This is a genomic window from Streptomyces sp. NPDC048604, from assembly GCF_043199435.1.
In the GTDB taxonomy this organism is placed as follows: domain Bacteria; phylum Actinomycetota; class Actinomycetes; order Streptomycetales; family Streptomycetaceae; genus Streptomyces.
The window spans coordinates 171,736-216,198 of record NZ_JBICVX010000006.1; the positions used below are offsets into that span (position 1 = coordinate 171,736).

Genomic DNA, 44,463 nt, shown 5'->3' on the forward strand with positions numbered 1-44,463 from the left:
TTCGGCCAGGTCCACCAGCCACACGTCCGGGAACGGCGCGCGCTCGCCCCGGCGCTCCTCGGCCAGCCGTGCCACGAGCGCGGCGACGGCCTGCGCGGCGAAGGGGACCCGGTACGGCCACGGCCCCGCCTCCCGCGTGCCGCCGCACAGTTCGAGGCCCTCCCGCAGGGCGACGGAGCGCACGCCCTGCCAGCGGCGGCGCAGACAGTGCGCGCAGCCGGGCCGCTCGCCGTCGGCGGGCCAGGGCCCGACCATGACGTGGCGGCCGTACAGATGCACCGGCAGCGCCGCGCGCGCCGCGCCGTCGACGGATGCGCCCGCGTCGGCGGCGAAGGCGTCCCGTACGCCGAGGGCGTGCACCGCGAGCTCGGGCGACGCCGGGCCCAATTCCGCGAGGGCGGCCCGGAGTTCGTCGGCGAAGCGGCGGCAGTCCTCCTGCCGCGGCGCCGCCGCCCGCTCCGGCGCGGGCGGGGCGACGTCAACAGTCATCGTCGGCCGCCCTGGTGAGCAGGACGCGCACGGTGTGGATCCCGGCGGCGGGCAGGTCGGCGGCGTGCGTCGGCACGACGAACGCGTCCCGCCCGGCGGCGGACAGCCGCTCCAGCACGTCCGTCCAGGTCGTGGCGGTGGGCGCGGCGGTGTCGTCCGCCGTGATCGGGACCAGCAGCGGGTCGAGGTCGGCGAGTAGCGGGTCGCCGGTGTCGGGCGCTCCCGGCGCGCCCTCGGCGGCGAGCTGCACGGCGCCCAGCAGGTCGCGCAGGGCGTCGGTGGCCGCGGCCGTACGGTCCAGGGCGGCGCCGACCGCCCACGGGGCGGGCGCGTCCGCCGCCCCGGCCCGGGCGAGCACCACGGACACGCCCGTGCGCTCCTCCTCGCCGAGGTCGAGCAGTTCGACGTCCAGGCCCAGATGCCCGGCCGAACGCAGCAGGAACGCCGCCTCCGGCGCGTCGTCGAACCCGGCCGGCGGCAGGACCGCCGTGCGTCCGGCCCCGCGCACCGCGCGCCGCAGCGCGTCATGGGCGAGCGCGGACAGCAGCCCGCCCGCCGCCGCCTCCGGCAGACCGCCGCCCGCGCCGGCCCCGGCCCGCGACGGCTCGAACCGGCGGTCCTGGTTGTCCGGCCCGAAGGGCCGTACCGCACCGGCCGGCAGCAGCGCCGGCTCCTTCGTCAGCAGCGAGGTGCCGCGCACCCAGGCGGCCACCGCGTCGCCGCCGGCGCCGGTGGCCGTGGTCAGCGAGCCGGGCGCCACCGTGCGCACGCCGTCCGCCTCCGGTACGGGCGTGGCCGGCACGACGTGCTCGGCGTACACCTCGGCGGCCGCGTTCAGGGCCCGCAGCCGGGCGCCCGCCGTGTGCCGGACGTCGAAGGCGGCGATCGTCCGCACGCCGACCGCGCCCAGGCCCAGTTCGACCGCGCCGACCTTCAGCGGGGTCTGCGTGACCGGCTCGTCCGCGTACCGGGTGAACACCCCGACGGACGGCCGCACCGCGAGCGCGCGGCGGTCGAGCTCGGCGAGCGGCCCCTCCGTCGCGTCGTCGTCCGGGGCGGCCGCGACCACCGGCTCGAAGGCCGGCCGCTCGGGCGCCTCGGTCAGGTCGACGGGCTCGGGCGGACCGGTCCTGGGCGCGCAGAGCGGGCAGCGCGGATGCGGCAGCAGTCGCTCCGCCAGGACGTCGAAGGACGCCATGTCCTGCAGCAGCACCCGGCCCCGGGTCTCGGCCGGCAGCGCCTCGGTGACCAGCCGGAACACCTCGTACCCGAGCAGGTTGCCCAGCATCGCGGCCAGCGGCCCGCGCGGCGCGGCCCCGCCGGGAGCACTCCCGAGGGCGAGCCCGCTCCACAGCTCGGCGGCCATCGCCGGGTCCCCCGTCGCGCCGAGCCGCAGCGCCGTGCATGCGGCACAGCCGGCGGTGTCCGGCGCGCCGACCGGGCCGACCACCGCCCGGCCGCCGAAGGTCCACGCGGGCAGCAGCAGCCGGCCCTCCGGCACTCCTTGGCGCAGCAGGGCGATCGTGGTGCGAAAGGCGTCGCGCCCGCCGGCCGCCACGACCACGTCGTACTCCTCGAACGCCGCCCAGTCGGCCGTCGTGCCGGGCCCTGCGGCCTGCAGCACGGCCACCTCGGCCGGGCTGCCCTGCGCGGTGAGCTCGGCCGCCTCGGCGCGGAGCGCGGCGAAGTCCGCGGCGGTGGCCGGGCCTTCGGCCAGGGAGGGCTCCACGGCGACGGCGGAGCAGCCGTTGCGGATCAGGGAGAGCGCGCACCAGCGGGCGACCGGTCCGTCGCCGAGCACGGCGACCCGGGTGCCGCGGTACGCGGCGAACCTGCGCTCCGCGGCGTCGGCGTAGTGGTCGAGGTACGCGAGCTGCTGCCCGAAGCGGGCGGCGACCGCCGGATCCAACGCCGCGTCAGACTCCGCCGGGTCCGGCACGGGCCGGGCGAAGCCCCGTGCGTACAGGGCCTTCACCAGACTGCCCACCATCGCCTTCTGCGGGTCCTTGAACCCCGCGCAGATCTCGGCGACGGTCCTGCTGCCGTCCAGGTGCGGCACCAGGAGGGTGGCGAACCGGTAGGCGGACGGCGAGCCGACCTGGAAGCCGCCGTCGGCGTTGTGGAAGATCACGCCCTTGGGCGTCTCGGTGAACAGCACGTCGCGGCGCACCCTGGGCCGGGTGCCGGCGGTCTCCTCGTACGGCGTCGGGGGCATGCGGGGGTCGCACCTCCGGGTCGGGGCCTGTCGCGGCCGCTCGGAACGGTCTGGATCGGGACGGTCTGCTCGGGACGTGCTGGATCGGGACGTGCTGGATCTGGACGTGATGCATCGGGACGTACGGAGCCGAGGCGGGGGCGGTGCGTGTAGGACGTGGGCGGGCCGGCGGCGCGGGCGGGCTCAGGTCGCGCCGGAGGGCAGCGCGCGCCGGGCCGTGCCGACGACGGCCGGCGGGACGCCGGCGGTCCGGCCGGTCCTGTGCCGCGCATGGGCGCGGAACAGCGTGTTCATGCGCAGGGTCCCGGGCCGGTCCTCCTCCAGAAGGCCCTGGTCGAGCAGCAGCTCGAGCAGTTCCTCGGCGTCGGTCTCGGAGACGGCCAGCACACCGGCCGCGGCCGGCGCGGTGATCTGTCCGTCCAGCCGGGCCAGGCGCAGATGCGCGTCGGCCAGTGGGGCGGGCAGCCGGCGCAGCGCGCCGTCGAGGGCGAGCGGTACGGACATCCGGGGGTCGTCCGGCAGCGCGAGCCGCGCGGGCAGGTCCCGCCGCAGCCAGTCGGCGCAGTCCGCCAGCCGGGTCCTGGGCCGGGTCAGCAGCCGGGCCCCGACGATGCGCAGGGCGAGCGGCAGATGCCCGCACAGCTCCGCGAGGGTGCGGGCGGCCGCGGTCTCGGCCGCCACCCGTTCCTGCCCGAGCACGGCGGTGAGGAGCGCCCCGGACTCCTGCGGAGTGAGGGGCCCGAGCTGCACCACCGCCGGACCGTGCGTGGCGACCAGGGCGGCCAGCGCCATGCGGCTGGTGACGACGACGGCGGCGCGGCCGGTGACGTCGAGGAGGGCGCGCACCTGGTCGGGGTGCACGACGTCGTCGAGGATCACCAGGGACGTGCCGGGGGCGGCGCCGGAGGGGAGCAGGGCGCGGAGTTCGGCGGCCGCCTCGTCGGACGGCCGCGGCGTGCCGTCGGGACGGCTGAGGGCCAGCAGGACGCCCCCGGCGGGGTACCGGTCGGTCAGCAGGTGCGCGGCGTGGAGGGCCAGCGCGGTCTTGCCGGTGCCGGGACCGCCGGAGATCACGGCGAGCCGGGGCACGGGGAGGGTGGGGAGGGCGGCGGGGCCTTCGCCGCCGAGGTGGCTCAGCAGTTCGGCGGTCTCGCGGGTGCGGCCGGTGAAGCCGGGCACATGGGGTAATCGGGCGACGGGAGCGGTGCGGGTCGGCCGCGCGGCGGGGACGCCGGGCGCGGGGGCGGGCAGCGGCGTCGCGGTCACCGTCTCCGGCACGGCGGCGGGGCCCGTGGGCTCGTCGCCGCGCAGGATGGCGAGTTCCAGCCGCTGGAGTTCGGCGCCCGGGTCGACGCCGAGTTCGTCGCGCAGATGCGCTCTGAGTCTTCGGTACTCCGCCAGCGCCTCGTTCTGCCGGCCCACCCGGTACAGCGCCCGCATCAACTGCGCGGCGAGGCCCTCGTGATGGGGATGCGCCCGGGTGGCGTCCCAGAGATCCACCAGGACCTCGCGGAACCGGCCCTGGGCCAGCTGGATCTCGCAGACGCGCTCCAGGACGCGCAGCCGCTCCTCCACCAGCCGGGGCACCTCGTCGCGGTGCAGCAGTTCGGAGGGGACGTTGGTCAGCAGCGGCCCGCGCCACAGCCCGAGCGCCGTGCGCAGCAGGGGGAGTTCGGCCTCCCCGGCGCCGTCCGCCTCGGCGGTCAGCCGGCGGAAGTGCAGCAGGTCCAGGGTCCGGTCGTCGGCCGGGACGAGATATCCGCCGGCGACCGCGACGACGGCCTGCTCCTCGATGTCGTACTTGGCGAACAGACGGCGCAGCCGCAGGACGCAGCTCTGCAGCGCCGCCTTCGCCGTCGCGGGCTGCTCCTCGCCCCAGACGGCCTGCCGGAGGCGGGCGGTCGTGACCACCTCGCCGGGCCGGACGAGGAGCGCGGCCAGTAACGAGGTCGGCTTGGCCGGCGGAAGGACGACCACGTCGCTCCCGTCGGTGATGCTGAGCGGGCCGAGCAACTGGAAACGCACAGGGATCCCCCGTTGACGTCGAGCACCTGTGGGACCGGCGAGCCGCGCGTGGGTGGGGCGGAGCGCATGTGAAGGCGTCTTCACACAAGATTCGGTCATGTGGCAGGTGTGAGTGTCTACTGGCGTAGAACACCGGTCAAGAGGGACTTCGAACTCACCCGAAAGGGTGGTTTGGTTGCTGATGGTTCGCCAGATAGGACCCGCTTCCGCAGCGTCACTGGTCACGGTGCTGTCGGCGTCCCGTGGCGTATTTCCGTTCCCTGGAGGCGAGTTGGCGGTGGCGCGTCGTTCCCCCGACGTTGGGAGGCTTTTCATGCGGAACGCCCGGCCGGCGCGCGTCCCCGGAGGGGACACGGACGCCGGGCCGGGCGCGGTCGCGCCTGCCGTGAGGTCAGGCGGAGCAGGAGGTGGTGCTGCAGGTGGAGCTGGAGGTCGAGGTGGAGCTGGTGCTCGTGCAGCCGGCCAGCACGACCTCGCTGGCGTCCGAGTAGTCGGAGATCTCGAAGGTCTCGGCCTCGAGCTCGAGGATCTCGTCCGCGAGGGTGCTCAGGTCGTTGTTCATGATGCCTCCCGATGAGTCAGGCCGGGTCGCCGCGAAGGGCGGCCCGTGGGCGCCGGTACGCGGACCATTCCAGCGCCCCCCGCTCACCGCTCGGCCCGCCTCCCGCTGCCGTCCCGCTGGCACATCGCGCCAGCGCCCCGCCGGCGCCGCTACGCGGCCGGGCCGGGCAGGGGTACTGGCGGGATCGCCCAGCGGACGGCCGCGGTGATCGCGTGCCCGCCCGGCCGGGCCAGCGGCAGCAGCAGCCGGGTGGGGCGCGGCGGTCCGACCAGGACCCGGACCCACGGCGGCAGCAGCTCGACCGCCGCGGCGGCCAGGAAGGCGTAGGGGACGCGGGCCGGGGCCGGCAGCGGCGGATCCGAGATGAGGAACCGGGCCGTCGCCCGCGACTCCGGGGTGGCGCGCAGCTCGGGACGGTACGCGGTGATCGCCGCGGTCAGCTCGGCGCGGGTCATCGGCGGCCGCGGCACGCCCAGGCGCCGTGCCACCTCGGCCATGTCGGCCACGTACCCGTCCTGCCCGGCCGCGTCGAGCGGGCGCCGCCCGTACCGCAGGTGCGCGCGCAGGAAGCACTCGGTCTCGACGCTGTGCACCCAGCCGAGCAGATGCGGATCGGAGGCGCGGTACGGCACGCCGTCGGACGTCGTCCCGCTGATGCCCGCGTGCACCCGCCGCACCCGCTCCACCGCGTGGGTCGCGTCGTCGGCGGTGCCGAAGGTCGTCACCGCGAGGAAGGTGCTGGTGCGCTGGAGCCGGCCCCAGGGGTCGCCCTGGAACCCGGAGTGGCCGGCGACCGCGGCCATCGCGAGCGGATGCAGCGACTGGAGCAGCAGGGCGGCGAGCCCGCCCACGTACATCGACGCGTCGGCGTGCACCGCCCGCACGGGCCGCTCGGGCCCGAACCAGCGGGGGCCGGGCGCACCGTGGATGCGGGCCCGCTTCTGGTGGGCCGAGGGACCCGCGACATGCAGCAGCAGCACGTCGCCCGCCCGCTCGCGCAGCTCGCCCGGAGACCGCAGTGACCAGCTCACGTCCCCAGTATGGCGTCGCGATCCCGCCCCGTGGAGTGCGCGGGCGGGCCGGATTCGCCGCGCGGGCGGGAGGGGGGTGTCGCCAGTGGCTCTAGTGGCTGAGGGCCGGTGCCTTCACCGCTTCGACCGCCTCGACCAGCGAGGCCAGCTCCGGGTGCTTCGCGGCTTCGTCGAGCGCCTCCCGGAGGGCGGCGTCGTTGGTGGGCCGCGCCTCTTCCAGGAGCTTGAGGCCGCCCTCGGAGACGTCGGTGTAGATGCCGCGCCGGTCGGTCGGGCACAGGTACCGGGCCAGCAGACCGCGGTCCTCCAGGCGGCTGACGAGCCGGGTGGTGGCGCTCTGGCTGAGTACGACCGCGTCCGCGACCTGCTTCATCTGGAGGTGGCCGCCCTCGCCGTCGTGCTGGCGGCTGAGCACGTCGAGGAGTGAGTACTCCCGCACGCTCAGGCCGTGCCGGGTCTGCAGGGCGCGCTCGACATGCGTCTCGATCTTGCTGTGCAGCAGGGAAAGGGCGCCCCAGCCGTTCGCCAGGGCGGTGAGCGCAGGGTCGGTGGCGGTCATGGGGTCCGGGGCTCCTTCCGATGCGACTGGAACCCAGGATACGCCATCGAGGAAAATAACAGCTGGAGCCGATATAAGGCTCACGCAAGTAAATGTCCCGGCCTCTCCGGGTCGGGTATTCGCGCACCCGGCCTCGTCCCCGACGAGGAGACCGAACTGGAGACCCGGCTCCGCGGAGCCGGCAGCTTCCTGGCCGGCCTGCATGACTGGTGCACCGGGGCACCCCGCTACGCGTCCTCGTGAGAGGCCGCCCGGGCAGCGGGGCGCCCCCGGCCGTCAGGCCCTAACGCCTCCTCAGGAGACGCCCGAGCCGCGTCCACAGGGACCGGCGGGGCGCGGGCACGCGCGCGGGCTCGGGCGCGTTCTGCGGCCATGGCGCCACCGGACGCTCCGGCGGCAGCCCGCCGGTCGGCGGCGGCGGGGCCGGCAGCGGCGCCGCGACCTCCGGGACCCTGGGGGAACGCGCCGCGAACTTCACCGGCAGCGTCGTCAGATGTCGGGTCCAGGTGGAGGAGCGCCAGCTCAGTTCCTGTTCGGGCACCGCCAGGGCGAGGTCGGGAAGCCGGGTGAGCAGGATGTCGATGCCGGTGTCGGCGATGACACGGCCGATGTCCTGGCCGGGGCACTCGTGGCTGCCCGCGCTGAAGGACAGGTGCGCACGACTGTGATGCACCGGAGCCGAGGGGTCCGGGCGGATCGCCTGGTCGACGTTCCCGGCGGCCACGCCGAGCAGGAGCATGTCGCCCGCCTTGATCCGCTGCCCGCCCAAGGTGGTGTCCCCGTTGGCCCAACGCCCCGGGCACACCAACAGCGGCGGCTCGTCCCACAGGACCTGCTCGACCGCCTCCGGCAGGGTCATCTGGCCGCCGGTCAGCGAGCCGCGGAACCGTTCGTCGGTGACCACCATGCGCAGTACGTTCGACATGAGGTTGGCGGTCGTCTCGTAGCCCGCGAGCAGGATGAGACGCAGGTGGTGCTTGACCTCCTCGTCGGTGAGGCCGGCCGGATGGGCAAGCAGCGCGGACGCGATGTCCTGCCCCGGCCGGGCCCGCTTGGTGACGACGAGCCGTTCGAGGCTCTCGAGCACGTACGCGTTGCTGGCGAGCGAGGTCTCGGTGGCCTTGAACAGGTCACGCGCGGCGTGCACCAGCTTCGGGCCGTCCTCCTCCGACATCCCCAGCAGATGCGTGAGCGTGAGCATCGGCAGGTGCTCGGTGAACTGCTCCACCAGCTCTGCCCGGCCGCTCTGGCAGAACGAGTCCACCAACTGGTGGGCGAAGCGCGTGATGTGACGGCGGATGCCGCGGTGGTCGAACTGGTTGAGGCCGGCGGTGACCGCGCCGCGCAGCCGCTGGTGCTCCTCGCCGTCCGCGGATACGCAGTCGGGATTCCAGCCGATCAGCGGCATCAGTGGGGAGGTCTCCGGGTCGATCTCGCCGCTCCGCCAGCCGTGCCAGACGCGGGAGTCGCGGGAGAACTGCGTGGAGCGGGTGGCCACATCGCGGTTCTCGAGGTACCCGAGGACCAGCCAGGCGCGTACGTCGCCGTCGAGCAGCACCGGGGCCACCGGGCCGTGCTCGGCGCGCAGCTTCTCGTACAGGCCCATGGGGTCCGTGGCCGCGGCGTCGCCGTAGAGCCGGGTCGTGCCGTCGGGACCGGTCGGCACGTGGACCGGGCAGCCCGGCGGCGGGGCCGCCGCGGCGCTGTCGGCGGCGGGTCGGGAGTGCTGCGGGGGTGGGACGGTCATGCGGTCTCCTGGGCGGCGAGGGTGCACAGGTAGACCATCAGCGAGAGCAGGGTGTCACGGCAGGACGCACGGTCGCGTGCGTCGCAGGTGACGAGGGGCACGGTATCGCTGAGGGCCAGGGCACTGCGCAGTTCTTCTACGGCGTACTGCGGGGCTTCCGGGAAGGCGTTGACGGCCACGACGAAGGGGACGCGGCGGTCCTCGAGGCGGGTGATGACCTCGAAGCTGACTTCGATGCGGCGGGTGTCGACGAGGACCACGGCGCCGAGCGCACCTTCGAAGATCCCGTTCCACAGGAACCAGAAGCGCTCCTGGCCCGGGGTCCCGAACAGGTAGAGGATCAGCTCCCGGTTGATGCTGATCCGGCCGAAGTCCATCGCCACGGTCGTGGTGTTCTTGCCTTCGGCGCCGGGATTGTGGTCGATCCCGACGCCGGCCTGCGTCATGGTCTCCTCGGTGGTCAGCGGCGGGATCTCGCTCACCGAGCCGACCATCGTCGTCTTGCCGACCCCGAAGCCGCCGACGATGACGACCTTGACGCCCCTGGCACCGTGCGGCAGCAGCATGTCGGTGTCTCGGGGGCCGGCCGTCGGCGCCTCAGAGCTTGCGTAGTCCATGGATCACCGCCTCCAGAAGGCTGCGTTCGGGGTATGCCGCGATGGGCACGGGTGCGATGGCCTCGACCCGCTCGTCCTCGACGAGCTGGGACAGCAGCACCGTGACGACGCTGAACGGAAGGCTCAGGTACGCCGACACCTCGGCCACCGACAGGGGGTAGCGGCACATGGTGAGGATGGCGGCCTGCTCGGGCTGCATCGAGGGTTCGGGCTCGGACCGCGTCGCGATCAGCGTCACGAGGTTGAAGGTCTTCACCGAGGGGCCCGAGCCACCGGTGATGACATAGAGCGGAACGGGAGTTCCCTCGTCCCAGGGGTTCGGGATCTCTGATGTCACATCGCCTGCCCGACGTCATCCCGGGGCGGGCTGGTCATGTGCTGGCCGATCCGGACCACCAGGGTCCGCATGCGGTCGCCGAGCAGCCCGGCGTCCACCTCCTCGTCGGCGAGCACCGCGAGGTAGGCGCCGGGACCGGCCGCCATCAGGGAGAAGTACCCGCCGTCGGCCTCGATGCCGACCATCCGCGTCGAACCGTCCCCGTGCGGGAACATCTGGGCGATGGCCCTCGCGAGGCTCTGGATGCCGGAACAGGCGGCCGCGATCGCGTCGGCGGTGTCGGAGGCCGTGTTCGCCTGCCCGATGCACAGGCCGTCCGACGACAGGACGACCACGTGTCGTACGTACGGCACGCCGCCCACGAGCTCCTTGAGCATCCAGTCGATGTTCGGCAGTGGCTGCATGTTTACTCGACCTCATCTGACGGCTCGGTGGGGGGAGTTGAAGGTCTGGCGACCTGCTTCTTCTCGCCGTTGAACGCCTCCCACATCAGCCCCGGCTGGCGGGTCGTGCCGGAGGTTCCCCGGGAGGCGCCCGGAGTGGCGGGGGGCGTCGGCGCCGCCCGGACGACGGGCGTCGGGACGGGGGACTCCCGGCGCCGCTGGGGGAGCCCGTTGCCGGTCCGACCGCGTGCGTCGGCGCCGATCGGGCCGGCGCCGATCGGGCCGGCGCCGATCGCACCGGAGTCGGACGCGCCGGAACTCCTCCCGGCCTCGTGCGCGAACGCGGGCGCCGGGATCGACGCGGGCGCGATGCGGGTCGGACCGCCCACCCGCCTGCGGGCGGGCTCCGGGACCGCTCGTACGACGGGCTGCGACACCGTGGTGATCAGGCCCCGCGGCACGAGCACGACCGCCCGTACGCCGCCGTAGGCGGAGGTGCGCAGTTCGACCTCGCAGCCGTGCTCGCGGGCCAGCCGGCTCACGACGGGCAGCCCGAGCTGGGTCACCTCGCCCAGACCGGCGAGGATGGCGCCCGACGAGGCCTGGGCCATGACGCGTTCGACGCGCTGGCGGACCTCCTCGGTGAGACCGACGCCGCGGTCCTCGATCTCGATCGTGATGCCGGACGGCACCTCGCTCGCGGTCACCTCCACCGGGGTGTGCGGCGGCGAGAACGTCGTGGCGTTGTCGAGCAGTTCGGCCAGCAGGTGGATCAGCGGTTCGGCACCGGGGCCGACCACCGCCACCTCGGTCACGGACTGGAGCTTCACGCGCGGGTAGTCCACGATGCGCGACATGGCGCCGCGCAGGATGTCGTACAGCGGGATCGCCTTCTGCCACTGGCGTCCCGGCCGGGCGTCGCCCAGGACCGCGATGCTCGCGGCGAGGCGGCCGATCAGGGCGTTGCGGTGGTCGATGTCCTGCAGACCGCGGGAGACCACGATGTCGGTGCCGTGGACGATCTGCATGGTGCGCAGGTCCTTGGCGAGCTGGTGCACGATCGCCTGGACGCGGCGCGCGACCGCGACGAGCGCCCGCTGGGAGGAGTCCCGGGTGTTCTCCTCGGCCTCGACGGCCTCCAGGAGGGTCTGCAGCGAGCCGTGGAGCGCCTCGGTGAACTGGCCGTCGAGATGCTTGCCGAAGGTGACCGAGCGGAGGATCTCCGAGGCGGGGTCGCCCTTGTGCAGCCGGGCGACGGCGGCGGGGAGGAGTTCTTCGGAGAACCACACGGTGGTGGCCCGCTGATCGGCCAGCGCTCCCATCAGCGCGGCCTCGCGCTGAGCGTGGTACGCCTGCGCCTCGGCCCGGGCCCGGGCGTACCGGTCCGCGTCGGCCGAGCGCAGCGTTCGCGCCGTCACGGACGAGGTGACGACCGTCAGGACGACCGCGGCGAGGCAGTACCAGGCGATCTGTGGCCGTATCTGCGCGGGGATGAAGAGCAACCCTATGGCGAGGGCGACGGCCAGGGCTCCTGGGGGGATGAGCCAGACCGGAGCCACTGCGCGCGGCCGGGCTCTGGAAGTCGAACCTGCACGAACCATCAAGGGGTCCCTAAACAGTCTGGAATGAGCGGACTGAGGTGCTGCGTCGCGCCGACAGGAACAAGCTCTTCGCAGTCAGGCGCCAGTCCGCGCCCCTTACTCACCGTGAGCGCGCCGCAACACACCGGGGAGCATAGTCAGTTCAGGTTTGGTGTGTGCCGTTGCTGAAAGGGAGGCTCCGTTCAGTCAATTAGCCTCAAACAAGCGACAGAACTCCGAGCAGAAAATGTCATCGGGTGATCAGATTTCGACTCGACCGGGCTGTGCCATGCGCCGGGCCGTCTCGGGGTCCAGCACGCCCAGCTGGAACGTGAAGTCGCAGTCCAGCTCCCGGCGCTTGCGGCGGATCTCGCGCAGCCGGTACAGGCTCCACCGCCACTGCACCTTGTACACGACCTTCAGGAAGAACCGTCGCCGGAGCCCCTGGGCGCAGTACGCGGCCTCGTCCTCGTACACCTCGAAGCCGTAGTCGTCGGCCAGGACGGCGATGGGGCCGGGCGTGAAGAACATCAACTGCCGCTTGCCGGAGTCGGCGAGGGCGTCCAGGGCGGCGCGCATCAGCCCGCGCCCGTGCCCCTGGCCCTGGTACTCGCTCAGGATGTACATGACGGCGACCTCGCACCAGTTCCCGAGCAGATGGTGGACGAGGAGCGCGCCGACCAGCTCACCGGTGTCGGTGCGCACCAGGGCGAACGTGTCGCGCCCGCCCGACCATTCGGCCGCGCTGTAACCGGTGATCTTCGGCGAGTCCCGGATCTGGGCGACGACGACCCGGGCCTCGTCGCGGGTGAGCGGCCGGCGCTGCACCTCGGTCGGGACCCGGGTCTCACGGGAGGCGTCGGGGCCGGTGACGTAGGCGGTGCGGTCGGTGGGCACGGTGAATCTCCTCAAGAGTGCGCGAAGTGCGATGTGCGAAACGCGAAGGCGTTGTGAGACGAGCGAGGTGAGATGAGTGAGGGTGGGGGCGCGGGTCAGCGGGCGGCCGGCGGGCGCAGCGCCGCCCACGTGTCCTCGACCGTCTCCGCGACCGGCCGGCAGCGCAGGCCCGTCGCCAGCGCGCGGGTCACGTCGGCGCGGTGGACGGCGTCGTGGAGCTCGCCGCCGGGCGGGCACCAGATCGGGAGGTCCTCCCAGCCCGAGACCCCGGCCTCGGCCAGCGCCTCCGGGCCGACCCACACGAGACGCGCCGGCGCGCCGGTCGCGGCGACGCAGGCGTCGAGCAGCGCGCCGATCGTCGTGTGCCCGGGCGGGCCTACCATGTTGTACGGGCCGCTCAGCCCCGTCACCAGGGCGTCCAGGATCCATGCGGCCATGTCCCGCACGTCCACGTACTGCAGCGGGGTGTCCCGGGGGCCGGGCGCCAGGAGCGGGCCGCCGCGCGCGACGCGCTCCAGCCACCACGGCAGCCGGCCCACGTTCTCGCGCGGTCCCAGCAGGAGGCCCGCGCGCACCAGCAGGGACCGCCCCGCGCCGAACTCCCGTACCACGGCCAGTTCGGCGCCCCGCTTGTCGGCCGCGTAGTCCGTGGCCTCCGCGTCCGGATCCCCGTCCACCAGCGGCCCGTCCTCGTCCAGGCCGGCCGGGACCGGCCAGGTGTACACGGAGCGGCTGGACACGAAGGCGTACCGTCCCGCCCGCCCCGACAGCAGCCGCGCGGAGTCCCGGACGATCCGGGGCGCCGCCTTCCAGGTGTCCACCACGGCGTCCCACTCGCCCTCCGCGAGCGCCGCCAGTCCGCCCGGCGCCGTACGGTCGCCGCGCAGCACCGTCACCCCCTCGGGTGCCGGGTGCTCGCCCCGGTGGAACACCGTCACGTCCCAGCCCCGGTCCCGCGCCGCCTCCGCGACCGCGCGGCCCGCGAAGTCGGTGCCGCCGAGCACCAGCAGCCTCATGCCGCGCCCCTTCTCCCCGTCGCCGCCGCGCCCCGCCGCGGTCACGCGGCCGCGCCGGCCGTCGACCGGTACGCGGCGAACCGCTCGGCGAGTTCCAGCGCCCGGTCCTCCGCCTCCGAGAGCTTCATCTCCGTGCAGGCGTAGCCGAGTTCCTCCGTCATGACCGCCATCGACGACGGTTCGAAGACCACCGTGCCGTCCTCCCGGATCTCGCCGATGCCGTCCTGCACCTGCCCGGACCGGACGATCGCGTCGGCCCGCTCCGGGGACATCCCGTCGGGCAGCACGATCTCGAAGGTGCCGTCCGCGCGGAGCGCGACCGGGTGGCCGCCCACGGCGCCGCCCGCGCCGGGCGCGTGGATCAGGGCCGCCCGCCCGTCGGCCAGCGGCTCCAGGACGCTCAGCGCCGACGCCGCCGTCATCGCCTGTCCGGGCAGTCCGCCGGTGCGCCGGTACCGATCCGGCAGCCGCTTCAGCAGCGCCGGCACGTCCAGCTGCGCGGTGACGTCCCGTTCGGCCACCCGGACGCCCAGGCCCAGCTCCGCGGGACCGCTGTCGCCGTGCCGGGACAGGCGGTGCGAGACGTAGTGGTGGGCGACGAGCCGCACCTCCACCGCGTCGGCCGCGAGGCCGAGTTCGTCCGCGACGGCTGCGGTGATGCCGGGCACGTTGTTGGCGACGTTGCCGATCCCGAGGTCGGGGGAGAGACCGATCGCGGAGAGCGCCGGATGCACGGCGTCCGGGTAGGCGGCGTTCACCACCACCGGGTCCACCCCGGACAGCCGGACCGCCTCCATCGCCTTCATCGCCGGCACCAGGTGCATCGGCAGCCAGGGCCCGTAGTCCGCGGCGTACAGCCGCTCGAACGCGGACCGCTCCAGCGTCGATATCACCCACCACGACTGGTAACTCGCCGCCAGGAACAGCACGTCGGGCCGGAACGCGGCGATCTGCTCGGCGGTGCGCGCCACGTCCCGCAGATCGGTCAGGGCGTGATCGACCCGGGGCGTGTACCCGCGCTGGATGGCGCAGAACCGCGTCAGGTTCGCGGCCCGCAGCACCGCCTCCTCGTCCCGGCCGACCAGCCGCAGCTCCCGCGGCCGCTCGCTGTGCGCCAGCTCGTGGAAGACCCGGCGGCCGATGTCGCCGGCGCCCAGGATCATGACCTTGCGTGCCTCGTGGGCGGGGTTGTTCATCGGGTCCTTCCCGTCGGAGTCGCGGCGGTGGGGGCGAGGGCAGGGGCGATGTCGGGTGTGAGGGCAGGGGCGTCTGCGGGGGTGGAGGACGCGGCGGACCGCCGGGCGATCACCGCGGCCACCAGGCCCGGGAGTTCCGCCATGGAGCGGAACACCTCCGCGCCCTCCAGGTGCGCGCCGACCGCCGGGTCGGGCGTGTACTGCAGGACCCGCATCCCGGCGTCGAGCCCGGCGGCCACGCCGACCGGACTGTCCTCGATCACCAGACAGTCCACGACGGCGGCCCCGGACCGCTCGGCCGCCGCCAGGAACAGCTTCGGGTCGGGCTTCCACGCCGCCACCTCGTACGCGGAGTACAGCCGCCCCCCGAATTGATGCAGCAGCCCCGCCTTGGCCAGCCGGCGCTCGATCAGCTCCAGCGGACTGTTGGACGCCACGCACATGCCGGACACGCCCGGCAGGACGCCCAGCCGGTCCAGCGCGTCCGCCACGCCCGCGAGCGGTTCCAGGCGGTCGCCGATCAGCTCCTCGCACCTGGCCCGCGCGATCGGCATGGCGTCCGGCGGCGGTGGGGTGCCGGCCAGCTCCTCCAGCAGGTCCAGGCACTCCTGCATCTTCTTGCCGGAGAACAGTTCGTCCCGCCGCTCCTTGCCGAGCGTCACGCCCATCAGCTCGCCCACGTGGGCGAGTCCGCCGTTCTCGGCGTCCTGGGTGTCGACTAGGACGCCGTCCAGGTCGAACACGAGAAACGTTCCGGCCGGCACCGCCGGCCCGGCGGGCTCATGCCTACGCATACGTGATCCACTCGACGCTCTCGACGGCCGCCACGGCCTCGGCCAGCTCCTCGTGCGAGGCGACGGAACCGACGACCGCCGCCGTGTTGCCGCGCGCCCCGATCCGCCAGTCCACGCAGGCCCCCGGCTCGGTGAGCACCGTGACGCCGTCCACGTACGGCAGGCGGCGCAGCGCGGACACGTTGCGGATCTCCTTCACCCGGCGCGCGCCGGCGGGCGGCACGATCAGGTAGTGGAAGGCGATCGGCCCGTCCCGCTTCACGTCCGGGGTCTCGTAGGGCAGACCGAGGGCCGCCGCCACCGCCACGTACGCCGGGTCGGAGGTGCCGGAGCGGACGGCCAGGTCGTCCACCCACGCGCCGAGCCGGCCGTTGACCTCGATGACCCGCGGTCCTTCGGCCGTCAGCTTGATCTCGACGTCGGCCACGCCGTGGACGTTCAGCGCGCGCACCGCCCGGCAGGCCAGGTCCCGCACGGACAGCTCGTCCTCCTCGGACACCACCGACCATCCGCCGTAGCCGCCCCGCTCGCGGAACGGCTCGGCCAGCGCGAACTTGCTCGTGACGAACACCGGGCGGACGTCGTCGCCGACGGCCACGCAGTCCACCGCGATGTAGTCGCCCCACGGGGCCGGCGTGGGACGCCCCTCAAGTAACTCCTCGATCATCACGGCCGTCTCCACGGGCCCTTCGCCGGAGGCGTCGAACACCTCGGCCACGGCCGCCCGGCACTCCTCGGCCGTCGTCACCGCGCGGGTGTTGCGGCTGGACGCGCCGACGACCGGCTTGATGATGGCCGGCAGCCCGACGTGCGCGAGCGCCTCGTCCACCTGGTCCGGCGCGGTGACGGTACGGAAGCGGACGGCGTCCAGGCCGGCCTCGGCGAACCGTTCCCGCTGGAGGTCCTTGTGCGTGAGGGCGGGCACGTCCGTGGGGGAGTGGTACGGGAGCCCCAGTGCGGCGGCCAGCCGGGCGGTGCGGGCGATCTGGAACTCGCTGAAGGTGACGATCCCCGTCGGAGCGTGCGCCTTCAGCGCCACCACCGTCTCGTCCTCGGTCAGGTCCGCCGTGTCGACGACGGCGCCGAGGGTCTCCAGGGTCGGGATCATCTCCCGGGCGTGCGCGGTGCCGGCCACGGCGAACACCAGGGCGCAGCCCGCGCGCCGGGCGGCCTCGGCCAGCCGGGTCGGCGCGAGGCTGCCCGTGTCGTACACGGTCAGCAGCACCGGTCGGTCAGTCATGGGTTCCACCTCTGTATGGGGGGAGAGCGGGGAAGGGCGGTGCGGTACGGGGCGGTTCAGGCCGCCGGCCAGTCGCCGCCGCGGCGCACGGTCAGCACCGCCCGCGCGAGCGACTCGACCGTCGTGCAGGTGAACAGCACCCGCACCGGGATCTCCAGGCCGAACTCCTCCTGCAGCTTCAGCGCCGCCCGCGTGGCGGTCAGCGAGTCGCCGCCGAGGCCGAAGAAGTCGTCGTGCGCGCCCACTTCGTCCGCCCACAGCGCCTCGGCCCAGACCCGGGCCACGGCGCGCTCGGCGGCGTTCCGCGGCGCCACGAACTCCGCCTCGGGACCGGACCGGTCGCCGCCCGGCGCGGGCAGCGCCGCGCGGTCGGTCTTGCCGCTGCCGGTCAGAGGCAGCGCGTCGAGCAAGACGAATACGGCCGGCACCATGTAGTCGGGCAGGGTCCGCCCGCACCACGCGCGCAGCGCCGTCACGCCCGGGGCGCGTCCGGGCGCCGGGACGCAGTACGCGACGAGCACCCGCTCCCCGGGTATCGCGTCGTCCCGCACGGTCACCGCGCACGCGGACACGTCCACGTGCGCGAGCAACGCCGCCTCGGTCTCGCCCGGTTCGATGCGGAAGCCGCGCAGCTTCACCTGGTGGTCGAGGCGGCCCAGGAAGTCCAGGTTCCCGTCGGGCAGCCAGCGCACCAGGTCCCCGCTCCGGTACACCCCGCCGGCGAACCGTTCCGCCGTCAGCTCCGGACGCCCCAGATACCCGCGGGCCACGCCCTTTCCGCCGATCAGCAGTTCGCCGGGGACGCCGACCGGGACGGGCCGGCCGTGCTCGTCCACGACGGAGACCTCGGTGTTCGGCGTCGGCCGGCCGATCGGGACCGGGCCCGCCGCGTCCCGGATCTCGGCGAGCGTCGCGTACACGGTGGTCTCGGTCGGACCGTAGCCGTTGACGACCCGGCCGCCCGCGCGGAGCATCCGCCCCGCCAGTTCGGCGGGCAGCGCCTCGCCGGCCGTGAAGACCGTCAGTGCGCGCCGCGTGTCCCCGAGGGCGTCGAGCAGCGGCCGCCACGCGGACGGCGTCGCCTGGACCAGCGTCGCGGAGTGCCGGTCGATCAGCCCGGCCAGCGCGCGGGGGCTGCGCACCTGGTCCCGGTCGGCGCCGACGATCCGGCCGCCGGTGATCAGCGGCAGGAAGATCTCGACGGCCGCGATGTCGAAGGTGGCGGAGGTGGTGAAGAGCACTCGGGCGCTCTGAGGCGCCGGGAAGACGTCCCGCATCCCGTGCAGCAGCCCGACCAGCGAACCGACCGTCACGGCCACGCCCTTGGGCGTGCCGGTGGATCCGGAGGTGTACAGCACGTACGCGAGATCGTCCGGGTCCGCGCCGGCGAGTCCGTCCGCGTCCGCCTCTTCGGGCGCGGGATCCTGCGCGTCGACCGTGACCAGCGTCCGCCCCCCGCCGGCCAGCCGCCCGCGCAGCGACTCCTGGGTGACGACGACCGGCGCCGCCGTGTCCGCGAGGACGAACGACAGCCGGTCCACCGGGTGTTCGGGATCCAGCGGCACGTACGCCCCGCCCGCGCGCAGGACGGCGAGCAGCGCCACGACCAGCTCCGTGCCGCGCGCCACGCACACCCCGACCGGTACGTTCCGCTCCACCCCGAGGGCGCGCAGCCGCCGGGCGAGCCGCCCGGTCCGGGCCTCCAGTTCCCGGTAGGCGACCTCCTCGTCGCCGAAGACCACGGCGACCGCGTCCGGCGTCCGCGCCGCTTGCGCGGCGAACAGCCCCCAGACCGTGCGGTCCTGCGGGTACGCGACCGGGTTGCGGCCCCAGGCGCGCAGGACCTCCCGCTCCTCCTCCGTGACGACGTCCAGCTCCCGCACCGGAACGCCCGGCCGGCCGGCGGCCCCGGTGAGGAGGGTCAGCAGGCCGGCCGCGAACCGCTCGGCGGTCGCGGCGGCGAACAGGGCGGCCCGGTACTCCAGGCACAGCCCCAGCCCGCCGTCCTCCTGCTCGGACCAGGACAGCGCCAGATCGGGCGGGCAGACCCCGGCGGGCGCCCGGTAGCCGCCGGCGTCCCCGGGGCGCGGCGCGAACACGGCCTGCACCAGCGGATGGTGACCGCCCGAGCGCTCCGGACCCGCCCCGAGAGCGTCGGCCAGCTCCGGGAACGGCACCGCGTCCCGTGCCCGGGCCTCTTCCAGCGCCGCGTCCACCGTCGCCGTCAGCTCCGCGAACGACGGTGCGGCGTCCCCCAGGTCCGTACGGACGACCAGCAGGTTCCCGTCGAACCCGACGCCCACTGCCACGTCCCGCTTCCGGGCCCACCGGCCGAGCACTGCCTGGTACGCCGCGAGCAGTGCGGCCGGCAGCCCGACGCCGTGCTCCGCCGCGACCTTGCGCAGGGCGTCCGCCGTCGCCGCCGGGACGGCCCACGCGTACTGCGCCGTCTCCGCGCCGGCCTCCGGCCCGGCGGGGCGTGCGCGGTCCACCGGCAGCTCCAGCGGCTCGATCCCGTCCAGCACGGCCCGCCACCGGGCCGTCGTGTCCAGCGCCTGCGTCATGAGGTCTCCCGAGTGCCGAGGATCCGCGCGAGTGCGGTGCGGTCCGTCTTTCCGTTGTCGTTGAGCGGCAGCCCGTCCATCAGCCGGATCCGGGACGGCACCATGTGCAGCGGCACCCGGTCGCGCAGCCAGGCGTCGAACGCCTCCGGCTCCACCTCCCGCCCGGCGTACGCGGCGGCCAGCTCCGTCTCGCCGCCCTCGGCGGGCACCGGCACCACGGCCACGTCCACCACCTGCGGGTGCCGCCGGAACACCGCCTCCACCTCGCCGATCTCCACGCGGTGACCGCGCACCTTGACCTGCTGGTCGAGTCGACCGCGATGGACCAGCACCTCGCCCTCGCGGCGCACCCGGTCTCCGGTGCGGTACCAGTGACGGGCCGTCAGCGGACCGGAGCCGTCGTACACGACCGCGGGGCCCCCGCCCTCCTCGTACGTGAGGAACCGGCCCGTGTTCTCGCCGGGGTCGAGATAGCCGTCGAACCGCTGCGGACCGCGCAGGCACAGCTCGCCGTCGGCGGCGGGCAGCCCGTCCTCGCCGAGCAGTACCGCCTCCATGTGCGGGTACGGCGTGCCGATCGGCACCGCGCCGCCCTCGTACGCCGGCCAGTCCGAACTCGGGCCGGTGAGACGGTGGTTGACACAGCCGATCGACACCTCGGTGGGGCCGTACGCGTTGTGGATCTGCGCGTGCGGGGCCACCTCGCGCCACAGGTCCACGTTCTCCCGGGTCACCGTCTCGGCGCCGAACGAGGTGTGCCGCAGGGTGACCGCGCGGCCCAGCGGCACATGACCGAGGCGCTGCGCCTCGCGCAGCACCGACGGCACCGACGACCAGTGGGTGAGCCCCTTGTCCACGATGAAGTCGACCGGCCGGAACAGCTCCTCGACCGACGGCACGACCAGCGTCGCGCCGCCGCCCCAGGTGACGAACAGGTCGTAGCAGTGGACGTCGAAGGTCAGCCCGTAGACCTGCGGATGCCGGCAGCCGGGCGCCAGCTCGTAGCGGGCGATGTTGTACGCCAGATACGGCGAGACGTGCCGGTGCCGGATCGGCACGCCCTTGGGCTGGCCGGTCGAACCGGACGTGAAGATCAGGTACGCCTCGGCGTCCAGGTCGTCCGGGACCGGCGGCAGGCCCGTGCCGAGCGGCTCGGTCCCGGACAGGTCGTCGTCGGACAGTTCGAGGACGGTCGGCCGGTACCGCTCGGGCAGCAGCCGGAACAGCCCGTCGGAACGGACGTCCACGAGCGCGGCCTCGACGCCGGCCCGCTGGGCCACGTCCAGGTTGCGCGGCTCGGGATGGTCCGGGTTCAGGGGCACCACGCTCGCGCCGAGCCGCTGGACCGCCAGATAGCCCGCGTACGCGGCGACGGTCCGCGAGGCGACCAGAGCGACTCGGCGGGGCACGCCGCCGTGCTTGTGGACGAGACGCTCGGCCAGCGTCAGCGCCATGGCGCGCAGTTGCGCGTACGTGACGACGCGGTCGCCGATCTCCAGGGCCGGGTGGTCCGGCAGGCTCAGGGCCGCGGTCTCGAACCACCGGTACAGCGTGCGCTGGTGCGCGGCGTCGCCGGGGTCGGGTACGGACAGGGGGCGGGCGGTCATCGGTTCCTCTCTCCGGTACGTGTCGCGCGGGCCCGTGCCCGGGTCCGCAGGGCCTGCTGCCGGGCCTGTCCCCGGTCGGCGCCGGTCGGCGCGGCGGGCGCGCCGTCGCGTTCGCGTGCGCCGGCGTCTTCGCCGTGGACGTGGCCGTGGCCCTCGCCTTCGCTCTCGCCGAAGTGCGTGGCCATCGCCCGGACCGTGGAGTGCCGGAACAGGTCGATCACGTCCACCTCGCGGCCCAGCGCCTCGCGCAGCCGGTCCCGGAGCCGGATCAGCAGCAGCGAGTTGCCGCCCGCGTCGAAGAACCCGGTGTCCGGACCGACGCGGCGGCCGAGCACCCGCTCCCAGACGTCCGTAACCAGGTGCTCCGCCGCGTCCTCCGGCCGGTCGGCCGACGCGGCCGCGGCCTGTGCCGCCCGCCGCTCGGCCGCCTCCGCGACCGCCTTGAGCAGCGCCGTACGGTCGGTCCGTCCGCTCGGCAGCAGGGGCAGCCGGTCCAGGACCTCCAGCCGCTCCGGCAGCATGTAGCCCGGCAGCGTCCCCGCCAGGTGCGCGCGCACGGCGGGCACGGTGAGCCCGGCACCGGGCAGGACCACCACGGCCGCGGCCAGGCCGGCCGCACCGCTCCCCGCGGACCCGTCGGCCACGACCACCTCGGCCAGCGCCACCCCAGGTTGCGCCAGCAGCGCGGCCCGGACGTCGACGGCCGCCACCCAAACCCCGCGCACCTGCACGCGGTCGGCGCTCCGTCCCGCGAACACCAGCCGCCCGTCGGGCAGACAGCGCGCCAGGTCGCCGGTCGCGAAGAGCCGGCCGCCGGGCTCGGCCCCGTACGGGTCGGGGCGGAACCGCTCGGCGGTGAGCCCGGCCCGGCCCGCGTAGCCGCGTGCGACGGCGGCGCCGCCGATGTGCAGCTCGCCCACGCCGCCCGGCGGCACGAGGTCGCCGGCGGGGTCGAGGACGTACACCGTGGCGTCCGCCGGGAGGCCCAGCGTCAGCGGCGCGTCCGCGTCGGCCGCCACCGGACCGGCCAGGGCGGGCCCGCCCGTCTCGGCGGCGGCGTACACGTGGTGCACGCCCACGGCCCCGCCGTCGTACACGTCCCGGATCCGCGCCGGCGTCAACGGCTCGCCGGCCGCCAGGACATGGGTCGCGCCGACCCCGACGCCGCCGGGCGCGGCCAGCGCCGAGGGCGTCGCGTACACCGTGCCGGAGGCGGCGCCGGTGGGCACCGTGACCCGGCCGCCGCGCACCAGCGGAGCGAACAGCTCGAAGACCGAGGCGGGCGCGTCCGGAGCACCCAGCGGGATCACGGACTCCAGTGCCTCGGCGGGCAGTTCGCGCCCGGCCCAGCTCAAGCGGGAGGCCAACTGCCGGTGTTCGAGCACCACGGGCAGCGGTTCGCCGGTCGTGCCGGAGGTGCGGAGCACCGCGGCGGCGTTCCGCGGCCCGGCGGCCGCCTCGACGGCACGAGGGCCGGCATCGGGCCCGGGACCGGGATCCGCGTCGGAGAGGTCCGAGGCGAGCACCCGCACCCGCGTGCGGTCGAACAGCGGAGCGGCGACCGGGTCGGCCAGCACCGTCTCCACGCCCGCGTCGTCCGCCGCGATCCGCAGCAGGAACGCGGGCAGCGAGGCGTCCAGGGGAACACACACCCCGCCCGCCCGCCACACCGCCAGCTCCGCGGCGACCAGGTCGAACGACAGCGGGACGCACACCCCGACCCGAACCTCCGGCCCCACCCCCAGCGCCCGCAGTCGCGCCGCCAACTGTGCTGCGGCCGACTCCAGTTCACGGTAGGTCCAGGTGCGTGCGCCGGCCGCCACGGCGACCGCGTCCGGCGTCCGGGCGGCCTGCGCGGCCACCAGGTCGTGCACGCACTCCTCCGCCGGGGAGACGTCCCGCGGCGGGTTCCAGGCGGCGAGCATCCGCCCGCGCTCGGCCGCGTCCGGCCGCAGCAGCGCGGACACCCGCTGTCCCGGATCCGCGCCGACCCGTTCGAGCACCGTCCTCAGCCGGGCGAGGAGCAGCTCCGCCTCGGCGGCGTCGAGCAGGTCCGTCCGGTAGTCGGCCAGGGCGAGCAGCCCGCCGTCGTCCGTCTCCAGGGTGTCGATCGCCAGATCGGCCTTGGTCGTCGGCAGCCGCAGTTCACGGGCCCGGACCCCCAGCTCGCCCGCCCGGAGGACGGGCGCGGCCGGCTGGTGGGTGTACGCCACCTGGTACAGCGGGTGGTGGCCGGGGTCCCGGCCGACGCCGAGCGCGTCGATCACCTCGTCCAACGGCAGGTCCGCGTGGTCCAGGGCGTCGAGCAGGTCGCCGCGCACCCGGGCAAGCAGCTCCGTGAACTCCGGGTCGTCCGACACGTCGGACCGCAGCACCACCGGGCGGGTCAGATAGCCGACCACCCCGGCGGCCTGCGTGGTGTCCCGTCCGGACAGGGCCGTCCCGGTCAGCACGTCGGCCGTCCCGTACGCGGAGAGCACCGCGTCCACCGCGGCCTTCAGCACCATGTACAGGCTGCACCGCCGTGCCCTCGCCAGCTTCTTGAGCGGCTCCACCACGGCGGCGGGCACGAGCGCGGTACGCCGGTCACCGGCGTGGCCGGCGGCCGGACCGCGGGGCGCGGACACCGGCAGCTCCAGGACCTCGGGGGCGCCGGCCAGCCGGCCGGTCCAGTAGCGCAGGTGCTCCGGGCGCTCCCGCTCGTCCTGGGCGGTCCTGGCGGCGAGGAAGTCCCCGTACGCCGCCGGCGGCTCCGCGAGCGGCGACGGCTCGCCGCCGGCTAACGCCCCGTACAGCTCGGCCAGTTCGGAGAGGAACAGTGCGAGCGACACCCCGTCGAAGACGAGGTGGTGGACGCCCACAAGGAGCTGGTGCGTGGTCTCGTCGAGGCGCAGCAGCCGCAGGCGCAGCAGCGCACCGCCGTCCAGCTCGAACGGCTCGGCCGCGAACCTCTCGGCGAGCGCCGCGGCTTCGGCCGCCGTGACCGGCTCGGCCTCGGGCAGGTCCGGTCCGGCGGCCGAGGCCGCCCGTACCGACTGCACGGGCTCGTCGTCCGCGCCGCGGACGACACGGGTGCGCAGTGCGGGGTGGCGGCGTACGAGCTCGGCCAGCGCCCGGCCGAGCGCGTCCCGGTCCAGCGGGCCGTCGAGGTCCACGGCGAACGGGATCGTCAGGAACGGGTCGCGCGGACGCAGCTGGGCCGCCGTCCAGAGTCTCGTCTGGGCGGGGGTGAGGGGCAGCCGGACTTCCTCGGGGCTCGTGGTCACTTCGTCACCTCCGATTCGACGGGCGCCGGGCGGTCCGCCGCGGCGGGACGGGGACGGCCCAGCGGGGTGAGGGCGATGAACAGCGCCGCGGGCAGCAGCAGTGCCCCGGTGAGGACGATCGACTGGGCGACGCCGGCGAGTTCGGCGGTGACCCCGCCGAGGACCACGCCGACGACCGTGAAGTTGACCATCAGGGCGTTGAACAGGCCCACGCCCCGGCCGCGCAGCTCCGCGGGCATGTCGCTGAGCAGCGTGTTGGCCACCGGCACCTGGAACAGACCCGAGCCCAGGCCCGCCACCAGACACCACACCAGCACGACCGTCACGCCCAGCGCGTCCTGCAGCCTGCCCGTCGGGTCGAGCAGCAGCAGGGACGCGCCGAACAGCACGATCGACCAGATCAGCAGCTTCCGGTCGGAGAAGCGGCGCACCAGCGGCGGACCGAGCAGGGCGCCGGCCACCGAACCGGCGCCGAACGCCGCCTGCGCCAGGCCGTAGTCGAACGGGGACAGCCGGAAGACCGTCAGGAGCTGCGAGTTGAGGTTGGTGCTGAACAGGCCGAGCGCCAGCATCACCGGCACCAGGACCACCGCGAGGAAGCGCAGCGACGGCGTGGCCAGCACCCCGTCCAGGCCGGTGCGCAGCGACCGCCAGTACGGCTCCCGGGGGCCGCCGGCCACCGGCACCTCGCGCAGCACCGTCATGCTGCCGAGCAGCACCGCCGAGACCACGAAGGTCGCCGCGTCGATGACGAACACCGCCGAGACGCTGCCGAAGGCGAGCAGCAGCCCGCCCATCGCCGGGCCCACCAGGTTCAGGGTGTGGTTGGTCGACTGGAACAGCGCCACCGCGGTGGGGATGCTGTGGCCGCGCACGATCAGCGGGATCGCGGTGAGTCGGGCGGTCTCGAAGAACGACTTGCCGATGCCGCTCAGCAGGATCAGCACGAGCAGCAGCAGCGGCGAGTCCCGTACGGCGATCATCAGCAGCGCCAGGACGGCGCGGGCCAGGTCCGAGCCGACCATCAGCACCCGCGCCGGTATCCGGTCGGCCAGCGGACCGACGAACGCGCCGAGCACCCCCGACGGCAGCATCTGCGCGATGACCACCAGGGACACGTACAGGACGGGGCTCTCCGTCTCGGTGGCCACCACGTAGATCAGGGTGATCTTCGTGATGGCGTCGCCGAGGAAGGACGCCACCACCGCCAGCCAGTACCGGATGTACATCCGGTCCTTCAACAGCTCAAGCATCGGTGCGGCCTCCCATGGTGTGGTCCTCGTCGCGCAGGATCTCGTCGAGCACCTTCGCGACGCCCTCGATGTGCGGACTGCGCATCATCGAGTAGTGGTTGCCCGTCACCGTACGGACGTCGAGGTCCCGCCCCGTCAGCGCCCGCCACGAGCCGGCCGGGTCGTGAGTCTCCTCGGCCGCCCGGATCAGCGTGACCCGGCCCGCGACCGGGTCCGGGCGGAAGTTCCACAGCAGGCGCAGGTTGGCCTCCCACAGCTCCAGGACGTGCGCGATCTGCTCCCGGCCGGCGTCCGGCGGCAGATAGTCCGAGGCGCGGGCCAGCTCAAGGAGATGGTCCAGGTGCTCCTCGTCGGTCATCCCGCGCAGCTCCGCGGCGGACTTGAGCCGGTCGCCGTAGTCCCACTGCAGGTTGGCTGCGATCGCCTCCACGATGTCGGCCCGGTCCGGCTCCTCGCCCTCCGGGACCACCGCGGGGGCGTGCGCGTCCATCATCACCACGGACACCCGCTCGCCGGCCCGCTCCAGCTCGGCGGCGACCGCGTAGGCGTTGGCGCCGCCGTAGCACCAGCCGACGACGGTGTACGGCCCCCGGGGCTGCACCCCCCGGATCAGCTCCGCGTAGGCGGCGGCGCGTTCGCCGAAGCCGGCGTACGGCAGCCGCCCGTCCACCGGCGGCGGCGAGGCCAGCGCGTACACCGGCCGGCCGCCCTGAAGGAGTTCGGCGAACGGCATGTAGCAGACGACCTCGCTGCCCGCGGGATGGGCGAAGAACACCGGAGCGGCCGCGCCGTCCCCGCCCTCGCCGGAGCCCAGTTCGACGAGGTGGACCGCGTCCTCCTCCTCGTACCCCTCGCGCAGCATCCGCGCGAACCGCTCCACGGTCGCGCCCCGGAAGATGGCCGCCATGGGAAGCTGCCGGCCGAACCGCTTCTCGATCTCCGCCATCAGCCGCAGCACCAGCAGGGAATGCCCGCCCAGGTCGAAGAACCGGTCGTGCAGACCGACCGGCGCGACCCCGAGCACCTCCTCCCAGACGTGCGCGACCTCCAGCTCCAGCGGATCGCGCGGCGGCACGTAACCGCCGGCGGCGCGCTCCACGGCCGGCGCGGGCAGCGCTCGGCGGTCGATCTTGCCGCTGGTGTTCAGCGGGAAGGCGTCCAGCCGCACGAGCGCCGACGGCACCATGTAGTCCGGCAGGAACTCCCGCAGATGCTCCCGCAGTTCCTCCACCGCCGGCCGGGCCTCGCCCTCCGCCGTCACATAGCCCACGAGCCGCCGGTCGCCCGGCCGGTCCTCGCGGACCAGCACCACCGCGCGGCCCACCGCCGGATGCCGCTCCAGGCACGCCTCGATCTCGCCCGGTTCGATCCGGAAACCGCGCAGCTTCACCTGGCCGTCGTCGCGCCCCAGGAAGACCAGCGTGCCGTCCTCGCGCCACCGGGCCCTGTCGCCGGTCGCGTACATCCGCGCCCCCGGGCGGTCCGCGTACGGGTCGGGCACGAAACGCTCCGCCGTCAGACCGGGCCGGCCCCGGTAGCCGCGGGCCACTCCCGTACCGCCCAGATACAGGTCGCCGGGCACCCCGACCGGCACCGGACGCAGCCGCTCGTCGAGCACGTACGCCTGGGTGTTGGCGAGCGGACGGCCGATGGAGATCTGCTCCGTGCCGCTGTCCAGCCGGTGCGCGGTGGACCAGATGGTGGTCTCCGTCGGACCGTAGACGTTCCACGTGCGGCCCGGCCCGCGGACGAGCCGCTCGGCCAGCGACGGCGGCAGCGCCTCGCCGCCCACCAGGGCCCGCAGCGCGCCGTCGTTCTCCCAGCCCGCCTCGACCAGCAGCTGCCAGGTCGCCGGGGTCGCCTGCAGCACGGTCGTCCCGGTCTCGGCCAGCACCTCGGCGAGCCGGCGGCCGTCGACCGCGTCTTCCTTGCGGACGACGTGCACCCGCGCGCCGGCGACCAGTGGCGCGTACAGCTCCAGGCCGGCGATGTCGAAGGTGACCGGGGTGACGGCGCTCAGCACGTCCCCCGGACGCAGTCCCGTCTCGGAGACCATCGCGAGCAGCAGGTTGACCAGATTGCGGTGGGTGACCTCCACGCCCTTGGGGCGGCCCGTGGAGCCGGAGGTGTAGATCACGTACGCGAGCCGGTCCTCGGCCGCCTCCGGCCTCGGCGGCAGCACGGGGGCCGCGGCGACGCCCTGCGCGTCGGCGTCCAGGCAGACCCGCTCGCCCGGGCAGTCCGCGAGCGCGCCGAGCAGCCCGGAGCAGGTCAGCACCAGCCGTACGCCCGCGTCGTGGGTCATGTCCGCGAGCCGGCCGGCCGGATGGGCGGCGTCGAGCGGCAGATAGGCGCCGCCCGCCATCAGCACCCCGAGCAGCCCGACCACCAGGTCCGCCGACCGGTCCAGGCACACGCCGACCACGGACTCCTCGGCGACGCCCCGCCCCCGCAGGTACGAGGCGAGCCGCCCGGCCCGCTCCACCAGCTCCGCGTACGTCAGCGACTCCTCGCCGCAGGTCACCGCCACCGCGTCGGGCGTCTCGGCGGCCCGGCCGCGGACCAGGTCCTCCAGGCACAGACCCGGCTCCCGCTCGGCGCCGGTGCGGTTCCACTCCACCAGCATCCGGTGCGCGTCCTCGGGGCCGACCGGCGACAGGTCCGCCACGGCCACACCCGGGTCCTGGATCGTCTGCTCCACGATCCGGGTGTACTGGCGGGCCATCCGCGCCATCGTGCTCTCGTCGAACAGGTCGGTGTTGTACTCCAGAAGACAGTGGAAGTGGTCCTCGGAGACCGCCGGATCGTCCGCGACGGCCAGCATCACGTCGTCCTTCGCGGTGGCGTTGTCGAGGGTCAGCTCCTCCACCGCCAGGCCCGCCATCGGTGCCTGCTCCTCGTGGTGGAAGTCCACGAGGACGAACGACGACTGGTAGACCGGCGTCCGGCTCGGATCGCGGTCGATGTCCAGCTCGTCCAGGAGCGTGCCGAACGGGATGTCGTTGTGGTCGAACGCGCCCAGCATCGTGCTCCGGGTCGCCTGCAGCAGCTCCCGCATCGTCATCCCGGGCCGCAGCGTGGACCGCAGCGGCAGCATGGTGAGGAAGTAGCCGATCGTGGACTCGATCTCCGGCCGGCCGCGCGTGGACGAGGTGGTGCCGACGACGATGTCGTCCTGGCCGGACAGCCGGTGCAGCAGCACCTCCCACGCCGCGAGCAGCACCACGAAGACGGACACGCCCTCCCGCTTCGCCAGGTCCTTCACCGCCTGCGTCAGCTCCGGGGTGAACGGCCACTGGTGGCGGGCGCCGTCGGCCGTCATCACCGGGGGACGCGGCCGGTCCGTCGGCAGGTCCAGGACGAGATCCGCGCCGTCGAGCTGCCGCTTCCAGAACGGCAGGTGCCGGCGGGCGACCTCCTCCCGCAGCCAGCCGGGCTGCCAGAGCGCGTAGTCCGGGTAGTGGACCTCGACGTCGGGCAGTTCCGGCTCACGGCCGGTGGCGTACGCCGAGTACAGCTCGGCGAACTCGGTGTTGAAGATGCCCATCGAGCCGCGGTCCCAGACCAGGTGGTCCACCGTGCCCACCAGGACGTGCTCGTCCTCGGCGAGCTTCAGCAGGGTCACCCGCAGCAGCGGCCCGGCGACGATGTCGAAGGGCACGCGCAGCTCCTGCGTGGCGAGCCGCAGCATCTCCGCCTCGCGCCGCGCCTGAGGCACCGACCGCAGGTCGACGTGGCGGACCGGCACCTCCATCGTGGGGTGCACCACCTGCACCGGCCGGTCGCCGTCCTGCTCGAACGTGGTGCGCATCGCCTCGTGCCGCCGTACGAAGCCGTCCACGGCGCGCTGCACGGCGACGGTGTCGAGCGCGCCGCGCAGCCGCGACGCGAAGTACACCGTGTAGACCGGGTCCTCCGGGTCGAACTGGTGGATGAGCCAGATCCGTTCCTGGTCCACGGTCAGCGGCGCCCGGTCACCGCCGGTGCGCGCGGCGACCGGCGCGGGCGTGTTCGCCCCTGCGGCCTGCGCGGTCCGCTCGCGCATCTTGCGGTCGAGCAGGGCCCGTTGGGCCGGGGTGAGCCCGGCGAGCCGGGACGAGAGGTCGGTCACGGCTGCCGTCCTTCCTCGGACCGGTAGCGGTCCTTCAGCTCGGTGAGGTGTTCCAGGCCCTTCAGCACCCGCTCCGGCTCGATGCCGAAGTCGACCAGGCAGGCCGCCTCGTCCACGCCCAGGTCCACCAGGTCCTCGACGAGCGACTCGCACTTGTCGGGGGTGCCCAGCAGGGCCAGCGAGTCGAAGTACCGCTCGAAGGCGCGGTCGAGCATGACCTGCCGCTCGTCGTCGCCGAGCTTGGCGAACTCGCTGTCGAAACTGTCCTGTTGCGCCAGGAACGACGTCAGGTAGCCGGTCAGCGGAGCGCGCACCAGCTCCCGCGCCTCGTCGTCGTCCGGCCACACGAAGGCGTGCACCATCGCCGTCACCCGCCCGGCCGCCGGGTCGTGTCCGGCGCGGGCGCGCGCCTCCCGGTACGCGGTGATGTTGTCCTTCAGATGCGCCGGGTACTGCGCCCCCACACCGGTCAGCAGATGGGCGCCGATCTCGCCGGCCCGCACGAACGTCTCCCGGCTGCCCTGCGTGGACACCCACACCGGCAGCTCCGGCTGGATCGGCCGGGGCAGCGAGCGCACGCTCTGCGGGCTGCCGTCGGCACGCGGCAGTTCCACCGCCTCGCCCGCCCACAGCCGCCGGATCGTGGCGATCGCCTCGAACATCTCGTCCTTGCGGCGCGGATAGCGCTGCTGGCCGTCGCCCGGCGCGAGCAGGAAGTCGTCCGGGTGCCAGCCGGAGGCCGCCGAGATCCCGACCCGGCCGCCCGACAGGTTGTCCACGACCGCCCACTCCTCGGCCACCCGCACCGGATGGTGGAGCGGCAGCACCGTGCTGCCGGCGCGGATCCGGATCCGCTCGGTCGCCACCGCGAGCGCCGCCGCCAGGACCGACGGGTTCGGGTACAGGCCGCCGAAGTCCACGAAGTGCCGCTCCGGCACCCAGATCGCGTCGAACCCGTTGCGGTCGGCGAACCGGGCGCTGTCGAGCAGCAGCCGGTACTTGTCCGAGCCCGCCGTCGTGCCGTCGCCCGAGAAGAAGAACAGGCTGAAGTCCATGGTGCTGCCCGGCCGCCGCGACCGGCGCGGCGCGGCCTTCGGCGCGGTGCGCGCCGCGGTCCCGGTCTGGAGACCCGTCGGCGCCTTCAGCTTCCGCTCGCGCAGGGACCGTTCGAGCACGGCACGCTGGCTCGGCGACAGCGAGGCCAGCCGTTCCTGCATCCGGCGGGCTTCGTCCGCTCCGTCCGTTCCCGCGCTCTGCTCCGACACGGTCATCCCTCCTCCTGCAGCTTCGCCTCGGCCTCGTCCGCCGACAGGCCCTCGACCTCGCGCAGCAGCGCCTCGAACTCGTCCAGGCCGATCGCCTCCGCCTGGTGCGCCCGGATCGCCGCGGCGAGCCCCTCGACGGTCGGCGCCTCGAAGACCGCGCTCATCGGGAAGTCGCCGTGCGCCTGGCGCAGCCGGCTCACGATCTGGATCGCGAACAGGGAGTTCCCGCCCAGCTCGTAGAAGTCGTCGTCGGGTCCGATCGGCGAGATCCTGAGCATGTCCCGCCACATCCGGGCCACCGACTGGGCGAGTTCGTCGTCCGGCCACACCGCCGCCGGGTCCCAGGCGTCGTCCGTGCCCGGCCCGTCGCCGCCCAGTGCGTCGGTGAACGCGGTCGCCGACAGGTTCGTCCCGTCGGCCAGCACGTCCTGGAAGTCCGCCCGGGAGACCACGACCTGCGGCAGTCCGCCGTCGAGGGCGGCCCGGGCGAGGGCCAGGCCCTCCGGCACCGGCACACCCTGCTCGCGGCGGAGCCGTTCGTACAGCGCCCGCACCTCCGGCAGGCCCGCCATCTGCTGCTCGAACCAGTCGTCCCACGCCCACTGGGTCACGTCGAACGCGACGGCCCGGCGGCCGCCCGCCGCCGCGGAAGGCGCGTAGGCGTCGAGGAACGCGGCGGCCGCGGTGTTCTCCGACTGCCCGAAGCCGCCCGTGATGCCGGTGGTCGCCGAGCCCAGCAGCAGGAACGCCTGCGGCTCGTCCGCCAGCAGCTCGTCCAGCAGCAGCGTGGAGCGCACCCGCACCGCGAGCACCGTCTCGAAGTCCGCCCGGGACTTCAGCGCCACCAGGCCCGAGCCCCGCGCCTTCGGGAAGTGCAGCACTCCGCGCAGCCCGCCCGGACCGAACAGCTCCCGCGCCTCCCGCACGACCGCCCGCGCCTGCTCCGGGTCGGCGAGGTCCGCCTCCCGGTACGCCGCGCCCTCCGCCCGCAGCGCCGCGAGCCGCGCCGCGTGCTCCTGCGCGGCCGGGCCGGCCGGGTCCCCGGACGGCTCCGGTCCGCCGACCAGCAGCAGCCGGGCGCCGGACGCCGCCAGGTGCTCGGCGAAGCCGAGCCCCGCCTCGCCGGACACCCCGGTCACCAGGTGGCCGCCGCCCTCGGACCACGCCCGCTCCGCCGGCGCGAGCGGGACCGGCGCGTAGGCCCGCCGCAGCCGCAGCCCGCGCCGGTACGCCACCGGCGACTGCGTGTCCGGGCCCGCCAGTTCGGCGAGCAGCGGGCCGACGAGCGACCCCTGCCCCGAACCGAGGCTCACGTCCACGACGCGGCAGGTCAGCCAGGCGTACTCCTGGGGCAGCACCGTCACCGCGCCGTGCACCGTGGCCCGCTCGGGCAGCACGACGGCGGTGCCGTACGCGTCCTGGAGATCGTCGGTGAGGACGTCGATCCGCACCGGGCGGTCCTCGCCGGACGCGTCCAGCGCCTGCACCAGCCCCACCAGGGCGTGGAACCCGCGGTCCAGCGCCTCGGCGTGCCGCGCGGAGACGTCCCGGCCGCGCACCGCGCCGGGGTCGGTGACCGGCCAGGCGTGCAGCACGCGGTCGACCGCCAGGCCGTCGGCGCGCAGCTCGCGCACGACCCTCGGCAGGTCGTCGGCGTGCGCCGGGCCGGCCGTGAACGCGTGGTCGGCGGTACGGGCGTAGCCGGCGCTCCGCGCGACGGTGACGACCGTGTGGCCCTGCTCGCGCAGCCCGGCCGCGAGCGCGTCGGCGAGCCCGCGGGCGTCGGCGAGCACCAGCCAGTTCTGCGGGTCCGTCGTCGCCGGCCCCGGCGGCGGAGCGGGGTGCCACACCGGGGTGTACGTCCAGCGCGCCGGGTCGGTGCGGACACCGGCCGCCGCCGTTGTCTCCACGCGCGGCAGCAGATGGCTCGGCCCCCGGAACGGGTAGGCGGGCAGCGGGACTCGGCGCCGGGCGCGGCCGTGGTGGAGCGCCGCCCAGTCGACGGCCACGCCGTGCCGCCACAGCTCGCCCAGGCCCTCGCGCAGCGTGCGGCCCTCGGCCGGGGCCGCCGCCCCGCGCGGGCGGGGGAGCAGGGTGACCACGGGCCGGGGCTCGGTGTGGCTGCGGACCAGACCGGTGAGCTGACTGCCGGGGCCCGCCTCGACCAGGACGGCCGGGCCGCGCCGGGCCAGCGTGGACACGCCGTCCGCGAACCGGACCGGCTCACGGGTGTGCGCCACCCAGTACGCGGGGTCGGTGGCCTGTTCGTCGGTGATCCAGGTGCCGGTCACATTGGACAGGAACGGGATCGACGGCTTGCGCAGCGTCACCGAGCGCAGCACCTCGGCCAGTCCGGGCAGCGCGGGCTCGACCAGCCGGGTGTGGAAGGCGTGCGAGGTCTCCAGCGCCTTCACGGCCACGCCCCGCTCCCCCAGCGTCCGGCGGGCCGCGGCCACTTCCTGCGCGGTGCCGGCGATCACGCACGAACCGGGCGCGTTGACGGCGGCGATCACGGCGCCCGAGCCCTGCACCGCCTCGGCGGCGGCCGTCTCGTCGAGCAGCACGGACAGCATGCCGCCGGGCGGGGTCTCCTGCATCAGCTCGGCCCGCCGGGCCACCACGCGCAGGGCGTCCTCCAGGCCGAACACCCCGGCCAGGCAGGCCGCGACGAGTTCGCCGAGGCTATGCCCGGTCATCGCATCCGGCCGTACGCCCCACGACTGAAGGAGCCGGGCCACGGCGTAGTCGACGCAGAAGACGGCCGGCTGGGTGTAGCGCGTCTGCCGCAGCCGCTCACCCGCGCCGCCGCCGGCATCCTCGCGCGCGACAGCCTCGCCCGCGCCGCTCTCGTCCGTCGCGAAGACGACCTCGCGCACGTCCCAGCCGGTCAGCGGCGTCAGGATCTCGGCGCAGGCGTCGAACGCCTCGCGGAACACCGGCTCGGTGCGGTACAGCTCCGCGCCCATCCCCGCGTACTGGGCGCCCTGCCCCGGGAAGAGAAAGACCACGGCGGGCGCCTGGCCCTCCGGCGCCGCCGGCTCCGTGGCGGCCGCGGGCCCCCGCAGCGCGGCCACGGCCTCGGCGCGGCCGGAGGCGACGACGGTATGGCGGTGGGGGAGGGCGCCCCGCCCGGCCTGGAGGGTGTACGCGGTGTCCGCGAGCCCCGGACCGGAGCCGGCGTCGAGCGCGTCGGCCAGCCGGTCGGCGGCGGCCCGCAGGTCCTCCGGCGTCCGCGCCGACAGCGGCAGCACCTGCCACCCGCCGGCGTCGTCCGCGGCGGCCCCGGCCCGGGGCGCGGCCTCCAGGACCACATGGGCGTTGGTGCCGCCGATGCCGAAGGCGCTCACCCCGGCGCGGGGCGGTTCGGCCGTCTCCGGCCACGGCAGGCCCTCGGCGTCCACCCGGAACGGGCCCTTGTCGAGTGCGAGTCGCGGGTTCGGCGCGGTGAAGTGCGCGGTCGGCGGGATGTGCCGGTGCTCCAGCGCCAGTGCGGCCTTGATCAGGCCCGTGACCCCGGAAGCCGCGTCCAGATGGCCCACGTTGGACTTCACCGAGCCCAAGTGCACCGACCCGGCGGGCAGTTCCGGTCCGAACACCTCCGTGAGCGCCTGCACCTCGATGGGGTCGCCCAGCGGGGTGGCCGTGCCGTGCGCCTCGACGTACTGGACCGAGCCCGGCTCGACCCCGGCCACCGCGAGGGCCTCGGAGATCACCTCCGCCTGCCCGCGCGCCGAGGGGGCCGTGAAACCGATCTTGTCGGAGCCGTCGTTGTTGACCGCAGAGCCCCGGATCACCGCGTGCACGTGGTCGCCGTCCGCGACCGCGTCCTCCAGCCGCTTCAGCACCACCACGGCCACGCCGTCACCCGACACCGTGCCGCTCGCCCGCACGTCGAACGGGCGGCAGCGCCCGTCCTCGGAGAGGATCGCCCCCTCCTCGTACCGGTAGCCGCGCGGTTCCAGCTCCCGCACCGCCACACCGCCCGCGAGCGCCAGGTCGCACTCCCGCGAGAGCAGCGACTGCACCGCCAGGTGCACGCCCACCAGCGACGACGAACAGGCGGTCTGCACGGTCATACTCGGCCCGGTCAGCCCCAGCTTGTACGAGACGCGCAGCGCCGGCATGCCCGGGTCGTTGCCGATCCCCACCTGGATCTCGTCCGACACCCGGCCGTCCGGTCCGTCCTGCGGGACACGCTCGCGCTGGTAGCCGTTGCCCGCGACGCCCGTGAACACACCGGTCCTGGCGTCGTGGGCGCCCGCCGGGTACCCGGCGCGCTCCAGCGCCTGCCACGCGGTCTCAAGCAGCAGCCGGTGCTGAGGATCCGTCAGCTCCGCCTCGGAGCGGGACATCCCGAAGAACGCCGCGTCGAACCGGTCGTAACCCTCCAGCGGATAGCCCGACTTGACCAGCGCCGGGTCCTCCAGCTGCGCCTGAGGCACCCCGGCGGCGAGCAGTTCCTCGTCGGTGTACCGGGTGGCGCCGTCGGCGCCCGCCACGACCAGCCGCCACAGGGCGTCGACGTCGGGGGCGCCGGGGAAGCGTCCGCTCATCCCGATGATGGCGACGCTCTGCTCCGGCAGCTCCGTCCCGTCCGGCAGCTCCGTCCCCTCCGGCACCGTCACGTCCGTCCGCTCGGTCATGCCTTCCCCCTGTCGGTGTCGTCGTGGCGTGCGGCGAGCAGGTCCTCCAGACCGCTCGCGAGTTCCCGTACGGTCGGGCGGTCGAAGAGCATCCGCAGGGTCACGGGCGCCCCGAGCCGTTCCTTGGCCATGGCCACGGCCTGGGTGGCCAGCATCGAGTGGCCGCCCAGCTCGAAGAAGTCGTCGTCGAGACCCACCCGGTCGACCGACAGCAGCTCGCCCCAGAGGGCGGCGAGGGTCTGCTCCACCGGCGTGGCCGGCGCCGCGAAGTCCGTGCCGAGCTCCGGCCGTACGGCCTCCGGCGCCGGGAGCGCCCGCCGGTCCGCCTTGCCGTTGACGGTCAGCGGCAGCCGCTCCAGGGCCACGAACACGTTCGGCAGCATGTACTCGGGGAGTGTCCGGGCCAGGTGTTCCCGCAGGTGCGAGGTGTCGGCGTCGCCGCCGGGGCCCGCGGCGGCCACCCAGTACGCCACCAGGCGCGGCTCGCCGGCCGTGTCCCGGTCCACGACCGCCACCGCGTCCCGCACCGCCGGATGCCCGGCCAGCGCGTTCTCGATCTCGCCGAGCTCGATCCGGTGACCGCGGATCTTCACCTGGTGGTCGAGCCGCCCCAGGTACGCGTGGTCGCCGCCCTCCGGCGAGCGCCGCGCGCTGTCGCCGGAGCGGTAGCGACGGGCGCCCGGCACGTCCGCGTCGGGATCCGGCAGGAACCTTTCCGCGGTGAGCGCCGGGCGGCCGAGGTAGCCGCGGGCGACGCCCGCCCCGCCCACGTACAGCTCGCCGGGGGTCCCGGCCGGGGCCTCCAGGCCGTCCGCGCCGATCACCCGCAGCGACCAGCCCTCGAACGCCCCGCCGATCACGGACTCGGCGCTCTGAAGATCCGCCGCGGTCATCCGGCGGTACGTGGAATGCACCGTCGTCTCGGTGATCCCGTACATGTTCACCAGCTCGGGGCAGGCGTCGCCGAGCCGCTCCAGCCACGGCCGCAGCGACTCCGGCGGCAGCGCCTCACCGGCGAACACCACCACGCGCAGCGCCAGTTCGGCGGGCTTCTCGCCGCGCTCGACCAGCTCCTCCTCGTACCGCACGAGCTGACGGAAGGCGGCCGGCGTCTGGTTGAGGACCGTGACCCCCTCGCGGTGCAGCAGCGCGTGGAAGTCCTGCGGCGAGCGGCGCGTGTCATCCGGGACCACCACCAGCCGGCCGCCGTGCAGCAGAGCGCCCCACAGCTCCCACACCGACACGTCGAACGCGGCGGACGAGAACATCGACCACACGTCGTCCGCCCCGAACCCGAACCGGTCGCGGGTGCCGGCGAGCAGCGCGGTCACCTGGCGGTGCTCCACCATGACGCCCTTCGGCGCGCCGGTCGAACCGCTCGTGTAGATCACATAGGCGAGGTTCGCCGCGACCGCGCCCCCGTCGGACGGGGCGGAGTCCGGGTACCCGGACAGATCCGTGCCGTCCGGACCGGTCAGCACGGTGACCGCCGTGCCCGCGCCGCCGTCGGCCCGGTCGGTGACCAGGACCCTCGCCTTCGCGTCGGCGAGCATGAACGCCCGGCGCTCCGCGGGGCTCGCCGGGTCCACGGGCAGGTACGCCCCGCCCGCCTTGAGCACCGCCAGCAGCGCCGTGACCAGACCGGTGGTCCGCTCCAGGCAGACCGCCACCGGAACCTCGGGGCCGACGCCCAGCGACCGCAGGTGATGGGCGAGCCGGTTGGCGTCCCGCTCCAGCTCCCGGTAGGTCAGCCGCCCGTCGGGGCCGCTCACGGCGACGGCCTCGCCGCGCAGCGCCGCCTGACGCTCGAACCACCGGTGCAGGGTCGGACGCCCCGGTGCGCCGGCGGCCGGCGTCGGCGCGGGGACGCGTTCGTCAACGGTCAAGGTCGGTCTTCCTCTCGTGGCCGTAGCCGTGGCCGTGGGCGTGGGCGTGGGCGTCAACGGGTGAGCGGAGCGCGGGCAGTTCGGCGACCGGGGCGTCCGGGGCGGCGACGGCCGCCGCGAGGACCCGCTCGTACCCGGTGAGCAGCAGGGCCGCCGTGTCCGGCCCGTACAGATCGGTGTCGTACTCCAGGGACAGCTCCACCGCGTCCCCGCCGCGCTCCTCCACGTACAGGCTCAGGTCGTACTTGGCGGTGTCCTGCGGTCCGGTCAGGTCCAGTTCGCACGGCCCGAGGCCCGCGAACACGGGGGGCCTGCGCTCGCCCAGGTAGCTGAACATCACCCGGAACACCGGCATGAAGTCCCGGCCGCGCCGGGAGACCAGCGCCTCGACGAGCCGGTCGAAGGGCAGCTCCTGGTGCGCGGCGGAATCCAGCACCGCGGCCCGGGTCCGGCCGACCAGCGCCCGGAAGTCCGGGGCCCCGTCGAGCCGGGCCCGTACCGGCACCATGTTGATCAGGCAGCCGACCAGCTCCTGGAGCTCGGCCCGGGTGCGCCCGGCGGCGGGGATGCCCACCGTCATGTCCTCGGCCCCGGACCAGCCGGCGAGGAGCGCGTACAGCGCCGCCAGGTGCGTCATGTTCGCGGTCGCCCGCTCGGTGCGCGCGAAGGTCCGGACGGCGCGCACCAGTTCGGCCGGCAGGAGGCGAGCGGCGACGGCGCCGCGGAAGCTCTTGGAGGCCGGTCTCGGGCGGTCCCTGGGCAGTTCGGTGGGGCGAGGGTCGTCGCCGAGGACGGCGCGCCAGTGCGCCACCAGGGCCTTCAGCGCGTCGCCGTCGAGCCGCTCGCGCTGACCGGCGGCGAAGTCCGCGTACTGCAGGGTCGGTGCGGGCAGTGCGTCCGGCGTGCCGTAGAGGACGCCGAGTTCGTGGAAGAACCGCTCCACCGACGCGCCGTCGACGGCGACATGATGGAACGTCGCGACGAGCCGGTGCTCCTCGGGCCCGAGCCGCACCAGACGGGCGGCCAGCGGCGGCTCGGACGCCAGGTCGAACACCCGCCGGGCCTCCGCCGCGGCGATCCGCCGCGCCTCCGCCTCCGGGGCGCCGGCGTCGGACACGTCGGTGCACGGCAGCGGGACCGGCGCGGGCGGGGCGATCACCTGGTGCGGTACGCCGGAGGGCGCCGCGTACGTGGTGCGCAGCACCTGGTGGCGGGCCACCACCGCGTCGAGCGCCCGCCCGAGCGCCGCGCGGTCGAGGGCGCCGCGCAGCCGCAGCACGGTGGGGATGTTGTAGAGGGTGCTCCCGGGGTCGAGCTGCTGCATGAACCACAGGCGCTGCTGGGCGAAGGACAGCGCGGGCCGCGCGTCCGGCTCGTACGGGACGGTCCGGGGCCCCGGACCGGAGGAGGGCGCGGCGACGGGTCCCTTCATGGCGGCGTGGACCACCGCGGCCATGCCCTCCAGTGTTGCCGCGGCGAGGAGTTCGGCGGCGGGGACCCGGACACCCAGCTCCTCGTCGAGCAGTTCGGCGAGCCGCTGTGCGGTCCGCTCATCGCCGCCGAGCGCGGCGAATTCGGCGCCGGGCGCCGGCTCGGGCGTGCCGAGCAGCTCCGACCAGAGCCGGGCCAGTTCCTCCACGACGAATCCACTGGAGGTCATGCGAACGCGATCCCTTTCCGGGCGGTGCGGACGGTCTGCTGCAGCCGGTCGAGGAAGGGCCGGGGGAGGGACCCGAAGTAGAAGTGGCCGCCCTCGAAGCGGTGCACCTCGACGGTGCCGCCGGCAGCGTGACGGCCCCAGAGGGCCGCGTCCGCCGCCGGGACGTCCGGATCGTCGTCCGCCGCGTACACCGAGACCGGGCACGGCACGGTCGCGTCGGGAGCGGCCCGGTAGCGGGTCAGGGCGGCGAGGTCGGCGCGGAGCGCGGGCAGGACCAGCTCGATCAGTTCCGCGTGCTGCGCCACGTCGGCGTCGGTGCCGCCCAGCCCCAGCAGCCGGGTGAGGACCTCCGTGTCGCTCTGCCCGGCGAGTCCGTCCCCCAGGGCCCGGCGGGCCTCCGGGTGGGAGGGCGCGGCGCAGGCCGACGCGACGAGGGCGGCGGGCTGCCCGGCGGTGCGGTGCAGGCGCCGCGCCGTCTCGAAAGCGACGATCGCCCCCCTGCTGTGCCCGAAGAGCACGGGCCGCTGCACGCCGCGGGCGACCAGCGCCCGGGCCACCGCGTCGGCCAGCCACTCGACGGACGGCGCCGGTTCCTCGAAGAGACGTTTCTCGCGCCCCGGGTACTGGACGACGAGCGTCTCGACATCGGGGGCGAGCGCCGCCGAAATGCCGTGGTAGTAGCTGGCCGCGCCGCCGGCGTGCGGAAAGCAGACGAGGGTGTGTTCCGCGGAGACACGGGGATGAAAGCAGCGGAGCCAGCGATCCGCTTCCCGTTCCCCCGGGTGCGTCACGGCGATTCCCCGGGAATGCCGTCGGTGCCCGATTCGTGGTGTACGCTGCCGCCCAACATGCGTACAGGCAGCCCTGGTTGCCCGAGCGTCCGCCGCATCATGCCCCCGAATGTGTGTGCGGTAAATCGCCGATCTTGGGATCGCTCACAGCCTTGATCATGATGATCGGCAGGGTCAATCGATCACGGAACGGCGTTTCCGATCACAGGCATCGAAGAATTCGATCGGTCCGCTTTCTCCTCTGTGAAGCCGGAGCCGCGGCGGGTGCCGAGGTCGGACACAGAGCGGACGCCGCGGTCGTCTGTTCCACGAACGCCCGCATGGAGCGGCTGACCTGCCGACTGCGCCGCCAGGCGATCTGGGTACGGACCGTGAACGGCACGGGCCAGTCCAGCGCCACGAGACTTCCCGCCGCCAGCCCGTCCGCCACGGCGAACTCCGGCACGACGCTGACGCCCAGGCCCGCGGCGACCCCGCGCTTGATGGCCTCGACGGTCCCGAACTCCAACAGCGTGGACGCGGACCGGCCCGCGGAGCCCGCCAACTCGGCCTCCAGCAGCCCCCGGTAGCAGGCCCCCGGCTCCGGGACCAGGATCGGGGACGACACCAGATCTTCGGTGGCCAGCCCGCACGCCCCGGCGAGCGGATGTCCGGGCGCGGCGATCGCGACGAGCGGCTCGTCCCGCAGGACCTCGGTGCGCAGTCCGGAGTGCTCGGTCCGCGCGTCCATGAACACCCCCAGGTCCAGCGTGCCCTGCCGCAGCGCCTCGCGGATCTGCCCGCCCGGCGCGGCCCGCAGCGAGAGCCGCAGCAGCGGGAACTGGTGGTGGAAGTACTCCAGGACCGGCGGCATCCGGTACGAGACGAGGCTCTCGATCGCGCCGACGCTCAGCAGTCCGGCGGGCTCGGCCCACCCGGCCGTCCGCTCCCTGGCCTCGTCGACGAGCGCGAGGATGCGCTCGGCGTAGGGCGCGAGCTGCTCGCCGGCCGGAGTGAGCCGCACCTGTCCCCGCGAACGTTCGAAAAGATCGACGCCCAGGGACGCTTCGAGATTCTTGATCTGACTGGTCACGCTGGACTGGGCGTAATTCAACTCGGCGGCCGCCTTCGTGAAACTGCGCAGTGTGGCGACGCGGTGGAATGCGGCGAGCTGGCGCAGGTCCAAAGACCCGGCGGCCCGGCCGGGCCGATTCAAGGGCAAAGCCACCGGCTTGTTCCCTTCACGGCGGGGCGGGCAAAACGAACACGGAACATGACGAATCCTCGGAACGTAGAAGTGGCCGAAAACAGTGGGGGCGCAGCGCAACGAAAAGCGGGTGCGCCCGATTTCGGCACACCCGCATGCGTCCTGTCTGCCGCCGCGCGGTTCGTCAGCCGGCGGAGCTCCGCCGCACGCTCAGCGGCCGCTGGTCGGTCCAGACCTCCTCGACAAGGGCCAGGCACTCCTCCCTGGCCCCTGCGAACCCGGCCTCCCGCCAGCCCGCGGGCAGCTCGCGCCCTTCGCTCCAGATGGAGTACTGCTCCTCGTCGTTCACCACGACCACGTACCGGCCGTCCACATCCGTGCCCTGCACTGTGCTTCCCCCTATGCGACGGACTCGCTTGCGAAACCCCTTCAGCCTGTGTGCCCCGCACCACGGCGGACAAGATCCTTTTCGGCAAAGCCGCACGGCGCGCCTCGGTCGCCCCGGCGTGGACCGGTGGAAGATCGGTGGAGACCGGTGGGGCGGGCGTCGCACGCCCGCCCCGTACCCCCCGCCGCCTGAGAGGTTCGCCCATGGTTACTGCGCACGGAGCGGCGGCATGACGGCGGCGCCGGGCTCCGGCCGCTACGGCGAGGCCGTGTTCCGCCCCGGGCAGGCGGGCGAGGGCGAGCGCATCGACTACGGCGCCCTCGTGTACGACGACCTCACCATGGCACGGCTCCGGGCCCTCGGGCCCGGAACGGGCTGGCACTGCCTGGACGTCGGCGCCGGCACCGGCACGATCTCCCGCCGGCTCCTGGAGGAGGCCGGAGCGGCGAGCGTCCTCGCCGTGGACCGCGACGTCCGCTTCCTCGCCGCACGCCCGGTCCCCGGGCTCGACGTGCTGGAGGCCGACCTCACCGCCCCGGACTTCGCCCCCGGCCGCTTCCGCCTCGTCCACGCCCGCTTCGTCCTCATGCACCTGCCCGAGCGCGAGCGCCTGATCGCCCGGCTGGCCGACCTCGTCGAACCCGGCGGGATCCTGGTGCTCGGCGACGCGGTGGACCTCACGAGCGACCGCGCGCCGGCCACGCCGTACACCGTGGTGATGCGGGCCATGTGGCAGGGACTGCGGACCGCCATCGGCACGGACGTCTCCTGGGTTCCCTCGTACCCGAGCCTGCTGCGCGAGGCCGGGCTCACGGACGTCGCCGCCGAGATCCACGTGCCCCCGCTGCAGCCGGGCAGCCCCCTCAGCCGCTTCTGGGCCGACACCTGGCAGCGCAGCCGCGAACCCATGCTCGCCACCGGCCTGGTCGACGACGCCGCCGTCGACGCCGCCCTGCGCTACCTGGACTCCGACGCCTGCGCCGCCCTCTCGGCAGGGCTGCTGACCGCCTGGGGCCGCCGGCCCCGACAGCCCGCCCCCGCGCGCCCGTAGCCCCTCGTACGGCGGGTTCGCGTCAAGGACGTGTACGGAGCGGGCCGCGCGGCGTCAAGGGCGCGTGAGGGCGAGCGGCGCGGGGCGGACGCCACCCCACCATGGGCGGACCAGCCTGAAAGGGAACACGTACATGGCCGTCCTCACTGCCGCCAACGGCACCGCACCCAGCTCCGAAGAGCCTCCTGATACCGGCGCCCGCCACAAGCTGACGACGGTCACGGGACTCGCCGCGCTCTCGCTGGACGCCATGGCCTCCGTGGCGTACGGACCCGAGGCCATCGTCCTCGTCCTCGCCGCGGCCGGCGGCTACGGGCTCGGGTTCACCCTCCCCGTCACGCTCGCGATCGCCGCGCTGCTGGCCGTGCTCGTCGCCTCGTACCGCCAGGTCATCAGGGCCTTCCCGGACGGCGGCGGCTCGTACGCCGTCGCCAAGGCGCACCTCGGGCGCCGGACGAGTCTGGTGGCGGCGGGCTCCCTCGTCCTCGACTACGTGCTCAACGTCGCCGTCGCCGTCACGGCCGGCGTCGCCGCGCTCACCTCCGCGTTCCCGGCCCTCTACGACGACCGGCTGTGGATATGCCTGGGCGTCCTCGTGCTCATCACGGCCGTCAACCTGCGCGGCATCGTCGACTCGGCCCGCGCCTTCATCGTCCCGACCGCCGTCTTCATCGGCGCGATCCTCGTCCTCATCGCCGTCGGCCTCTTCCGGGACGCGCCCGTGTCCACCGCGGCCTCCGCGGGGCACGCCTCCGTCCTCGCCGACAACGCCACGACCGTCGGCGCCCTGCTGCTGCTCAAGGCGTTCGCCTCCGGCTGCTCCGCCCTGACCGGCGTCGAGGCCATCGCCAACGCGGTGCCGTCGTTCCGCGCCCCGGCCGCCCGCCGCGCGATGCGCGCCGAGGTCGCCCTCGGCGCCCTGCTCGGCGTGATGCTGATCGGCCTGTCCGTGCTGATCTCCCGCTTCGGGCTGCAGCCGGTCGAGGGCGTCACCGTCCTCGCCCAGCTCGCCGACGCCTCGCTCGGCCACAACTGGGCCTTCTACGTGATCCAGTTCGCGACGATGGTGCTGCTGGCGCTCTCCGCGAACACCTCCTTCGGCGGCCTGCCCGTCCTGCTGAAGCTGCTCGCCCGCGACGACTACGTCCCGCACGTCTTCGGCCTCAAGGCCGACCGGCAGGTGCACCGGCACGGCGTCGTCTGGCTCGCCGTCGTCTCCGCCGCGCTGCTGGTGTTCTCCGGCGGCGACACCAACACGCTCGTCCCGCTCTTCGCGATCGGCGTGTTCATCGGCTTCACCATCGCCCAGGCCGGCATGGTCCTGCACTGGCGCGCCACCCGGGAGTGGGGCAAGGCCACGCTCAACGGCCTCGGCGCGCTGCTCACCGGCGTCTCGGCGATCGTCGTGACCGCCACCAAGTTCCACGACGGCGCCTGGCTCGTCGTGATCGCCCTGCCGCTGCTCGTCGCCGTCTTCGAGGTCGTGCACCGGGCGTACGGCCTGATCGGCGAGCACCTCGGCCGCGGCCGCATCCCCGAGCCCCCGCACCGCGAGCGCTCCCTCGTCCTCGTGCCGGTCTCCTCCCTGACCCGGCTCACCAGTGAGGCCCTGACCGCCGCCGTCTCCCTCGGCGACGAGGTCCGCGCGGTCACCGTCTGCCACGCGGACGCGGAGGACCGCGCCGAGACCGAGGCCCTGGAACGCGACTGGGCCCTGTGGAACCCCGGCGTCGAACTGGTCCGCCTCCCCTCGGAGCGCCGCTCCCTCGGCCGGCCGATCACCGCGTACGTACGGAAACTGGCCGCCGACGACCCGGGCGCCCGGATCACCGTGCTCATCCCCGAGACGGAGCCCGAACGGCTCTGGCAGCGGCTCCTGCAGAACCAGCGCGGCGCGGTCGTCGCCCACGCCGTCCGCCGCGACACCGACGCGGCCGTGTGCCGGCTGAGGCTGCGGCTCGCACCCTGAGGCACCGCGGTGGGGGGGGGGGGCCGCCCCCCCCCCCCCCCCGCCGGCGGGAGGCCGCCAAGAGGGTCCGAGAGCCCCGGCGGGCGGCCGAGTACGGTGAGAATAACCCCCCCCCAAAAAGCGCAACCAGCCAAC

General features: G+C 74.5%; 30 protein-coding genes (1 of these 30 only partly in view). 2 read left to right on the forward strand and 28 right to left on the reverse strand.

Features of this window, described 5'->3' with window-relative positions:
* From ACGFMM_RS14800 to ACGFMM_RS14935, 28 genes are all read right to left on the reverse strand, one after another.
* On the reverse strand, positions 1 to 489 hold the 5' portion of the coding sequence (locus ACGFMM_RS14800; protein WP_393646569.1) for a TOMM precursor leader peptide-binding protein. Its footprint begins 1,464 nt before the window's first position; 489 of the gene's 1,953 nt are visible here — the first part of the coding sequence; it begins with the start codon at positions 487 to 489; its stop codon lies beyond the left edge, outside the window.
* Positions 479 to 2,704 carry a TOMM precursor leader peptide-binding protein gene (locus ACGFMM_RS14805; protein WP_393646571.1) on the reverse strand — a complete coding sequence of 742 codons (2,226 nt, stop codon included), beginning with the start codon at positions 2,702 to 2,704 and terminating at the stop codon, positions 479 to 481. The genes ACGFMM_RS14800 and ACGFMM_RS14805 overlap by 11 nt, the downstream gene beginning before the upstream one ends.
* A 183-nt stretch (positions 2,705 to 2,887) precedes the next feature.
* On the reverse strand, positions 2,888 to 4,729 hold the full coding sequence (locus ACGFMM_RS14810) for a BTAD domain-containing putative transcriptional regulator (protein ID WP_393646573.1): 1,842 nt from the start codon (positions 4,727 to 4,729) through the stop codon (positions 2,888 to 2,890).
* Between the two features lie 391 nt (positions 4,730 to 5,120).
* A complete protein-coding gene (locus tag ACGFMM_RS14815) occupies positions 5,121 to 5,291 on the reverse strand; it encodes a thiazolylpeptide-type bacteriocin (RefSeq protein ID WP_359584284.1) in 171 nt (56 codons plus the stop codon).
* Positions 5,292 to 5,440: 149 nt separating this feature from the next.
* Positions 5,441 to 6,322, reverse strand: a complete 882-nt coding sequence (locus ACGFMM_RS14820; protein WP_393646576.1) for an oxygenase MpaB family protein — start codon at positions 6,320 to 6,322, stop codon at positions 5,441 to 5,443.
* A 91-nt stretch (positions 6,323 to 6,413) separates the two neighbouring features.
* Positions 6,414 to 6,881 (reverse strand): MarR family winged helix-turn-helix transcriptional regulator, encoded by a 468-nt coding sequence (locus ACGFMM_RS14825; RefSeq protein WP_393646578.1) that lies wholly within the window; start codon positions 6,879 to 6,881, stop codon positions 6,414 to 6,416.
* Between the two features lie 283 nt (positions 6,882 to 7,164).
* Positions 7,165 to 8,628, reverse strand: a complete 1,464-nt coding sequence (locus tag ACGFMM_RS14830) for a cytochrome P450 (RefSeq protein ID WP_393646580.1) — start codon at positions 8,626 to 8,628, stop codon at positions 7,165 to 7,167.
* A complete protein-coding gene (locus tag ACGFMM_RS14835) occupies positions 8,625 to 9,245 on the reverse strand; it encodes an ATP/GTP-binding protein (protein ID WP_393646582.1) in 621 nt (206 codons plus the stop codon). Before ACGFMM_RS14835 ends, ACGFMM_RS14830 begins: the two co-directional genes overlap by 4 nt.
* Complete coding sequence (locus ACGFMM_RS14840) at positions 9,226 to 9,582, reverse strand: DUF742 domain-containing protein (RefSeq protein WP_393646584.1); 357 nt, start codon at positions 9,580 to 9,582, stop codon at positions 9,226 to 9,228. Before ACGFMM_RS14840 ends, ACGFMM_RS14835 begins: the two co-directional genes overlap by 20 nt.
* Positions 9,579 to 9,986: a roadblock/LC7 domain-containing protein gene (locus ACGFMM_RS14845; RefSeq protein ID WP_393646586.1), complete on the reverse strand. Its 408-nt coding sequence runs from the start codon at positions 9,984 to 9,986 to the stop codon at positions 9,579 to 9,581. Before ACGFMM_RS14845 ends, ACGFMM_RS14840 begins: the two co-directional genes overlap by 4 nt.
* Positions 9,987 to 9,988: 2 nt before the next feature.
* The gene (locus tag ACGFMM_RS14850; protein WP_393646588.1) at positions 9,989 to 11,524 is read right to left on the reverse strand and encodes an ATP-binding protein; all 1,536 of its coding nucleotides are present in this window, start codon (positions 11,522 to 11,524) and stop codon (positions 9,989 to 9,991) included.
* A 282-nt stretch (positions 11,525 to 11,806) separates the two neighbouring features.
* Positions 11,807 to 12,442 (reverse strand): GNAT family N-acetyltransferase, encoded by a 636-nt coding sequence (locus ACGFMM_RS14855; protein ID WP_393646590.1) that lies wholly within the window; start codon positions 12,440 to 12,442, stop codon positions 11,807 to 11,809.
* Positions 12,443 to 12,537: 95 nt separating this feature from the next.
* A complete protein-coding gene (locus ACGFMM_RS14860) occupies positions 12,538 to 13,458 on the reverse strand; it encodes an NAD-dependent epimerase/dehydratase family protein (RefSeq protein ID WP_393646592.1) in 921 nt (306 codons plus the stop codon).
* A 41-nt stretch (positions 13,459 to 13,499) separates the two neighbouring features.
* On the reverse strand, positions 13,500 to 14,654 hold the full coding sequence (locus ACGFMM_RS14865) for a hypothetical protein (protein ID WP_393646594.1): 1,155 nt from the start codon (positions 14,652 to 14,654) through the stop codon (positions 13,500 to 13,502).
* Complete coding sequence (locus ACGFMM_RS14870) at positions 14,651 to 15,448, reverse strand: HAD family hydrolase (protein WP_393646596.1); 798 nt, start codon at positions 15,446 to 15,448, stop codon at positions 14,651 to 14,653. The genes ACGFMM_RS14865 and ACGFMM_RS14870 overlap by 4 nt, the downstream gene beginning before the upstream one ends.
* On the reverse strand, positions 15,441 to 16,688 hold the full coding sequence (locus tag ACGFMM_RS14875) for an acetyl-CoA carboxylase biotin carboxylase subunit family protein (RefSeq protein WP_393646598.1): 1,248 nt from the start codon (positions 16,686 to 16,688) through the stop codon (positions 15,441 to 15,443). Before ACGFMM_RS14875 ends, ACGFMM_RS14870 begins: the two co-directional genes overlap by 8 nt.
* A gap of 56 nt (positions 16,689 to 16,744) precedes the next feature.
* Complete coding sequence (locus ACGFMM_RS14880; RefSeq protein ID WP_393646600.1) at positions 16,745 to 19,252, reverse strand: amino acid adenylation domain-containing protein; 2,508 nt, start codon at positions 19,250 to 19,252, stop codon at positions 16,745 to 16,747.
* The gene (locus tag ACGFMM_RS14885) at positions 19,249 to 20,859 is read right to left on the reverse strand and encodes an AMP-binding protein (RefSeq protein WP_393646602.1); all 1,611 of its coding nucleotides are present in this window, start codon (positions 20,857 to 20,859) and stop codon (positions 19,249 to 19,251) included. Before ACGFMM_RS14885 ends, ACGFMM_RS14880 begins: the two co-directional genes overlap by 4 nt.
* The gene (locus tag ACGFMM_RS14890) at positions 20,856 to 24,125 is read right to left on the reverse strand and encodes a condensation domain-containing protein (RefSeq protein ID WP_393646604.1); all 3,270 of its coding nucleotides are present in this window, start codon (positions 24,123 to 24,125) and stop codon (positions 20,856 to 20,858) included. Before ACGFMM_RS14890 ends, ACGFMM_RS14885 begins: the two co-directional genes overlap by 4 nt.
* Entirely contained in the window at positions 24,122 to 25,378 is a 1,257-nt protein-coding gene (locus tag ACGFMM_RS14895) for an MFS transporter (protein WP_393646606.1), read from the reverse strand. The genes ACGFMM_RS14890 and ACGFMM_RS14895 overlap by 4 nt, the downstream gene beginning before the upstream one ends.
* Positions 25,371 to 29,489, reverse strand: a complete 4,119-nt coding sequence (locus ACGFMM_RS14900; protein WP_393646608.1) for an amino acid adenylation domain-containing protein — start codon at positions 29,487 to 29,489, stop codon at positions 25,371 to 25,373. Before ACGFMM_RS14900 ends, ACGFMM_RS14895 begins: the two co-directional genes overlap by 8 nt.
* Complete coding sequence (locus ACGFMM_RS14905) at positions 29,486 to 30,754, reverse strand: MupA/Atu3671 family FMN-dependent luciferase-like monooxygenase (RefSeq protein WP_393646610.1); 1,269 nt, start codon at positions 30,752 to 30,754, stop codon at positions 29,486 to 29,488. The genes ACGFMM_RS14900 and ACGFMM_RS14905 overlap by 4 nt, the downstream gene beginning before the upstream one ends.
* A 2-nt stretch (positions 30,755 to 30,756) precedes the next feature.
* A complete protein-coding gene (locus ACGFMM_RS14910) occupies positions 30,757 to 35,397 on the reverse strand; it encodes a beta-ketoacyl synthase N-terminal-like domain-containing protein (RefSeq protein ID WP_393646612.1) in 4,641 nt (1,546 codons plus the stop codon).
* The gene (locus ACGFMM_RS14915; RefSeq protein WP_393646614.1) at positions 35,394 to 37,283 is read right to left on the reverse strand and encodes an amino acid adenylation domain-containing protein; all 1,890 of its coding nucleotides are present in this window, start codon (positions 37,281 to 37,283) and stop codon (positions 35,394 to 35,396) included. The genes ACGFMM_RS14910 and ACGFMM_RS14915 overlap by 4 nt, the downstream gene beginning before the upstream one ends.
* Entirely contained in the window at positions 37,273 to 38,943 is a 1,671-nt protein-coding gene (locus ACGFMM_RS14920) for a condensation domain-containing protein (RefSeq protein ID WP_393646616.1), read from the reverse strand. Before ACGFMM_RS14920 ends, ACGFMM_RS14915 begins: the two co-directional genes overlap by 11 nt.
* Positions 38,940 to 39,734, reverse strand: a complete 795-nt coding sequence (locus ACGFMM_RS14925; protein ID WP_393646618.1) for a thioesterase II family protein — start codon at positions 39,732 to 39,734, stop codon at positions 38,940 to 38,942. Before ACGFMM_RS14925 ends, ACGFMM_RS14920 begins: the two co-directional genes overlap by 4 nt.
* Positions 39,735 to 39,936: 202 nt before the next feature.
* Positions 39,937 to 40,941, reverse strand: coding sequence for a LysR family transcriptional regulator (locus tag ACGFMM_RS14930; protein WP_393646620.1), 1,005 nt, complete (start codon positions 40,939 to 40,941; stop codon positions 39,937 to 39,939).
* A gap of 163 nt (positions 40,942 to 41,104) precedes the next feature.
* Positions 41,105 to 41,308: an MbtH family protein gene (locus ACGFMM_RS14935; protein ID WP_393646622.1), complete on the reverse strand. Its 204-nt coding sequence runs from the start codon at positions 41,306 to 41,308 to the stop codon at positions 41,105 to 41,107.
* A gap of 229 nt (positions 41,309 to 41,537) precedes the next feature.
* Here ACGFMM_RS14935 and ACGFMM_RS14940 point away from each other — a divergent pair, with 229 nt between their 5' ends.
* Together ACGFMM_RS14940 and ACGFMM_RS14945 are read left to right on the forward strand one after the other, a co-directional pair.
* Positions 41,538 to 42,359 carry a methyltransferase domain-containing protein gene (locus ACGFMM_RS14940; RefSeq protein ID WP_393646624.1) on the forward strand — a complete coding sequence of 274 codons (822 nt, stop codon included), beginning with the start codon at positions 41,538 to 41,540 and terminating at the stop codon, positions 42,357 to 42,359.
* A gap of 133 nt (positions 42,360 to 42,492) precedes the next feature.
* A complete protein-coding gene (locus tag ACGFMM_RS14945; RefSeq protein ID WP_393646626.1) occupies positions 42,493 to 44,328 on the forward strand; it encodes an APC family permease in 1,836 nt (611 codons plus the stop codon).
* Positions 44,329 to 44,463 lie beyond the last annotated feature (135 nt).

Coding starts and splice junctions, on each gene's coding strand:
- ACGFMM_RS14825 (WP_393646578.1), bottom strand. CDS start 6,881: ATGACCGCCACCGACCCTGCGCTCACCGCCCTGGCGAACGGCTGGGGC.
- ACGFMM_RS14860 (WP_393646592.1), bottom strand. CDS start 13,458: ATGAGGCTGCTGGTGCTCGGCGGCACCGACTTCGCGGGCCGCGCGGTC.
- ACGFMM_RS14865 (WP_393646594.1), bottom strand. CDS start 14,654: ATGAACAACCCCGCCCACGAGGCACGCAAGGTCATGATCCTGGGCGCC.
- ACGFMM_RS14805 (WP_393646571.1), bottom strand. CDS start 2,704: ATGCCCCCGACGCCGTACGAGGAGACCGCCGGCACCCGGCCCAGGGTG.
- ACGFMM_RS14895 (WP_393646606.1), bottom strand. CDS start 25,378: ATGCTTGAGCTGTTGAAGGACCGGATGTACATCCGGTACTGGCTGGCG.
- ACGFMM_RS14910 (WP_393646612.1), bottom strand. CDS start 35,397: ATGACCGAGCGGACGGACGTGACGGTGCCGGAGGGGACGGAGCTGCCG.
- ACGFMM_RS14845 (WP_393646586.1), bottom strand. CDS start 9,986: ATGCAGCCACTGCCGAACATCGACTGGATGCTCAAGGAGCTCGTGGGC.
- ACGFMM_RS14945 (WP_393646626.1), top strand. CDS start 42,493: ATGGCCGTCCTCACTGCCGCCAACGGCACCGCACCCAGCTCCGAAGAG.
- ACGFMM_RS14870 (WP_393646596.1), bottom strand. CDS start 15,448: ATGCGTAGGCATGAGCCCGCCGGGCCGGCGGTGCCGGCCGGAACGTTT.
- ACGFMM_RS14815 (WP_359584284.1), bottom strand. CDS start 5,291: ATGAACAACGACCTGAGCACCCTCGCGGACGAGATCCTCGAGCTCGAG.
- ACGFMM_RS14940 (WP_393646624.1), top strand. CDS start 41,538: ATGACGGCGGCGCCGGGCTCCGGCCGCTACGGCGAGGCCGTGTTCCGC.
- ACGFMM_RS14880 (WP_393646600.1), bottom strand. CDS start 19,252: ATGACGCAGGCGCTGGACACGACGGCCCGGTGGCGGGCCGTGCTGGAC.
- ACGFMM_RS14920 (WP_393646616.1), bottom strand. CDS start 38,943: ATGACCTCCAGTGGATTCGTCGTGGAGGAACTGGCCCGGCTCTGGTCG.
- ACGFMM_RS14835 (WP_393646582.1), bottom strand. CDS start 9,245: ATGGACTACGCAAGCTCTGAGGCGCCGACGGCCGGCCCCCGAGACACC.
- ACGFMM_RS14885 (WP_393646602.1), bottom strand. CDS start 20,859: ATGACCGCCCGCCCCCTGTCCGTACCCGACCCCGGCGACGCCGCGCAC.
- ACGFMM_RS14875 (WP_393646598.1), bottom strand. CDS start 16,688: ATGACTGACCGACCGGTGCTGCTGACCGTGTACGACACGGGCAGCCTC.
- ACGFMM_RS14830 (WP_393646580.1), bottom strand. CDS start 8,628: ATGACCGTCCCACCCCCGCAGCACTCCCGACCCGCCGCCGACAGCGCC.